We start from the raw sequence: 57,082 nt of genomic DNA on the forward strand, positions 1-57,082 counted from the left end.
GCAGCAGGATGATGCGCTCCGGCTGGAGTGCCTCCACGGCGCCCTCGTCGTGGGTGACCAGGACGACCGCGCCCTTGTAGGTACGCAGGGCGCCCAGGATCTCCTCGCGGCTGGCGGGGTCGAGGTTGTTGGTGGGCTCGTCCAGGAGCAGCACGTTGGCGGAGGAGACCACCAGGGTCGCGAGGGCCAGACGGGTCTTCTCGCCGCCGGACAGGACGCCGGCCGGCTTGTCGACGTCGTCGCCGGAGAACAGGAACGAGCCGAGCACCTTGCGGACCTCGACGAGGTCCATGTCGGGGGCGGCCGAGCGCATGTTCTCCAGGACGGTGCGGTCGGCGTCCAGGGTCTCGTGCTCCTGGGCGTAGTAGCCGAGCTTGAGGCCGTGCCCGGGGACGACACCGCCCGTGTCGGGCTGCTCGACGCCCGCGAGGAGCCGGAGCAGGGTGGTCTTTCCGGCGCCGTTCAGACCGAGGATGACGACCCGGGAGCCCTTGTCGATGGCCAGGTCGACGTCGGTGAAGATCTCCAGCGAGCCGTAGGACTTCGACAGGCCCTCGGCCATCAGCGGGGTCTTGCCGCAGGGCGCGGGCTCGGGGAAGCGCAGCTTGGCGACCTTGTCCGACTGCCGGACCGCCTCCAGGCCGGCGAGCAGCTTGTCGGCACGGCGGGCCATGTTCTGCGCGGCGACGGTCTTGGTCGCCTTGGCCCGCATCTTGTCGGCCTGCGAGTGCAGCGCGGCGGCCTTCTTCTCGGCGTTGGCGCGCTCGCGCTTGCGGCGCTTCTCGTCGGCCTCGCGCTGCTGCTGGTAGAGCTTCCAGCCCATGTTGTAGACGTCGATCTGGGCGCGGTTGGCGTCCAGGTAGAACACCTTGTTGACGACCGTCTCGACCAGGTCGACGTCGTGGGAGATGACGATGAAGCCGCCGCGGTAGGTCTTGAGGTAGTCCCGCAGCCAGATGATCGAGTCGGCGTCGAGGTGGTTGGTCGGCTCGTCGAGCAGCAGGGTGTCCGCGTCGGAGAACAGGATGCGCGCCAGCTCGATACGGCGGCGCTGACCGCCGGAGAGCGTGTGCAGCGGCTGGCCGAGGACCCGGTCGGGCAGGTTGAGCGCGGCGGCGATGGTGGCGGCCTCGGCCTCGGCGGCGTACCCGCCCTTCGTCAGGAACTCCGTCTCCTGGCGCTCGTACTGCCTCAGGGCCTTCTCGCGTGTGGCGCCCTGGCCGTTCGCGATGCGCTGCTCGTTCTCGCGCATCTTGCGCAGCAGGACGTCCAGGCCGCGCGCGGAGAGGACGCGGTCGCGGGCGAGGACGTCGAGGTCGCCGGTGCGGGGGTCCTGGGGGAGGTAGCCGACCTCGCCGGAGCGGGTGATCTGGCCGGCGGCGGGGATGCCCTCGCCGGCGAGGCACTTGGTGAGGGTGGTCTTGCCGGCGCCGTTGCGTCCGACCAGGCCGATGCGGTCGCCCTTGGCGACTCGGAAGGTGGCGGACTCGATGAGGACTCGGGCGCCGGCGCGCAGCTCGATACCGGTGGCGGAGATCACGGACATGCTCCAGGGCGGACAGGGGGTTGACGGATGGGCGGCTGAGGACGTTCCCGCCGTCTAATGCGCGAGGAGAATGGCCATGGGCCAAGTCTAACGGGGCCGTGCAAGCGCATTTTCTACGTCCGGGTGTTCGTCACGGCACTTGTCAGTTCCCTCCGGTGTGCACCTGGAAGGCGGCGCGGCGCACGGCCTTGGCGAGAGCCGGGTCGGGGTGGGCGGCGGCGAGGGCGACCAGGACCTGGACGGTGCGCGGGTGGCCGACGGCGCGCACCTCGTCGAGCAGCATCGGCACCGTGGGCTGCACTGCGGACTCCAGGTGCCGTACCAGCATGGGGGCCTCGCCGTGGTCGGCGACGGCGGCCGCGGTGTCGACCCACAGCCAGGTGGCCTCCTCGCGGGTGAGCACCTCGTGGGCGTCCTCGGGGTCGACGCCGTCGTGCTCGGCCAGCCACAGCAGGGCGTACGGGCGCAGGGTGGGCTCGTCGGCGACGGCCCGGACATCGGGCTCTGCGGGGGCGCCGACCACGCGCAGCGCCTCGAAGGCGAGGCCGCGCAGCAGGGCGTCGTCGCCGCGGGCGGCGGCGATGAGCTCGGTCACGGCGCTGCCGACGGGCCGGGCGGCGAGCCAGGCGCGGTACTCGGCGCGGGCGGCGTTCGGGCGCAGCTGGGCGCAGCCGCGCAGCATCTCCTCGGCGACGGCCTCGATGTTCCCGGCCGGGCTCTGCGCGGCGACGCAGATCTGCTCCAGCTTCACCCACACCGCCCAACTGCCGAGCGGGGTGAGCGTCGCGTGTCCGTCGCCGTAGGTGAGGGCGCCGACGGAGGCGAGGGCGTGCAGGGCCCAGTCCAGGAGGGGGGCGAGCGGGGCGTCGGGCGCCTCGGGCTGCTCGACGGGCTCGGGCTGCGGACCGTACGGGATCTCGCAGCGTTCGGTGCGCAGTTCGACGACCCGCTGCTCCAGCAGGTCCAGCAGCTGCTCCACCGGGACGGGCCCGGCGGACAGCTGGAGGAAGGAGAGCACCTGCGGCATCGCCGAGACGACCTCGGCGACGGCGGCGGGCTCGCGCTCCGAGAGTTCCGCGTGGGCCAGCGACCAGGCGTCGAACAGGGCGACCCAGCCGCGCAGCACGGCGCTGTCGTCCCGGTCCCAGGCGCGCAGCCGCCAGCCGGGGCGGGCGCTGTCGCCGTGCACCTCGATGAGGCCCGCGAGCCGTGCGGTGTCCCAGTCGGCGCGGACCTGAGCGACGGTCAGGCCGAGGTCCCGGGCCGCGCGTTCGGCGGTCGCGTCGGAGAGGGTGGCCTTGCCGTCGGCCCGCGCGCCCTCGCTGCCGGGGCCGAGGGCGGCGTCGGCCCAGTGGGCGACACGGGCCGCGTCGGCAAGACCGGAGCGCGCCATTCTGGCCAGCTCCGCGGGTGCCGGTGTGCCCTCCGGCGGGCGCGGCGCCGGGCGCCGTGGGCGCCGCTGGTTCACGGCTGTGGGGGCGGCGGCCAGGGGTCGCGGGCGGACGATTCGAAGCCTGGAGTCGCGCGGGATACGGGACGTCACAGGTGCAGTCTTCCGGTTGACGGTCCGAAAACCCAAACGGAACGTCACCGGGGGCGACGGGCGTGGCCAAGGGACGGCGGCGCGGGAGCGGTGAAGGGCCTGGAACAGGCCAGTGGTACGGCCTTAAACGGAATCGGGTCGACCGTTCGGCCCCGCCTCCTCACGGCGGGTCACATCAGCGGGGTCAGGAAGCGGCGCAGCGCCTCCTCGTAGCCTTCCGGGTCGGCGTTCCACATCGCCGCGTGCGGGGCGCGGCGGACGGTGTGCAGGGCGACCATGTTCGGGCGGCCCTCGGCGAGGCTGTGGGAGAACTGCCAGGGGGCCAGGGTGTCGTCCGGGCCGTGGATGACGAGGGTCGGCACACTCGGTTCGGCGGCGGCCGCGGCGGAGCGGTCGCCCTCCATGCCGGTGCGGCCCTGCGCGGCGCGCACCGCGAGCGGCAGCAGGGCGCCCGGGGTGCGGCGGGCGGCGGCGAGGGCGCGCAGGGTGGTCGCCCAGCTGAGCACCGGCGAGTCCAGGATCAGCCCGGAGATCCGGTCGCGCAGTCCCGAGTGGGCGGTGGCGCGCATCGCCATGGTGGCGCCGGTGGACCAGCCGAGCAGCACGACCCGTTGGGCGCCGTTGCCGACGGCGTGCCGGACGGCCGCGTCCAGGTCGCGCCACTCGGTCTCGCCGAGGTGGTTCAGGCCGTCCGGGGAGCGGGGGGCGCCGGGGTCGCCGCGGTAGGCGGGGGCGAGCACCGGGAAGCGCTGGCGGTGCAGGAACTCCATGAGGTTCATGGTGTGTTCGCGGGTGGCGCCGAGGCCGTGCACGGCGATGACCCAGGTGCCGCGCGCGCCGGGCACGAACCAGGCGGGCAGGGTGCCGAGTTCGCCGGGGATCTGGACGTCGGTGTGGTCGAGGCCGAGGGAGTCGCGGGGGTTGCCGACGTACAGGTTGGGGGTGAGCCACACCTTGTCGCCGGGTTCGAGGGTGCCGTGCGTGACGCGTTCGAGGCGGCGTACGACGGTGTCGGCGGAGTGCGTCGCGTGGGCGAGGACGGGACCGACGACCGCGTGCGTGCCGTCCCCGGCCAGGCCGTAGGTGCCGGGGCGCAGCGCGGCGAGGTCGCGGGTGAGGGCGATCTGGCCGGCCGCCGTGGCGTGCACGGTGAGCCGGGGTTCGGTGGGCAGGGGGCGGCCGGGCGGCGCCTTGAGCGCGGCGTCGCTGGCGAACCGGCCTGCGGCCACGGAGGCCGCGCCGGCGGCCAGGGCTACGGTGACGGCGGCGGCCGTCGCTTTGACAGTGCGCACCTGTCCAGTGTCCTGGCGGTCCGGGTGACCGGCCAGCGGAAGGAGGAAGCGGGGTGATGCCGTCCGTCGGCGGCGGTGTGGTGTGCTCACCTCACCCCGGTACCCCGTGACGTCACCTCTGCTGCCCGTACCCCCGCAGCTTTTCGCCCACCTCCTCGACCTGGGCGAGGGAGAGCAGGTTCGGCGACATGCCCGGCACCGAGGAGGCGGTGAGCCACAGGCGGCACATCCACTCCAGCTGGGCCGTGCGGTCGTAGGCCTGGGACAGGCTCGTGCCGTGGGCGACCGTGCCGTGGTTCTGCAGGAGGCAGGCGCTGCGGTCGGCGAGGGCGCGGAGCATGTTCTTGGCCAACTCGTCGGTGCCGTAGGTCGCGTACGGGGCGACTCGGACGGGGCCGCCCAGGGCCGCGGCCATGTAGTGGATCGTCGGGAGCTCGGGGACGAGGGTGGAGACCGCCGTCGCGTGGACGGCGTGGGTGTGGACGACGGCCCGCGCGCCGGTCGAACGGTATACGGCGAGATGCATCGGCAGCTCGCTGGTCGGGATCAGGGTGCCGAGGATCTGCCGGCCGTCGAGGTCGACGCCGGTGATGTCGTCCGGTGCGAGGCGGTCGTAGGGGACGCCCGTGGGGGTGACCAGAACGGTGTCGCCGACGCGGGCCGAGACGTTGCCCGAGGTGCCGACGACCAGGCCGTCGGCGACGGTGCGGCGGGCCGTCGCCACGAGCTCCTCCCAGGCCCGCGTCTCCTCGGGGAGCGCGCCCCTGCCCCGCTCTTCCCGTGCGTTCCGCCCGTCCCACTGCTCCTCACCCATGCCGCGATCATCCCAGGCGCATCCCGGCCCGGCCCCCCAGTTCGCCCGGGGCTCCCGCTTGCGACACTCCGACGCCCCCCTCAGTTCATCTTCCGTTCACCCAGGTTTCCTACGGTCAACCGACCGATGACTTCGAACGATTGCCTGGGTAAATGGAAAGCTTCTCGCTGATCCTCGCGATTGTGGTGATCACCGCACTCGCGTTCGATTTCACGAACGGTTTCCACGACACCGCCAACGCGATGGCCACCACCATCTCGACCGGCGCACTCAAGCCCAAGGTCGCGGTGGCCATGTCCGCCGTGCTCAACCTTGTTGGCGCCTTCCTCTCCGTGGAGGTCGCGAACACGATCTCCAAGGGTCTCGTCGATGAGAACGGCATCCGTCCCGAGGTCATCTTCGCCGCCCTGGTCGGCGCGATCCTCTGGAACCTGGTGACCTGGCTGGTGGGCCTGCCCTCCAGTTCCTCGCACGCCCTGATGGGCGGTCTGATCGGCGCCACCGTCGCCTCGGCCGGCTTCGGCGCGGTCCACGGCGACGTGCTCGTCACCAAGGTGCTGCTGCCCGCGCTCGCCGCCCCGGTCGTCGCCGGGCTCGCCGCGATGCTCGCGACCCGCTTCTCCTACGCCCTCGACCGCAAGGCCGACGGCAGGGCGGCCGACAAGGGCTACCGCGCCGGGCAGATCGCCTCGGCCGGCCTGGTCTCGCTGGCCCACGGCACCAACGACGCGCAGAAGACGATGGGCATCATCACCCTCGCCCTGGTCGCCGGCGGCGCCGTCGCCCCCGACTCCGACCCGCCCACCTGGGTGATCCTCTCCGCGGGTCTGGCCATCGCCCTCGGCACCTACATCGGCGGCTGGCGCATCATCCGCACGATGGGCAAGGGCCTGACCGAGCTTCAGCCCCGGCAGGGCTTCGCCGCCCAGACCAGCGCGGCGACGGCCATCCTGGCCTCCTCGCACCTCGGTTTCTCCCTCTCCACCACGCACGTCGTCTCCGGTTCGGTGATGGGCGCGGGCCTCGGCCGCAAGGGCGGGGCGGTGCGCTGGTCGACGGCGACCCGGATGCTGGTCGCCTGGGTCCTGACGCTGCCGGCCGCCGCCCTGGTCGGCGCGGGCGCGGAGTCCGTGACCGATCTCGGGGACTGGGGCACCGCCGTCGTCGCCGTCTTCCTCGTCGCCGCGAGCGCCGCGATCTGGAAGGTCTCGCGCCGCGAGGTCGTCGACGCGTCGAACGTCAACGAGACCGAGGAGCCGGCCGGCGTCGTCACCACGGCGATCGCCGCGGTCACCCCTCCTCCCCCGGGCACGGTGACGGAGGGCCTGACGGCCACGATCGCCGCGCCGCCGGTCACCACCACGGAGCCGGCGGCCCCGCCGGCCGCCGTCTGAGCCCCGGCCACCCGGTAACGAAGGAAGCAGCAGCATGAAGATCGACTGGTCGGCCTTGGGCTCCGTCTTCGGTGTCAGCCTCGCGGTCACCGTGGGACTCGTGGCCCTGTTCACCCTCGGCGTCATGGGCCTGTCGCACCGCGAGCGGGCCACCGCACAGGGCGGCTCGGCGGCCCTCGCGACGGCCGGAGCGTACGTGGCCTTCGCGGGCTGCGCGGCGGCGGTGGCGTACGGAATCAACCTGATCATGGCCAAGGGCTGAGCCCTTTCCCGCAGTTGGTGCCGGGACGGTGATCCGTCCCGGCACCTCGCGTTTCCGTGAACACGGCGATTCCTCGCGTGTGGGCCTCAGCACACTCTCCCGTCGCAGGTCAACGGCAAGTTGACTGCCGTTCGGGTGCGTGGTGGACTGCCGGAGCCATGTACGGCGGCAAGGGAGGAAGCCGGTGCGAGTCCGGCGCGGTCCCGCCACTGTCACCGGGGTAGGTAGCCCCGGGAGCCAGGAACTCCCACCGCCGGTCTCGTCGAACCAGGGCGCGGACACCCTGAGTGAGGACATACAGCCATGCTCGCCTGCCGTTTGAGGTACAGGACCGGGATCCTTCGGAAGGGCCCCGGGTCGCTTCCCCGCCCCACGGCCGGCTGAGCCGATGCGTGCCGGTCGCGTCTTCGCGTACGGCGCCGCCGCCGGGCTCCTCGGTGACCAGCTGCTCGGCGATCCGCGCCGGGGGCACCCGGTCGCCGCGTTCGGACGGGCCGCGGGTGCCGTGGAGCGGGTGCTGTGGCGGGACCACCGCGGGTGGGGGGCGCTGCACACCGCCGTGTGCGTCGGGGGTGCCGTGGCGCTGGGCGCCGTGGCGGAGAAGGTCGTACGTCCGTCCCGTACCGCTTCCGTGGCGCTGACCGCCGCCGCCACCTGGGCGGTTGTCGGCGGCAGCTCGCTCGCGCGCGAGGCGCGGGTCATCGGGCGGGCCCTGGAGGCGGGTGACGTCGAGGGTGCCCGGGAGCGGCTGCCGCATCTGTGCGGGCGGGATCCGCAGGCGCTGGACGCGGACGGAATCGCCCGGGCCGTGGTGGAGTCGGTCGCCGAGAACACCTCGGACGCGGTGGTCGGGGCGCTGGTGTGGGGGGCCGTCGGCGGGGTGCCGGGGCTGCTCGGGTTCCGGGCCGTCAACACGCTGGACGCCATGGTCGGGCACAAGTCGGCGCGGTACCGGCGCTACGGGTGGGCCTCCGCGCGGCTGGACGACGTGGCCGGCTGGCCGGGGGCGCGGCTGACGGCGGCCCTGGCGACGGTCGCGGGGGGCGACCCGCGCGGGGCGGCACGGGCCTGGCGGGCGGACGCGGGGAAGCATCCGAGCCCCAACGCCGGTCCTGTGGAGGCCTCGTTCGCGGGAGCGCTCGGGGTGCGCCTGGGCGGGCCCCTCTCCTACGGCGGGCGGGTCGAGCACCGGCCCGTGCTCAACGCGCACGGCCGCGCCGTCGCCGTACCGGACATCGAGCGGGCCGTACGGCTCTCCCGGCGCGTCGGTCTGCTCGCGCTCGGCGTCAGTGCCGCCGCGCGCCTGTCGGTGAAGGGACGTACGTCATGAGCGGGGGTCTCCTCGTCGCCGGCACCACCTCCGACGCCGGCAAGAGTGTCGTCACCGCCGGGATCTGCCGGTGGCTGGTGCGCCAAGGGGTCAAGGTGGCTCCCTTCAAGGCGCAGAACATGTCGCTCAACTCCTTCGTGACGCGCGAGGGTGCCGAGATCGGGCGGGCGCAGGCCATGCAGGCGCAGGCGTGCCGGATCGAGCCGACGGCGCTGATGAATCCCGTGCTGCTGAAGCCCGGGGGCGAACAGAGCAGCCAGGTCGTGCTCATGGGCAAGCCGGTGGGCGAGCTGAGCGCGCGGGGGTATCACGGCGGGCGGCAGCAGAAGCTCCTCGGGACCGTGCTGGAGTGTCTCGCCGAGTTGCGGGGCACGTATGACGCGGTGATCTGTGAGGGGGCCGGCAGTCCCGCGGAGATCAATCTGCGCCGGACCGACATCGTGAACATGGGGATCGCCCGCAACGCCGGGCTTCCCGTCCTCGTGGTCGGTGACATCGACCGCGGGGGTGTGTTCGCCTCGTTCTTCGGGACGGTGGCGCTGCTGTCGGAGGAGGACCAGCGGCTCGTCGCCGGGTTCCTGGTGAACAAGTTCCGGGGGGACGTCTCCCTGCTGGAGCCCGGCCTCGACATGCTGCACGGGCTCACCGGGCGGCGGACGTTCGGCGTGCTGCCCTTCCGGCACGGGCTCGGCATCGACGAGGAGGACGGGCTCCGGGTCTCCCTGCGCGGGACCGTGCGGGAGTCGAACACCGCGCCCCCCGTCGGCGAGGACGTGCTGCGAGTCGCCGTCTGCGCGATCCCGCTCATGTCGAACTTCACCGACGTGGACGCCCTGGCCGCCGAACCCGGGGTCGTGGTGCGGTTCGTGGACCGGCCGGAGGAGCTGGCCGACGCCGATCTCGTCGTGATCCCGGGGACCCGGGGCACGGTCCGGGCCCTGGAGTGGCTGCGGGAGCGCGGCCTGGCGGACGCGCTGCGGCGCAGGGCCGCCGAGCAGCGGCCCGTCCTCGGCGTCTGCGGCGGCTTCCAGATCCTCGGCGAGCGCATCGAGGACGAGGTCGAGTCGCGGGCCGGCACGGTCGACGGGCTCGGCGTGCTGCCCGTACGCGTCCGGTTCGCCCGGGAGAAGACGCTCACCCGGCCCGTGGGAGAGGCCCTCGGCGAGCGGGTCGAGGGGTACGAGATCCACCACGGGGTCGCCGACGTGACCGGTGGGGAAGCCTTCTTGGACGGCTGCCGGGTCGGCCAGACCTGGGGCACCCACTGGCACGGTTCGCTGGAGTCGGACGGCTTCCGGCGGGCCTTTCTGCGCGAGGTGGCGGCCGCCGCGGGCCGCCGTTTCGTGCCGGCCGAGGACACGTCGTTCGCCGCGCTGCGCGAGGAGCAGCTCGACCGGCTCGGCGACCTGATCGAACAGCACGCGGACACGGACGCGCTGTGGCGGCTCATCGAGTCGGGCGCGCCGCAAGGACTGCCTTTCATTCCACCGGGAGCGCCCGCATGAGCACAGTGTTGTTGTTGTCGACCGCCGACACGGACCTGCTGGCGGCCCGGGCCGCCTCCGGCGCCGACTACCGGATCGGCAACCCGACGCGTGTCGACGTCGCCGAGGAACTGCCCGCTCTGCTCGACGGCGCCGACATCGCCGTCGTACGGCTGCTCGGCGGGAAACGGGCGTGGGAGGACGGGCTCGCCGCGCTGAGGGCGTCCGGCGTCCCGACCGTGCTGCTCGGCGGGGAGGCCGTGCCGGACGCGGAGTTGATGGCGGAGTCGTCCGTGCCGGCGGGTGTGGTGGCCGAGGCGCTGAAGTACCTCGTCGAGGGCGGCCCCGACAACCTCACCGAACTCGCCCGGTTCCTCTCGGACACCGTGCTGCTGACCGGCGAGGGGTTCGTCGAGCCGCGGAAGATGCCGGAGTACGGGGTCCACGGCTCCTACGACCGGGTCGACGGCCGTCCGACCGTGGGCGTGCTCTTCTACCGGGCCCATGAACTGAGCGGCAACACCGCGTTCGTGGACACCCTGTGCCAGGCCATCGAGGCGCGGGGCGCCAACGCCCTTCCCGTGTACTGCGGTTCGCTGCGCGGCGCGGACGCGGGGCTGTACGAGATCCTCGCCGGGGCGGACTCCCTGGTCGCCACCGTGTTGGCGGCCGGCGGCACGCACGCCTCAGAGGCCTCGGCGGGCGGCGACGAGGAGGCGTGGGACGTCGGGGCTCTCGCGGACCTGAACGTGCCCGTGCTGCAAGGGCTCTGCCTCACCTCCTCGCGGGAGACCTGGGACGCCTCGGACGCCGCCCTCTCTCCCATGGACGCGGCGATGCAGGTCGCGATCCCGGAGTTCGACGGCCGTCTGATCACCGTGCCGTTCTCCTTCAAGGAGCAGGGCCCCGACGACGTCCCGGTGTACGTCGCAGACCCCGAGCGGGCCGCGCGGGTGGCCGGGATCGCCGTACGGCACGCGCGGCTCAGGCACAAGCCGAACGCCGAGAAGAAGCTGGCGCTGGTGTTCACCGCCTACCCGACGAAGCACTCGCGCGTCGGCAACGCGGTGGGGCTCGACACGCCCGCGTCGGCGGTGCGGGTGCTGGACGCGCTGCGGGACGCCGGGTACGCGCTCACCGAATACCCCGACAACGGGGACGAGTTGATCCACCGGCTCATCGAGGCCGGCGGTCACGACGTGGAGTGGCTGACCGAGGAGCAGCTGGCCGCCGCGCCCGCGCGCGTGCCGCTCGCCGACTACCGGGCCTGGTTCGACAAGCTCGATCCGGAGCTGCGCGACGGGATGCTGGAGGCGTGGGGCGAGCCGCCGGGCTCGCTGTACGTCGACGGGGACGACATCGTGCTCGCGTCCCTGCGGTTCGGGAACGTCGTCGTGATGATTCAGCCGCCGCGCGGCTTCGGCGAGAACCCGATCGCGATCTACCACGACCCCGACATGCCGCCCTCGCACCACTACATGGCGGCCTACCGGTGGCTGGAGAACAGTTTCGGCGCCGACGCGATCGTGCACATGGGCAAGCACGGCACGATGGAGTGGCTGCCGGGCAAGGGACTCGGCCTGAGCGGCGGCTGCGCCCCGGACGCCGTGCTCGGTGAACTCCCGCTGGTCTACCCGTTCATCGTCAACGACCCCGGCGAGGGCACCCAGGCCAAGCGGCGAGGCCACGCCACGGTCGTCGACCACCTGGTGCCGCCGATGGCCCGCGCCGACACCTACGGCGACCTGGCGAAACTGGAGCAGCTGCTCGACGAGTACGCGCTCGTCTCCGACCTGGACCCCACCAAGGCACCGGCGGTGCGCGCGCAGATCTGGACGCTGGTCAAGGCGGCCGAGCTGCACCACGACCTGCACGTCGACGAGCAGCCGGACGACGAGGCGTTCGACGAGTTCGTCATGCACATCGACGGCTATCTGTGCGAGATCAAGGATGTGCAGATCAGGGACGGTCTGCACATCCTCGGCGGCGGTCCGGTCGGGGAGCCGCGCGTGAACCTGGTGCTCGCCGTGCTGCGCGCCTCGCAGGTGTGGGGCGGAAAGGCCGACGCGCTGCCGGGGCTCCGGGCCGCGCTGGCCGCTCATTTCGGGCTGGTGGAGAAGGAGTTGCTGGCCGAGCCCGGAGCACCGGTGAAGGTGCCGGTGGAGCTGACGGATCTGGTCGAGGGCCCCTCCCGCACGGCCGCCGACGCCGTGGACCTGCTGGAGCAGCTGTGCCGGCGGGTCGCGGAGGGCATGGAGGCGCGGGGCTGGGAAGCGGGCGCCGTCCCCGCTCTCGTCCGTGACGTCCTCGGCACCGAGCTCCCGGACGCGGTCGCGGTGCTGGAGTTCGCCTGCACCGAGGTGGTACCGCGGCTCGCGCAGACCACCGACGAGATCGGGCACATCCTCAGGGCGCTGGAGGGCGGTTACGTCCCCGCGGGCCCGTCCGGCTCCCCCACCCGCGGTCTGGTCAACGTCCTGCCGACCGGCCGCAACTTCTACTCGGTCGACCCCAAGGCCATTCCGTCCAGGCTGAGTTGGGAGGTCGGCCAGTCGCTCGCCGACTCCCTCGTGCAGCGCTATCTGCAGGACACCGGCGCGTACCCGAAGTCGGTGGGCCTCACGGTGTGGGGCACCTCCGCCATGCGGACGCAGGGCGACGACATCGCCGAGATCCTGGCGCTGCTGGGCTGCCGACCCGTGTGGGACGACGCCTCGCGCCGGGTCACGGGGTTCGAGGTGATCCCCCCGGCGGAGCTGGGCCGGCCCCGCATCGACGTCACGGTCCGCATCTCCGGCTTCTTCCGGGACGCGTTCCCGCATGTGGTCGGGCTGATCGACGACGCGGTCCGGAAGGTGGCCGAGCTGGACGAGCCCGCCGACCGCAACTTCGTGAAGGCCCACGCCGACGCCGACACCGCCGAGCACGGTGACCGGCGCCGGGCCACGGCCCGTATCTTCGGCTCCAAGCCGGGCGCGTACGGCGCCGGGCTGCTGCCGCTGATCGACGCCCGCAACTGGCGCTCGGACGCCGACCTCGCCGAGGTGTACGCGGTGTGGGGCGGTTACGCCTACGGGCGCGGGCTCGACGGGCGGGCCGCGCGCGGGGACATGGAGACGGCGTTCAAGCGGATCGCCGTGGCCGCCAAGAACGTCGACACCCGGGAGCACGACCTCGTCGACGCCGACGACTACTTCCAGTACCACGGCGGCATGGTCGCCATGGTGCGCCATCTGACCGGCGCCTCCCCCGAGGCGTACGTCGGCGACTCCGCCACCCCGGACCAGGTGAGGACCCGCACGCTCGGCGAGGAGACCCACCGCGTCTTCCGCGCCCGGGTGGTCAACCCCCGCTGGATGGCGGCCATGCGGCGCCACGGCTACAAGGGCGCCTTCGAGATGGCGGCGACCGTGGACTACCTCTTCGGCTACGACGCCACGGCCGGGGTCGTCGACGACTGGATGTACGAGAAGCTCAGCGCCGAGTACGTCTTCGCCCCGGAGAACCGGGAGTTCATGAAGAAGTCCAACCCGTGGGCGCTGCGCGGCATCACCGAGCGGCTCCTCGAAGCCGCCGAACGCGGACTGTGGGCCGAGCCGGACGCGGAGACCCTGGAGCGGCTGCGCGCCACGTACCTGGAGCTGGAAGGCGACTTGGAGGGCGACCAGTGACCACCCCCTTCCCCTTTACGGCGGTCGTCGGCCAGGACGATTTGCGCCTGGCGCTGCTGCTGAACGCCGTCTCCCCGGCGGTCGGCGGTGTGCTGGTGCGCGGCGAGAAGGGCACCGCCAAGTCCACTGCGGTCAGGGCCCTTTCGGCGCTCATGCCGCAGCTGAACGTGGTCTCGGGCTGCCGTTTCTCCTGCGACCCCGACTCCCCCGACCCGGCCTGCCCGGACGGCCCGCACGAGCCGGGGGCGTTCGAGACGCGCCCGGCGCGGATGGTCGAGCTGCCGGTGGGCGCCTCCGAGGACCGGCTGGTGGGCGCCCTGGACATCGAGCGGGCGCTGGCAGAGGGCGTGAAGGCCTTCGAGCCGGGCCTGCTGGCCGACGCCCACCGCGGGATCCTGTACGTCGACGAGGTCAACCTCCTCCACGACCATCTGGTCGACCTGCTGCTGGACGCGGCCGCGATGGGCGCCTCCTACGTCGAGCGCGAGGGTGTGTCCGTGCGCCACGCGGCCCGGTTCCTGCTCGTCGGCACCATGAACCCCGAAGAGGGCGAGCTGCGGCCGCAGTTGCTGGACCGGTTCGGCCTGACGGTGGAGGTGGCCGCCTCGCGCGAGCCCGACCAGCGGGTGGAGGTCGTACGGCGCAGGCTGGCCTACGACGACGATCCGGCCGGGTTCGCGGCCCGTTGGGCGGACGAGGAGGCGGCCGTACGGCAACGGATCGTCGCCGCCCGCGAGTTGTTGCCGTCGGTGCGGTTGGGCGACGGGGCGCTGCGGCAGATCGCGGCGACCTGCGCGGCCTTCGAGGTGGACGGCATGCGGGCCGACATCGTGATGGCCCGCACGGCGACCGCACTGGCCGCCTGGGCGGGACGGACCGAGGTGCTCGCCGAGGACGTACGGCAGGCGGCCCTGCTCGCGCTGCCCCACCGGCGCCGACGCAACCCCTTCGACGCGCCGGGCCTCGACGAGGACAAGCTCGACGAGACGCTGGAGCAGTACGCCGAGGACGACGACCCGGAACCCGACGGCGACGGACCCGGCGGGGGCGGCGGGCAGCCGACGCCCGACGAGGGCCCCCAGGGTGGCGGGGACACGGGCGCGCGCCCGGAGGCCGGGGAGGACGGCGAACCGCAGGCCTCCGGCGCCGGTGAGCAGTCCGCCGTACGGGCCGCCGAGCCCTTCCGGACCAAGGTGCTGAGTGTGCCCGGGATCGGCGAGGGCGCGGCGGGCCGGCGTTCCCGGGCGCGGACCGAGCACGGGCGCACGACGGGTGCCAGGCGGCCCAGGGGCACGCTCACCAAGCTGCATCTGGCGGCGACCGTGCAGGCCGCGGCGCCGCATCAGCGGGCGCGGGGACGCTCCGGGCCAGGGCTGGTCGTGCGGCGGGACGATCTGCGGCAGGCGACGCGGGAGGGGCGCGAGGGCAACCTCGTGCTGTTCGTGGTCGACGCCTCCGGGTCGATGGCGGCGCGGCAGCGGATGAGCGCCGTGAAGGGCGCCGTCCTGTCGCTGCTGCTGGACGCCTATCAGCGGCGGGACAAGGTGGGGCTGGTGACCTTCCGGGGCGCGGCGGCGGAGGTGGCGCTGCCGCCGACGTCGTCCGTCGACGCGGCCGCGGCCCGGCTGGAGTCGCTGCCGACGGGCGGGCGGACGCCGCTCGCCGCGGGGCTGCTCAAGGCGCATGACGTGCTGCGGGTGGAGCGGCTGCGGGATCCCGCGCGACGGCCGCTCGTGGTCGTGGTGACGGACGGACGGGCCACCGGGGGTCCCGAACCCGTGGCGCTCGCCGGGCGTGCGGCCCGGCTGTTCGCGGCCGAGTCGGTCGCCTCGGTCGTCGTCGACTGCGAGTCGGGGCCCGTGCGGCTGGGGCTGGCGGGGCAGCTCGCCGGTGAGCTGGGCGGTACGGCGGTGACGCTCGACGAGTTGCGGGCGGACTCCATCGCCGGGCTGGTGAAGGACGTACAGAGGAGGGCCGCGTAATGCCGCAGGGGCAGCCGAGTGTCGTACCGGACGACGGACTGACGACCCGTCAGCGCCGTAACCGTCCGCTGGTGGTCGTGCACACCGGGATCGGGAAGGGCAAGTCCACCGCCGCGTTCGGGCTCGCGCTGCGGGCCTGGAACCAGGGGTGGCCGATCGGGGTGTTCCAGTTCGTCAAGTCCGCCAAGTGGAAGGTCGGCGAGGAGAACGCGCTGCGGGTGCTGGGCGCCTCCGGTGAGGGCGGCAGCGTCGACTGGCACAAGATGGGCGAGGGCTGGTCGTGGGTGCAGCGCGACGAGCAGCTGGACAACGAGGAGAAGGCCCGGGAGGGCTGGGAGCAGGTCAAGCGGGACCTGGCCGCCGAGACCTACAAGCTGTACGTGCTCGACGAGTTCGCCTACCCGATGCACTGGGGGTGGGTGGACACCGACGAGGTCGTGGAGGTGCTGCGGAACCGGCCCGGGACCCAGCATGTCGTGATCACCGGACGCAACGCGCCCGAGAAGCTAGTCGAGTTCGCGGACCTGGTGACCGACATGTCCAAGGTGAAGCATCCGATGGACGTCGGACAGAAGGGGCAGAGGGGCATCGAGTGGTGACCTCGTCCGTCCCACGGCTGGTCGTCGCCGCGCCGTCCTCCGGCAGCGGCAAGACCACCGTCGCCACGGGGCTGATGGCCGCGTTCACCGCGCGGGGGCTCGCCGTGTCCCCGCACAAGGTCGGACCGGACTACATCGACCCCGGGTACCACGCGCTCGCCACCGGGCGGGTGGGACGGAACCTCGACGCGTACCTGTGCGGGCCGGAGTTGATCGGTCCGCTGTTCGCGCACGGGGCGCGCGGGTGCGAACTCGCCGTCGTCGAGGGGGTGATGGGGATGTACGACGGGGCTGCGGGCGAGGGCGAGCTGGCGTCCACGGCCCAGGTCGCCAAGCTGCTGCGGGCGCCGGTGGTGCTGGTCGTGGACGCGTCCTCGCAGTCCCGGTCGGTGGCGGCGCTGGTGCACGGGTTCGCCTCCTGGGACCCCGAGGTACGGGTCGGGGGCGTGATCCTGAACAAGGTGGCGTCGGACCGGCACGAGGAGCTGCTGCGGGAGGCGCTGGAGGCGGCCGGGGTGCCGGTGCTGGGCGTCCTGCGGCGGGCTCCGCAGGTGGACACGCCGTCCCGGCATCTGGGCCTGGTGCCGGTAGCCGAGCGGCAGGCCGCCGCCGTGGACGCCGTGGCGGCGATGGCGGCGCAGGTGGCTGCCGGGTGTGATCTGGAGGGGTTGCTGGACCTGGCCCGGGGGGCGGGTGCGTTGTCCTGTGCGGCATGGGATCCGGCTGAGGCCCTGGTCTCCTCGCCCCCGCCGCCCCTTCCCGTCCCACCTCCAGGAGCTGCCGCCCCTTCGGCCCCGCCCAGGGGACTCCGCCCCCTGGACCCCCATCGGCCCTCCGGGCCTCGTCCTCAGACTCCCCCAGACGGGCTGACGGTTGCCGTTGCCGGCGGACGTGCTTTCACCTTCTCCTACGCCGAGCACGCCGAGCTGCTCGCCGCCGCCGGAGCCGAGGTCGTGGTCTTCGATCCGCTGCGCGACGAGCAACTGCCCGACGGGACCGCCGGGTTGGTGATCGGCGGCGGGTTTCCCGAGGTGTACGCCGCCGAGCTGTCCGCCAACGAGCCCCTGCGCAAGGCCGTCGCGGCGCTCGCCGAGAGCGGTGCCCCCGTCGCCGCCGAGTGCGCCGGACTGCTGTATCTCTGCCGTGAGCTGGACGGGCGGCCGATGTGCGGGGTGATCGACGCCGACGCCCGTATGTCCGAGCGACTGACGCTCGGCTACCGGGACGCCGTCGCCGTCAGCGACAGCGCGCTCGCGCCCGCCGGGACGCGGATGCGGGGGCACGAGTTCCATCGGACCGTCGTCGAGCCGGGGGCGGGGGCGGCTCCCGCGTGGGGCGTGCGCGCCGCCGGCAGGCGGGTCGAAGGCTTCGTACAGCAAGGTGTGCACGCGAGTTATCTGCACACGCACTGGGCGTCCGAGCCCGGTGTCGCCCGTCGGTTCGTGGAGAGGTGCCGGACGTCATGAGCAACAGCAGGCTGATCGGGGTCGGAGTGGGACCCGGCGATCCGGAACTCGTCACCGTCAAGGGCGTCAACGCGCTGCGCGCCGCCGATGTCGTCGTCGTGCCCGTGATGGCGGCGCCCGACGGGAAGGACGGCGGCGAGCCGGGCCGGGCCGAGGCGACCGTGCTGCACTACGTGCCCGAGGAGAAGGTCGTCCGGGTCGTGTTCGCGCTGAACGAGCGCAGTGACCGTCAGCGGCGGGAGGCCGCCTGGGACGCGGCCGGGGCGCGGGTCGCCGCCCTGCTCACCGCGCACTCCGTCGTCGCCTTCGCCACCATCGGCGACCCGAACGTGTACTCGACGTTCACCTATCTCGCGCAGACCATCGCCGAGCTCGTGCCGGGGACCGTCGTCGAGACCGTGCCCGGCATCACCGCCATGCAGGAGCTCGCGGCGCGCTCCGGGGCCGTGCTGACCGAGGGCACCGAACCGCTCACCCTCGTCCCCGTCACCGCCGGGTCCGCCGTGCTCAAGGACGCGCTGAACGGGCCCGGGACGGTCGTCGCCTACAAGTTCGGGCGGCAGGCGGGCGAGGTCGCCGAGGCCCTGCGGGAGACCGGGCGGCTCGGCGACGCGGTGTGGGGGTCGGCGCTCGGGCTGGAGAGCGAGTCCATCCGGCCGGCCGCCGAGCTCGACGGGGCCCCGCTGCCGTACCTCTCCACGCTCATCGCGCCCGCGCGGCGCGGCGGCGGGCGGGGCGGCAAGCTGTGACCGTCCCCGCATGGCCCGGCTCAGCCGGCCAGGCCCACCACCAGCCAGATGAACAGCGCGCCCGCGACCGTGAACAGCAGGGTCGAGCGGGCGGGGTGTTCGTGGTGGGCCTCGGGGAGGATCTCGGCGGCCGCGAGATAGAGCAGTACGCCGCCGAAGAGACCGAGATAGCCGCCGAGCAGGCCCTCCGGGATGGTGACGAACGCCGTGGAGGCGGCGCCGATCACCGGGGCCGCCGCGTCCGCGAACAGCATGGTCAGCGCCTTGCGGCGGGCGTTCCCGTACAGGCTGGTGATCGTGTACGTGTTGAAGCCGTCCGCGAAGTCGTGGGCGACCACGGCCAGGGCGACCGCCGCGCCCATGCCGCCGCCGACCTGGAAGGCCGCGCCGATCGCCACGCCGTCCATCGCGCTGTGACCGACCATCGCCGCGGCCGCCGTCAGCCCCACCTCGGGAGCCCGGTGGGAGTGCTCCTCACCGCCGTGCGAGGCCTGCCGGGCGGCGAGGGTGCGCTCCACGAGATGGGCGAGGAGGAAGCCGGCCACGAAGAGCAGCAGCGCCGCGGGCACGCCGAAGACCTCGTCCCCGGCCGCCTTCAGCGCCTCCGGCAGCAGATCGAGGCCGACCACCCCGAGCATCAGTCCGCCGGCCAGGCCCAGGACCAGGTGACGCCGGTCGGTCACCCGCTGTGCCGTCCAGCCACCGGCCAGCGTCATCAGGAACGCGCCGAGCGCGACGAAGACCGCCATGGGGACTTGTTATCCGATCAACGGCCGTTCGCGCACATCGGACGGCCGCGCCGACGGCACCCGTGACACTTTTGTACAGAGAGGACCCGATTTCCATGGCCGATGCCCCCACCGGCAAGGTGACCTTCGTCGGTGCCGGCCCCGGCGCCGCCGATCTGCTGACGTTCCGTGCCGCGCGCGCCATCGCCGAGGCCGACGTCGTGATCTGGGCGGCGAGCCTGGTCCAGGCGGAGGTCCTCGAACACGCGCGCGAGGACGCGGAGATCCTCGACTCGGCGACCATGTCGCTGGAGGACGTCGTCGCCGTCTACGAGCGCGCGCACGCCGAGGGGCTGCGCGTCGCCCGGATCCACTCCGGCGACCCGGCCCTGTGGGGCGGCACGCAGGAGCAGCTCGACCGGTGCGCGGACGTCGGCATCGCGACCGAGGTCGTCCCGGGCGTCTCCGCGTTCTCCGCCGTCGCCGCGCTCGCCCGGCGCGAGCTGACCATCCCCGAGGTGGCGCAGTCCGTGATCCTCACCCGGCTCGGCGGCGGCAAGACGCCGATGCCGCCCGGCGAGGAGGTGCGGGAGTTCGCCCGCCACGGCACGACCATGGCCGTCTTCCTGTCGGCGGCCCGCAGCGGGCAGCTGGTGCGGGAGCTGCTGGAGGGCGGCTATCCCACCTCCACCCCGGTCGTGGTCGCCTACCAGGCGACGTGGCCGGAGGAGCTGCTGGTGCGGTGCACGATCGGCACGCTGGAGGAGACGGTCAAGGAGCACAAGCTCTGGAAGCACACCCTCTTCCTCGTCGGCCCGGCGCTGGACGCCGAGGGCACGCGCTCGCACCTGTACCACCCCGGCCACTTCCACGGGTACCGCAAGGCCGACCCGGAGGCCCGCAGGGCGCTGCGCGAACGGGGGGCGAGTACGTGAGCGGCCCGATCACGGTCGTCGGTACGGGGACGGGGGCGCCGCTTCCCCACGACGTGCTGGACGGGGCCCGGCTGGTCGTGGGCGGCCGGCGGCATCTCGACGCGGCCCCGGTCCCTCCCGACGCCGAGCAGGTCGTCCTGGGCCCGCTGGCACCCGCCCTGGACGTCGTCGAGCGGCACCTGGAGAAGGAGGGCCGCGTCGTCGTGCTGGCCTCCGGGGACCCCGGGTTCTTCGGGATCGTGCGGGTGCTGGCGGAACGCTTCGGAGCGGACCGGCTGGACGTACGCCCTGGGGTGTCCTCCGTCGCCGCCGCCTTCGCCCGGGCCGGGCTGCCGTGGGACGACGCGGTGGTGGTCAGCGCCCACGGCCGGGACCTGCGCACCGCGGTCAACACGTGCCGGGCCCATCCGAAGGTGGCGGTGCTGACGGGTCCGGGCAGTGGGCCCGCCGAACTCGGAGCCGCTCTCGGGGCGGACGCCCGGGTGCTGTTCGTCGCCTCCGCGCTCGGTGCCGCCGGGGAGCGCGTCGAGCGGGTCACGCCCGCCGAGGCCGTCGGCCGGGACTGGGGGACGGACGTCAGTGTCGTGCTGTGTCTCGACGAGACGCGGGTGCTCGGCGGTGTGCGTACGGTCGCGGGGGCGGACGCCGGTCCCGCTCGCTGGGCGCTTTCCGAGGACGAGTTCGCGCACCGTGACTCCATGATCACCAAGTTCGAGGTGCGGGCCCTCGCGCTGGCCCGGCTCGGGCCCCGGCTCGGCGAGCTGGTCTGGGACGTCGGCGCGGGCTCCGGCTCCGTGGCCGTCGAGTGCGCCCGGTTCGGCGCCGCCGTCACCGCGGTCGAGAAGTCCCCGGACGGCGTCGAGCGGATCCGCGCCAACGCCGCCGCGCACGGCGTGGACGTACGGGTCGTGCACGGATCGGCGCCCGCCGCGCTGGACGGACTCGACGACCCCGACGCCGTGTTCGTCGGCGGCGGTGGGCGTGAGCTGCCCGCCATCGTCGCCGCCTGCGCGCGCCGCGCCCGGCGGACGGTCGTGGTGGCGATGGCCGCCCTGGACCGCGTACCCGCCGCCCGTGAGGCCCTCACCGGCGCCGGGTTCGACTGCGACGGCGTGCTGCTGCAGTCCTCCCGGCTCGCGCCGCTGCCCGGTGACGTGACCCGGCTGGCGGCGACCAATCCCGTTTTCCTGTTGTGGGGAGTCAGAACTCCCGTCTGTCGTGAAGGAGTCGCTCAGTGATCGGCCTCATTTCCGCCACCGCGGCGGGGACGGCTGCGCGGGACCGGCTGGCCGCCGCGTGGCCGGACCGTACCCGCGTGTACGAGGGTCCCGTCGGGGACGCCGTGCGGGCCGCGTTCGCGGAGTGCGAGCAGCTCGTGTGCTTTCTCGCCACGGGGGCGGTGGTACGGCTCCTGGCGCCGCTGCTGGGCGACAAGACGACCGACCCGGGTGTGGTCTGCGTCGACGAGGGCGGGCGGTTCGCCGTGTCGCTGGTCGGCGGGCACGGGGGCGGGGCCAACGAACTCGCCGCCGAGGTGGGCGAGTTGCTGGGCGCCCAGCCCGTGGTGACGACGGCGACGGACGCCACCGGCCTGGCGGGCCTGGACACGCTGGGGCTGCCCGTTGAGGGCGCCGTGGCGGCTGTCTCCCGTGCGCTCCTCGACGGCGAACCGGTCGTCCTGGACACCGAGGTGAGCTGGCCGCTGCCGCCCCTGCCGGTGGCCGCCGAGGGGTCCCACGTCATCCGGGTCACCGACCGCGCTGTCCAACCCGCCGAGCACGAGGTGCTGTTGCGGCCTCCGTCCCTCGTCGTCGGTGTCGGCGCCTCGAAGGGCGCGCCCGTCGAGGAGGTGCTGGAGCTGATCCAGGAGGCGTTGCGGGACGCGGGACTGTCCGTGCGGTCCGTCGCCGAACTCGCCACCGTCGACGCCAAGTCCGCGGAACCCGGCATCGTGCGGGCAGCGGAACGGCTCGGTGTGCCCCTGGTGACCCGCTCCGCCGAGGAGCTGGCCGCGGTCGAGGTCCCCAACCCCTCCGACGCGCCCCTCGCAGCCGTCGGCACCCCGTCCGTCGCCGAGGCCGCCGCGCTCGCCGGAGGCGGTGAACTCCTCGTCCCCAAGCGGAAGTCGGCGCGGGCGGACGGGCACGCCTCCATGGCGACCTGCGCGGTCGTACGACGTCCCGCGCGCGGCCGGCTCGCGGTGGTCGGGCTCGGTCCCGGCGCCCGCGACCTGCTCACCCCGCGCGCCAAGGCCGAGCTGCGGCGGGCCTCCGTGCTCGTCGGGCTCGACCAGTACGTCGACCAGATCCGCGACCTGCTGCGCCCCGGCACCCGGATCCTGGAGTCGGGGCTCGGGGCCGAGGAGGAGCGGGCGCGGACCGCGGTGGCCGAGGCGGGCAAGGGACTGGCCGTCGCGCTGATCGGCAGCGGGGACGCGGGCGTCTACGCCATGGCCTCGCCCGCACTCGCCGAGGCGTCCGACGACATCGACGTGATCGGCGTGCCGGGCGTGACGGCGGCGCTGGCGGCCGGGGCGATCCTCGGGGCGCCGCTCGGCCACGACCACGTGTCGATCAGCCTCTCCGACCTGCACACCCCGTGGGAGGTCATCGAGCGCCGGGTACGGGCCGCCGCCGAGGCGGACCTCGTGGTCACCTTCTACAACCCCCGCTCCCGGGGCCGGGACTGGCAGCTGCCCAAGGCGCTCGCGATCCTCGCCGAACACCGCGAGCCGACGACGCCGGTCGGTGTCGTACGCAACGCCTCGCGGCCCGACGAGTCCAGTCGGCTGACGACGCTGGCCGCGCTGGATCCGGCGACGGTCGACATGATGACCGTCGTGACCGTGGGCAACACCGCGACCCGCGACATCGCGGGGCGCATGGTCACGCCCCGCGGCTACCGCTGGCAGGAGGCCGCGTCATGAGCGACTCCGTCACGGGGCGGTTGAACCGCGTCGTCCACCCCATCGAGGAGGAGTCCTACCGCCGCCTGCGCGCCCGGCTGGACACCTCGCACTTCCCGCCGCTGACCCGGGCCGTGGTGGAGCGGGTCGTCCACTCCGCCGCCGACCTCGACTACGCGACCGATCTCGTCATGGACGAGGGCGAGTTGGCGAAGGCGCACACGGCGCTGCACGCCGGGGCGCCGGTCGTGGTCGACGTCGAGATGGTGGCCGCCGGGATCACCCGGCGCGAGACCGTCTGCCGGCTCCGGGACGCCAAGGCCGGTCCCGGGCTGACCCGTTCGGCGCACGCGATCCGGCTCGCGTACGAGCAGGTCGGTCCGGGCGCCCTCTGGGTGATCGGCAACGCCCCCACCGCGCTGGAGGAGTTGCTGACCCTGGACGTGGACCCGGTGCTCGTCATCGGCCTGCCCGTCGGCTTCGTCGGCGCGGTCGAGTCCAAGGCCGCGCTGCGGGGGAGCGGGCTGCCCGCCGTGAGCAACGTGTCCGAGAAGGGCGGTTCGGCGGTGGCCTCCGCCGCCCTCAACGCCCTGCTGTACCACCCCACTTCACCGTCCGAGGAGACAACGTGACCACCCCGCCGCCCGCCCTGCTCATCGCCGGTCACGGCACCCGGGACGAGGCCGGGGCCGAGGCGTTCCGCGACTTCGTGCGGGAGCTCGGCCGCCGTCACCCCGAGCTGCCCGTCGCGGGCGGCTTCATCGAGCTGTCCCCGCCGCCGCTGGGCGAGGCGGTGGCCGAGCTGGTGGAGCGGGGGGTACGGCGGTTCGCGGCCGTCCCGCTGATGCTGGTGTCCGCCGGACACGCCAAGGGCGACATCCCGGCCGCGCTGTCCCGCGAGAAGGAACGGCACCCGGGGATCTCGTACACCTACGGCCGCCCGCTGGGCCCGCACCCCTCGCTGCTGGCGGTGCTGGAACGCCGGCTCGACGAGGTGCTCGGCGCCGGCGGCCCCGAGGACCGGGCCGATGTGACCGTGCTGCTGGTCGGGCGCGGCTCGACCGACCCGGACGCCAACGCCGAGGTGCACAAGGCGGCGCGGCTGCTGTGGGAGGGACGCGGGTACGCCGGGGTGGAGACGGCGTTCGTGTCGCTCGCGGCGCCGGACGTGCCGAGCGGATTGGAGAGGTGCCGGAAACTGGGCGCGCGGCGGATCGTCGTCCTGCCGTACTTCCTGTTCACCGGCATCCTGCCGGACCGGGTGAAGGAGCAGACCGGGGAGTGGGCGGGCGCGCACCCGGAGATCGAGGTGCGGTCCGCCGAGGTCATCGGGCCCGAGCCGGAGCTGCTGGACCTGGTGATGGAGCGGTACCAGGAGGCCGTCAAGGGCGATCTGCGGATGAACTGCGACTCGTGCGTCTACCGCATCGCGCTGCCGGGCTTCGAGGACAAGGTGGGGCTGGCGCAGCAGCCGCACTTCCACCCCGACGACGACGGCCACCATCACCACCACGGGCACCACCACGGCGGACACGCGCATGCCCACTGAACACGACCTGCGGCACCACGGCGACGCCGAGGTGCGTGACGACGGGGCCGCGCTCGTCGACCTGGCGGTGAACGTCCGCGCGGACACGCCCCCGGTGTGGCTCCGGGAGCTGATCGCGGGCTCGCTGGGGTCGCTGGCCGCCTACCCCGACGGGCGGGCGGCCCGGGCGGCGGTGGCGGCGCGGCACGGGTTGCCGGTGGAGCGGGTGCTGCTGACGGCGGGGGCCGCGGAGGCCTTCGTCCTGCTCGCCCGTGCGCTGAAGGTGCGTCAACCGGTCGTGGTGCATCCGCAGTTCACCGAGCCGGAGGCGGCGCTGCGGGACGCCGGGCACACCGTGGACCGGGTGCTGCTGCGGGAGGAGGACGGCTTCCGGCTCGGTCCGGAGGCGGTTCCCGAGGACGCGGACCTAGTGGTGATCGGCAACCCGACCAATCCGACGTCGGTGCTGCATCCGGCCGACACGATCGCCCGACTCGCCCGCCCCGGGCGGACGTTGGTGGTCGACGAGGCCTTCATGGACGCGGTGCCGGGTGAGCGCGAGGCGCTGGCCGGGCGGACCGACGTGCCCGGACTCGTCGTCCTGCGCAGCCTGACCAAGACCTGGGGTCTGGCCGGGCTGCGCGTCGGGTACGTCCTCGCCGCCCCGGAGACCGTGGCCGAACTGGAGCGCGCCCAGCCGCTGTGGCCGGTGTCCACGCCGGCGCTGGCCGCCGCCGAGGCCTGTGTTGCCCCGAGGGCGCTGGCGGAGGCCGCCCACGCGGCGCACCGCGTCGCCGCCGACCGGGCCCATCTGGTCGCCGGGCTCGGCGCGTTCGCCCCGGACGGGCTGCGGGTCGTCGAGCCCGCCGAGGGCCCCTTCGTCCTCGTCCGGCTGCCCCGGGCCGCCGCCGTGCGCCGGCACCTGCGCGACCTGGGGTTCGCGGTGCGGCGCGGTGACACCTTTCCGGGGCTGGGCGAGGAGTGGCTGCGGCTGGCGGTGCGGGACCGGGGGACGGTGAACGGGTTCCTGCAGGCGCTGGATCGGGCGATGACGCTGGCCAGGGCCTGATCCGCGGGTCACGTTCAGTGCTGTGTCACATACCACTCCGGTTGCGCCGGGCCACCGCCACCGCTCCCCCGCCCGCCAGCAGCAGGGCGATCGCGCCGCCCGCGAGGTACGGGGTCAGGGAGCTGCCGCCGGTCTCGGCCAGGTCCGCCTTCTTGGCGGGTTCTGCGGGGGCGCCCTGCGGCCTGACGTCCCCGGCGGGCTCCGTGCTCGGATCCGCCGCCGCGGGCGCCGCCGGGGTCTCGCAGGTGGCCCTGGCGAGGGTGAGACTGCCCTTGACGTCGGCGACGTTGAGCTTCAACGGGTTGACGGATACCTGGAGTACGAGGGCGGTGGCGGCGGCCGTGCGGGACGCCGTCTCCCGCTGTGACAGGTCGAGGCGGACCTCGCCGACACCGGGGACCTTGACGTCGGTCGTGCCGCCGGCCGTCACGGTGACCTTCCTGCCGAGCACGGTGACGGCGCCGGGCAGGTGCGTCTCGGCGACCGGTGCCCGGCCCACCGCGCAGGTCGCCCTGGAGGTGACCTGCTCGATCTCCACTAGGGACAGCAGGGGCAGGCCAGGAACGTGCACCTTGGCGTCGGCGAGGTTCGTGTAGGCCTCGGCCCCGCTGCCGGTGACCGTGGCCTTCGCGGTCGCCGTGCGCGCGTCCAGGACGCTGAACGGCCTTCCGCCGTCCACCCCGTCCAACTTCGCGGTCAGGGCGGTCTGTTCGGCACTGCGCGGCGCCTCGACCTGGTTGAGGGCGAGGGCGAGCGGGACGTTCACGGTCTTGTCGGCCAGGGACACGTCGAGCCCGGTGCGCAGCACGACGGCGCTCGCCCGGCCCTGGTCACCGGTCGCGTGCGCGGTGCCCGCGCCGGCCAGGGCCGCGGGACCGGCGGCAAGGGCGGTGGCCGTCGCGACGGTGGCCAGACGGCGTGCGGGCATGCGGAATTTCTTGCCGTTCAAGGTGGGGACCCCTCGGAGGAGACGTGCTCGGGACCCGCCAAGAATTACGCACGACGAGTGAACTGGCGGCTTTCCGCCGCCACTTCACTCCATCGTGGGCCCTGCGTGAACGTTTTCGAATCCATCGGCACAGGCGTTCCACTGTTTCACCGCCGTACCGCCTCCCGGGCCCGTGCGACGGTGCACGGAGGGGTGACGCACCGGCGTGCGAGACGGCGCGCGGAACGTCAACGGGAGGATCGTCGACCAGCCGCTTCACCTACTAACCGACGATCCGCCCGTTCAGCACGATCCGGCGCGGGGCCGCGAGAACGCGTACGTCGACCCTCGGATCGTCCCCGTAGACGACGAGGTCGGCGGGCGCGCCCTCGTCCAGGCCGGGGCGGCCGAGCCAGGCCCGGGCGCCCCACGTCGTCGCCGACAGTGCCTCGACGGCCGGGATGCCGGCGGTGACCAGTTCGGCGACCTCGCCCGCGACCAGGCCGTGCGCGAGGTGTCCCCCGGCGTCGGTGCCGACGTAGACCGGGATGCCGGCGTCGTGGGCGCCGCGCACCGTGTCGTAGCGGCGCTCGTACAGGCTGCGCATATGGGCCGCCCACTGCGGGAACCTGTCCTCGCCGCCGGCCGCGAGCTGCGGGAAGGTCGCGATGTTGACGAGGGTCGGGACGATGGCGACCCCGCGCTCGGCGAAGAGCGGGATCAGGTCGTCGGTCAGGCCGGTGGCGTGCTCGATACAGTCGATGCCGGCTTCGACCAGGTCCTTCAGGGAGTTCTCGGCGAAGCAGTGCGCGGTGACCCGGGCGCCGAGCCGGTGGGCCTCGGCGATGGCAGCCTCCACCGCGTCACACGGCCAGCTGGGGGCGAGGTCGCCGAGGTCGCGGTCGATCCAGTCACCGACCAGCTTGACCCAGCCGTCGCCCCGCCGCGCCTCCCCGGCGACGTACTCGACGAGGTCCTCGGGCTCGATCTCGTGGGCGTAGCCGCGCATGTAGCGGCGGGTGCGGGCGATGTGCCGGCCGGCCCTGATGATCTCCGGCAGGTCCTCGCGGTCGTCGACCCAGCGGGTGTCCGAGGGCGAGCCGGCGTCGCGGATCAGGAGGGTGCCCGCGTCCCGGTCGGTCAGCGCCTGCTTCTCGGCGACGTCCTGCTCGACCGGGCCGTGCGGGCCGAGGCCGACGTGGCAGTGGGCGTCGACGAGGCCGGGCAGGGCCCAGCCGTCGACGGTCCGCACATCACGTGCGCCGGCCGGACGGTCGTAGGAGACACGACCGCCGACCACCCACAACTCGTCGCGGACGTCCTCGGGTCCCACGAGGACCCGGCCCTTCACGTGCAGTACCGCCTGATCGCTCATGGGGCTCAGCCTAGGACGACCGGCGGGACCGGGTGCGGACGGCCGGGAGGATCGTCAGCCGGTCCCGCCGACCTGGTCCGAGGTCTCCTCCTCCACCTGGGCCATGGCGGGGTCGAGCAGCCGGGAGAGGAAGTGGCGGGTGCGGTCGTGGGCGGGGGCGCCGATGACCTGGTCGGGGGCGCCGTCCTCGACGATCACTCCGCCGTCCATGAAGACCACCCGGTCGGCCACCTCCCGCGCGAAGGTCATCTCATGGGTGACGACCATCATGGTCATGCCCTCCCGCGCGAGCATCCGCATGACCGCGAGGACGTCCCCGACCAGCTCCGGGTCCAGGGCCGAGGTGGGTTCGTCGAAGAGCATCACCTCGGGGCCCATGGACAGCGAGCGGGCGATGGCGACGCGCTGCTGCTGGCCGCCGGAGAGGGAGGCGGGGTAGGCGTCCGCCTTCTCCGACAGGCCCACCCGCTCCAGGTTCTCGGCGGCCACCTTCGCCGCCGTCGCCTTGTCCCGGCGCAGCACCCGCCGCTGCGGCAGGGTGAGGTTCTCGGTGACCGTGAGGTGCGGGAAGAGGTTGAACTGCTGGAAGACCATGCCGATACGGCGGCGTACGGCGTCGATGTCGACGTCGGGATCGGTCAGTTCGGTGCCGCCGACGAAGACCTGGCCCTTGGTCGGCTCCTCCAGCAGGTTCACGCACCGCAGCAGCGTCGACTTGCCGGAGCCGGAGGGGCCGATGACGCAGACGACCTCACCCTGGCGGATCTCCAGGTCGATGCCGCGCAGGACCTCGTTGTCGCCGAACGACTTGTGCAGGCCCCGGACTTCGATCTCGGGTCCCGCCGAAGGCTGCTGCTCGCTCATGTGACGGCCTCCTGGGCCTTGGCCTCCATCCGGCGCACGACGAAGCCGAGCGGGATGGTCACCAGCAGGTAGCACAGGCCGGCGACCAGGATCGGCGTGGAGTTGGCGGTCGTACTGGCCAGGTCGCGGCCGTACTTGGACAGTTCGCGCTCCTCCAGGGTGACGCCGAGGAAGAGGACCAGTGAGGAGTCCTTGAAGAGCAGGACGAGTTCGTTGGTCAGCGGCGGGAGGATGATGCGGAACGCCTGCGGGATGATGATGGAGATCATGGCGCGGGCCGGGGAGAAGCCCAGGGAACGGGCCGCCTCCATCTGCCCCTTGGGCACCGCCTGGATGCCGGCGCGGATCGTCTCGGCCATGTACGCGGCGGCGACCAGGCCGAGGGCGAGGGCGACCTTCCCGTACGTGCCGCCGACGATCTCCGTGCCCGGGAAGGCGAGCGGGACCGCGACGCCGATGAAGATGAAGATCAGCAGGGCGGGCAGTCCGCGGAAGATCTCGATGTAGACGCCGGCGACCCAGCGGTAGGGGCCGACGGACGACAGCCGCATCAGCGCGATCACCATGCCGAGGGCGAGTCCGACCACGAAGCCCGACAGCGTGTACAGCACGGTGTTCTTCAGCGCCAGCGTGATGACGTCGGGGAACATCTGCTTGGCGATGCCGCCCTGCGCGAACTGGTTCTTCAGCCGCCCCCAGTCCGCCGAGACCGCGAAGGCGATGACGGCGGCGACGAAGACGACGTACTGCGCGCCGCGCGACAGGCTGCGCTTCTGACGTCGCGTCAGGCCCTTCTTCTTCGGCTGGAGCCGTACGTCCGTGGCGGTCATGAGGCCGACGGGGACGCCGCGGACTGGTTGTAGGGGCCGATCCACTTCTCGTACAGCTTCCTGTACGTGCCGTCGGCCTTCGCGTCCTTGATCGCCTTGTTGATGGCGGCCAGGAGCTTGGTGTTGCCCTTCTTGACCGTGAAGCCGTACTGCTCACCGGTGTTGATGTTGTCGACGAGCTTGAAGGCGTCCGCGTTGGCCTTGGTCTTCAACCAGCCCTGGACGACCGGGTAGTCGATGATGACGGCCTTGACCTGGCCGGTGCGCAGTCCGTTGAGGACGGCGTCGGAGGACTCGAAGGAGACCGGGTCGAAGCCCTGCTTCTTGGCGTAGTCCTCACCCGTGGTCTGCGCCTGCGCGCCGAGCCTGGCCTTCTTGGCCTTGGCGTCGGCGAGGGAGGTGATGCCGCTGCTCCTGGCGACGAGGAGGGCCTGGGTGGCGTCGAAGTACGGGTCGGAGAAGTCGACGTTCTTCTTGCGCTCGGCGGTGATGGTCATGCCGGCCGCGGCCAGGTCGCATTCGCCGGAGTTGAGGAAGGCGCCGGTCTTGAAGTTCTCGAAGGGCGTGTCGAGGATCTTCTGCTTCACGCCGAGGTCCTTGGCGACGAGGTCGATCATCGACACGTCGAAGCCCTGCACCGTGCCGTTGATCTCGGACTGGAAGGGCGGGTACGGCAGGTGGGTACAGGTGGTGAGCTGTCCGGCCTTCACCAGCTCGACGCCGCCGGCGGCGGTCTTGCTTCCGCTGCCGCCACTGCCGCTGGAGGTGCAGGCGGCCACGAGCACCAGCGAGGCGGTGACGGTGGTGGCGGCCAGGGCACGGGGCAGGGCGTGGCTTCTGCGGCCGGGGACGGTGTACACGGGAACCTCCGGTGGGGCGGGAGTGCGAAGTCACCGGCAGGGGTGGAAGTGGGGTGCCGGTTACTCTCGACACCTGTACCCCATGACCGAGGAGAAGGCACCGCCGTGACACATCCGTTCCTTGACCTGGCCCCGCTGAGCGCCGCCCGCTTCGCCGAGATCGAGGACCGGGTCGCCCGTTTGCTGGACACCGGTCAGGACGTCGTGATCATGCAGGGCGAGGCACTGCTGCCGCTGGAGGGGGCGATCCGGGGTGCGGCCGGTCCCGGGACGACCGCGCTGAACGTGATCACCGGGCCGTACGGGCAGACCTTCGGGAACTGGCTGCGGGACTGCGGTGCGACGGTGATCGACCTCGCGGTGCCCTTCCACACGGCGGTGACCGCCGACCAGGTCCGGGACGCCTTCGCCGAGCACCCGGAGATCGACTTCGTGTCCCTGGTGCACGCGGAGGCGGCGACCGGCAACACCAATCCGGTCGCGGAGATCGGCGAGGTGGTACGGGAGCGGGGCGCGCTCTTCTACCTGGACGCGGTGGCGTCGATCGGTGCCGAGCCGGTCCTTCCCGACCCTTGGGGTGTCGACCTGTGCGTCATCGGGGCGCAGAAGGCGATGGGCGGGCCGGCCGGGGTGTCGGCGGTGTCGGTGAGCGAGCGGGCGTGGGCGCGGATGGCGGCGAACCCGGCGGCGCCGCGGCGGTCGTACCTCTCCCTCCTGGACTGGAAGGAGCGCTGGACCGACGCCGGCCGCACCGCGCTGCTGCACGCTCCGGCGCAGTTGGAGATGCTGGCGCTGGAGGCGTGCGTCGAGCGGATCGAGACGGCCGGGCTGGAGACGGTGACGGCCCGCCACGCGTCGGCTGCCGCCGCGACCCGGGCGGGGGCGCTCGCGCTGGGCGGTGGGCTGGAGCCGTACGTGTACGAGGCGCGCGAGGCGGCACCGGTGGCGACGACACTGCGGGTGCCGGCGGGGGTGGTGGCGTCGGAACTGGTGACGCGGGCCCTTTCGACGGACCCCACCCTCCCGCTGGCCGCGGGCGGCGGAGCACTGGCCAAGGAAATGATCCGGGTCAACCACTACGGCCCGGACGCGACGCCGGAGGCGGTCCGGGCCAGCCTGACGGCACTGGGCACGACGCTGTCGGAGAAGGGCCTGAGCGTGGACGTGGAGGGAGCAGGACGGGCGGTGGAGGCCAACTGGGGCTGAAAAGGGAGCCGTTGGCGGCGGGGCTTCGTGGCATGCTCCCGGCATGACCACCGAGACCCCGCAGACGCTTCCCGACGGCCGGCCCATCCCCCTCCTCACCGGTGACGAGCGGGCCATGCTGGAGAGCTGGCTCGACTTCCACCGGGCCACGCTGGAGCTGAAGTGCCGAGGGCTGGACGACACGCAGGTGCGGGCCGCCGCGGCGGGGTCGTCGTCGCTGACGCTGCTCGGACTGGTGCAGCACCTCGCCGAGGTGGAACGGAACTGGTTCCAGCGCGTGGTCGCCGGGCTGGACGTGCCGCCCGTGTTCGGAGAGGAGAACGAGACCGGGTACGGGCTCGATCCGGAGCGGGGGATCGATGAGGCCTTGGGTGCCTGGCGGCGGGAGATCGCGCGGGGGCGGGAGGTGTGTGCCGGGCGGTCGCTGGAGGAGGTCGGGCGGGTCGCCGACGGTCCCATGGCCGGGGTCGAAGTCAGTCTGCGGTGGGTGTTCGTTCATCTCATCGAGGAGTACGCGCGGCACAACGGGCACGTGGATATTCTTCGGGAGTGTATCGACGGGGTTACCGGGGCCTGAATTCGGCGTGATTAGCGGGGCCCTTTTCTTGGTACTTTTCCGGGCAGCTTCCCGTCTTCTTCTGCCCGGTTTTCATCTCTCTAAACGCAAAGATTTCGCGAACGTCGGCGGGGTTAATTCGGGCAGATCTCGTGAGGGTTACGCGGCTGTGACGCGTTACACATCCCGCCCGTTTTGTGCGGTATCTGCCGTGCAAACCGGGTGAATCGGCGTCGACCTCACCTATGAACTCGCGCCCGCGCGATAACACATCAGGCGCCCGTGCGTAACCCCGTCCGGCCATGCATTTTTCATTTCCGCTCGGTAAGTTCATTTCGCATGACTGCCGCACAAGCAGACCGAGCAGAACCCCGAGCAGAACTGCACATCGACCGACCGACGGTGGCGGACGGCGCCGCGCTGTGGCGAATGGCGCGGGACTCGAAGACGCTCGACCTGAACTCGTCGTACAGCTATCTGCTGTGGTGCCGCGACTTCGCCGCCACCTCCGCCGTGGCCCGCGACGGCCGCGGCGAACCGGTCGGCTTCGTCACCGGCTACGTACGGCCGGACCGCCCCCGCACCCTGCTGGTGTGGCAGGTGGCGGTCGACGAGGCGTACCGGGGCCGCGGACTCGCCGCCCAGCTGCTGGACGGGCTCGTCGCGCGGAGTTCGGCCAGCCACCGGATCACCGCCGTCGAGACCACCATCACCCCCGGCAACACCGCCTCGGAGCGCCTGTTCACCTCGTTCGCCGAGCGGCACGGCGCCGAGGTCGAGCGCGAGGTGCTGTTCGCCACCGAGGCGTTCCCGGACGGACCGCACGACCCCGAGGTCCTGTACCGCATCGGTCCCCTCTCCCTCTGACCGCCCCCCTCACCAGCCGCCCCACTGACGACCCCACACACTCCCCCCACGCAACGAGGAGCGATTCGTCGTGACCATCACCCAGCCCGACCTCAGCGTCTTCGAGACCCTCGAGTCCGAGGTGCGCAGCTACTGCCGCGGCTGGCCCACCGTCTTCGACCGTGCGCACGGCAGCCGCATGTACGACGAGGACGGCCACGAGTACCTGGACTTCTTCGCCGGCGCCGGCTCACTCAACTACGGCCACAACAACCCGGTGCTGAAACGGGCGTTGATCGACTACCTGGAGCGCGACGGCGTCACGCACGGGCTCGACATGTCGACCACCGCCAAGCGGACCTTCCTGCAGACCTTCCAGGACCTGGTGCTGCGGCCGCGCGACCTGCCGTACAAGGTCATGTTCCCGGGGCCGACGGGCACCAACGCCGTGGAGTCCGCGCTGAAGCTGGCGCGGAAGGTGAAGGGACGCGAGGCGATCGTGTCGTTCACCAACGCCTTCCACGGGATGTCGCTCGGGTCGCTGGCCGTCACCGGCAACGCCTTCAAGCGGGCCGGGGCGGGCATCCCGCTGGTGCACGGTACGCCCATGCCCTTCGACAACTACTTCGAGGGCACGGTCCCGGACTTCCTGTGGTTCGAGAGGCTGCTGGAGGACCAGGGCTCCGGGCTCAACAAGCCCGCCGCCGTGATCGTGGAGACCGTGCAGGGCGAGGGCGGCATCAACGTGGCGCGTCCCGAGTGGCTGCGCGCGCTGGCCGATCTGTGCGAGAGGCAGGACATGCTGCTGATCGTCGACGACATCCAGATGGGCTGCGGTCGTACGGGCGCCTTCTTCTCGTTCGAGGAGGCCGGGATCACCCCGGACATCGTCACCGTCTCCAAGTCCATCAGCGGCTACGGACTGCCCATGTCGCTGTGCCTGTTCAAGCCCGAGCTGGACATCTGGGAGCCGGGCGAGCACAACGGCACCTTCCGCGGCAACAACCCCGCCTTCGTCACGGCCACGGCCGCCCTGGAGTCGTACTGGGCGGACGGGTCCGCGATGGAGAAGCAGACCCGGACGCGCGGCGAGCAGGTCGAGCGGGCGCTCGCCGCGATCAGCGACGAGAACCGCGCCGACGTCAAGGAGTACCGGGGCCGCGGGCTGGTGTGGGGCATGGAGTTCCACGACAAGGAGCGCGCCGACCGGGTCGCCCGGCGCGCCTTCGAACTCGGCCTGCTCATCGAGACGTCGGGCCCGGAGAGCGAGGTCGTCAAGCTCCTCCCGGCGCTCACCGTCACCGCCGAAGAGCTCGACGAGGGCCTCAGCGTCCTCGCCCGCGCCGTGCGCGAAACCCGCTGAGAAACCCGCTGAGAACCATCGAGACAGAGGAGAAGTGCGGCACTGTGATCGTCCGTTCGTTCAAGGAGATCGAGGGCACCGACCGGCATGTGAAATCCGCGTCCGGCACCTGGGAGAGCAAGCGCATCGTCCTGGCCAAGGAGAGGGTCGGCTTCTCGGTGCACGAGACGATCCTGTACGCGGGTACGGAGACGCACATGTGGTACGCGAACCACATCGAGGCCGTCGTCTGCACCAAGGGCGACGCCGAGCTGACCGACCGCGAGACCGGCCGGACGTACCACATCACGCCCGGCACCATGTACCTCCTCAACGGCCATGAGCGGCACACGCTCAAGGTCAAGGAGGACTTCCACTGCATCTGTGTGTTCAACCCGCCGGTGACCGGCCGGGAGGACCACGACGAGAACGGCGTCTACCCCCTGCTCACCGAGCCCGAGGAGGTGTGAGAACCCCATGACCACCGTCACCGATCTCTACCCCAGCCGCGGCCCCGCCGAGGTGTCCGTCCCCCGTCAGGACCCGGTCGTCTGGGGATCCCCGGACACTCCTGGCCCGATCCCCGCGGTCGACCTGCAGTCCTTCGAGCGGGACGGCTTCCTCGCCGTCGACCAGCTGATCGGCCCGGACGAAGTCGCCGTCTACCAGCGTGAGTTGGAGCGGCTGACCACCGATCCGGAGATCCTCGCGGACGAGCGCTCGATCATCGAGCCGAAGTCCAAGGAGATCCGCTCGGTCTTCGAGGTGCACCGGATCAGCCAGGTGTTCGCGAACCTGGTGCGCGACGAGCGCGTCGTCGGCCGGGCCCGGCAGATCCTCGGCTCGGACGTGTACGTCCACCAGTCGCGCATCAACGTCAAGCCCGGTTTCGGGGCCAGCGGCTTCTACTGGCACTCGGACTTCGAGACCTGGCACGCCGAGGACGGCCTGCCCAACATGCGCACGGTGTCCGTCTCGATCGCGCTGACCGAGAACTACGACACCAACGGCGGGCTGATGATCATGCCCGGCTCGCACAGGACGTTCCTGGGCTGCGCCGGCGCCACGCCCAAGGACAACTACAAGAAGTCGCTGCAGATGCAGGACGCGGGCACGCCCTCGGACGAGGCGCTGACCAAGATGGCGAGCGAGTACGGCATCAAGCTCTTCACGGGCAGGGCCGGTTCGGCGACCTGGTTCGACTGCAACTGCATGCACGGCTCCGGCGACAACATCACGCCGTTCCCGCGCAGCAACGTGTTCATCGTGTTCAACAGCGTGGAGAACGCGGCGGTGGAGCCGTTCGCGGCGCCCGTACGGCGACCGGAGTTCATCGGGGCACGGGACTTCACCCCGGTGCGCTGACGCGTCGTCGGACGCGCCCGCTACAGCCAGGACAGCGACGCGGCCCGTTCCAGCACGTTCCGTACGGCCGCGTCGTCGCCCGTGGTGCCGCGCGGGACCTCCTCCGGTGCGTACCGGCCGCCCACCAGGAGGCAGAAGTCGACCGGATCCAGGGTGAGTTCGGCCCCCACGGGCTCGTCCTCGGAGCCCAGCACCCACTGTTCGCCGCCCGTCACCGCGAACAGCACCGGGGGTGCGGTGGGTCCGAGGGCGAGGCCGAGGATGCGGACGGCCAGCCGTACCAGCTGCCCCAGATGGTCGGCGGGCGGGGGCGGTACGGCGAGGCCCAGGGCGCGTCCGATGTCGTCGGTGTGGATCCATGTCTCGAAGGCCCGCACCAGGAAGTGCTCGGCGACGGGCAGCCGGATGCCCATCAACGTCGTCGCCCGCGCCGCCAGTTCGGGGTCGTGGGCCTCCGGCGCGGCGAGCAGCGCGGCGGCCTGCGCGGACCAGTCGGCGACCGTCTCGGCGGGCGTACGGCCGTGCTCGTGCGCGATGACCTCGGCGGTGCGGCGGTTCCAGGCGCCCGCCCAGTCCGCCTCGCCCTCGACGGGCGTGCCGGGGACGCGCGGTGCGATGCCCAGTCGCCCGGCGAGGGGCTCGTCGGCGGCGAGGAGGTGGGCGATGGTCGCGTGCAGGTCCCAGTCGTGCACGACCGGGGTCGACCAGCGGCCCTCCGCCTCGGGCAGCAGCGCCTTCAGTCCGGCGACCGCGGCGGCGTAGGGAACGGCGTGTTCCGCCACCCGGGGCAGGGCGGGGCGGGCGCGCAGGGCGGCGGACAGCACACCGGAGAGGTCCTGCGCGGACTCGGCGTACAGGTCGGCGGTGGGCGCGGCGTCCGGCTGCCCGTCCGCGCCGTTGCCCGCGGGCCCGTCCAGGAGCCGTACCGTCTCCCGCAGCCGTGCCGCCTCGGCCGCGCAGCTCGCGCACTCGGCCAGGTGGTCGGCGACCGGCTGCCGCTCCTCTGGCGGGAGGGTGCCGAAGGCCCAGGCCGCGAGCAGGTCGCGGACCCTCTCGTGGTCGTCGTCGGTCACCCTGCGCCTCCTCTCGCCGGCAAGCAGTCTGCCGCCATCATGCGCCCCTTGCGAGCGCCGGGTCCGGCGGGTCGGTCAAAGATTCGTCAGCCGGACAGGACGTCCAGCAGACGGTCGACGTCGGCGGGGGTGTTGTAGAGGTGGAACGCGGCGCGCAGATGTCCGGCGCGGTCGGAGACCTCGACTCCGGCGGCGCTCAACTCCGGCTGCCGCTGGCCGAGTCCGGGCACGGAGACGATGGGTGAGCCCGGTGCGGGGACGGGTTCGTGGCCGAGGGCGGCGAGGCCGCTGCGGAAGCGGTCGGCGAGGGCGAGGTCGTGCGCGCGGATGGCGTCCACGCCGAGTTCTTCGAGGAGTTCGAGGGAGCGGCGGGCGCCGGCGTAGGAGAAGAGAGCGGGGCTCTCGTCGAACCGCCGTGCGGAGTGGGCGAGTTCGTCGATGGGGCCGTAGCAGGCGTCCCAGGGGCGTTCGCCGGCCACCCAGCCGGCGAACAGCGGGGTGAGTCCGCCGAGGTCCTCCGGGACGACCAGGAAGGCCACGCCGCGCGGGCTCACGAGCCATTTGAAGGCGACGCAGGCGCAGTAGTCGTACGCGTCGGCGTCGAGGTCCAGCCAGCCGGCGGCCTGGGAGGCGTCGACGTAGGTGCGGGCGCCGTGCTCGCGTGCCGCCTGCCGGATCGCGGGCAGATCGGCGATCCGTCCGTCGGCGGACTGGGCCGCGCTCACGGCGACCAGGGCGGTGCCGGGGCGGACGGACTCGGCGACGCGCTCCAGCGGGACGGCGCGGACCTTGAGATCGGGGCGGACGTGGAAGGGGTTCACCACGGAACTGAAGTCGCCCTCCGCGGTGAGGACCTCGGCGCCCTCGGGGAGGGAGGCGGCGATCAGTCCGCTGTAGACGGCGACCGAGGCGCCGGCCGCGACGCGGTTCGCCGGTACGCGGGCGAGCCGTGCGAAGGAGGCGCGGCTCGCCTCCACGTCCCCGAACATGTCGGTCGGCTCGCCCGCGGCCGACGCCGCCACGGCGGTGCGCAGGGCGGCGACGGTGCGGGCGGGTACCAGACCGGTGCTCGCGGTGTTCAGGTAGGTGTTCTTCGGCGCGAACTCGGCTCGGACGAGGCTCTCGAAGGTCTCCATGGGTCCACTGTGGGCCTGGGAGGAGTCCCGGTCCATTGCCGAATCGTGCGTGGGTTCGCGAAGGAACGCTTATGGATCGCGGCTGACCTGGTGGTTCAGCCCGGTGGTTCAGTGCTGGGGCACCGCGCATCCGTCGGGGCCGCAGGCGTCCGCGTCGCCCTGGTCGATCAGCTGGAGCGGTGAGCGCTCGCCCCAGGCCTGGGTCAGCGCCTGGGCGAAGACCTCGGCGGGCTGGGCGCCGGATACGCCGTACTTGCGGTCGAGGACGAAGAAGGGGACGCCGTTCGCGCCGAGCTGGGCGGCCTCGCGTTCGTCGGCGCGGACGTCGTCGGCGTAGGCGGTGGGGTCGGCGAGGACCTTGCGGGCGCCGTCGGCGTCCAGGCCGGCCTCGACGGCGAGCTCGACGAGCCGCTCCTCGCCCTCGGCGAACAGGGAGCGCTCCTCGGCGAAGTTCGCCTTGTAGAGGATCTGGATCAGCTCGTCCTGCCTGCCCTGGTCCTTGGCGAAGTGGAGCAGGCGGTGCATGTCGAAGGTGCTGCCGTGGTCGCGGCCGCGGGTGCGGTACGACAGGCCCTCGGCGGCGGCCTGGGCGCCGAGGTTGTCCTCGCCGGCCTCGGCCTGCGCCTCGCTCATGCCGTACTTCTTGGTGAGCATGGAGATCACGGTCTGCACGTCGCCCTTGGCGCGGCCCGGGTCCAGCTCGAAGGAGCGGTGCACCACCTCGACCTGGTCACGGTGCGGGAAGGCCTCGAGCGCCTTCTCGAAACGGGCCTTGCCGACATAGCACCAGGGGCACGCTATGTCCGACCAGATCTCGACCTTCATGTTCTCTCCAACAGCTGGGTGTACGCGGAGGCCGCCTCCGCCTGATCCCTGAACATTCAAGCAGCGGGGATCATTCCCGGGGCGATTTGCGCTCCCCGACCACGTACCGCAGGAACAAATGATGATCGCCCTCGACCGGCGGGTTCTCGGGGTCGGGCACCCAGCCCTGGCGGGCGTAGAAGGCCTGGGCGCGATGGTTGTCGACGTGCACGTCGAGGATGGCCGTCCGTCTGCCGTCGGCGCACCACTGTTCGACACAGGCGGTGTGCAGGGCCGTGCCGATGCCGCGCCGCCAGGCATCGGGGCCGACGTGGAACTGGTACAGCTTGACCGTTTCCTCCGGAGCGTCCTGCGGAGTCCGGAAGGACGCGACGGCCATGACGCGGCCCTTCTCGACGAGGCACAGCACCTGCCCGTCCGACCGCTCGATGGCACCCCGCCAGGCGGCGAGCCAGTCCGTGCCGTCTTCGGGGACCCCGCCCGGGTAGTACGTCGCCCGGGCCCGCGCGTGCAGCGACGTGACGGCTGCGGCCTCGGCGGGCAGCGCCGTGCGGATCATCCGGCCGTCCACGACTCTGTTACTGATCATGCGGCGGAGGACGTGCTCCCGGCCGCCATGGTTCCCACACGGCTGAACCGGGCCCGGTATGCCGTTGGGGTCAGGCCTGTGCGGCGGTGTATGTGGGTGCGGAGGGAGTCGGCGGTGCCGAGGCCGCAGGCTCGGGCGACGCGGTCCATCGGGAGGGTGGTGGTCTCCAGGAGTTCCTTGGCCCGCTCGACGCGCTGGTGCAGGAGCCACTGGAGGGGACTCACGCCGCTGTCGGCGTGGAAGCGCCGGGGGGTGTGCGGGCACGACACGCCCGCGGCCCTGGTGGCCGTGCTTCTCGTGCCGCTGGCGTTGGGCTGCGCGTTGACGGTTCCGCCGCTGACCGCCGCCATGATGGACGCCGTGCCCGCCGAGCGGGCGGGGCTCGCGGCCGGGGTGCTGAACTCGGCGCGTCAGGTGGCGGGCGGGCTCGGGATCGCGGTGTTCGGGGCGCTGGTGGCCGGCGACTTCACGGGCGGGATGCGGATGAGCCTGGTGATCGGCGCGTGCCTGCTCCTGCTGACCTTCGGACTCAGCTTCCGTCTCGCAGGTCCCGCGGCCAGTTCGGCCTGAACTCGAGGTGGTCGTACGTCACCACGCACCCCTCCCCCATCGGCGACTGGGTCATGAAGCCGACCAGGGCCGCGTCCGTCTCCTTCTCGCCGCCCAGGGTGAACAGGCGGACGAAGGTCCAGCGCTTGCCGTCGCGGGAGGCGTGGAAGGCGAAGGCGCGTCCGGTGCGGCTCACCCGGAGCCACACCGAACTGCCCTCGACGCTGAAGGAGTTGGCGTCGTCGGAGTGGCCCCGGGTGACCACCGTGCAGACGGTGGGCACGTCCGGGGAGTACTCCAGGCACAGCTTGGCCCAGGCCCGCTCGCCGACATGGACGTAGAGCACTCCCGCGTCGAACGCCCCGGCGAAGCCGACGGTGACCCGGGCTATCAGCTGGAAGTCCCCCTCCGGCCAGCCGAGCAGCCGGGGCGCGTCGGAGGCCGGCTCCAGCGCCTCCCCGGTGGGCGGGACGAACCGGTCCTGCCGGGGCCCGGCCCATCCGGTGAGCACTCCGTCCTCGTACGACCAGTTGCCCTCGGGACCGTACGTGCGCAGGGCGAAGGGGAGTTCGGGAAGTTCGACGTCCATCCGGCGATTGTGTCAGGTGAGGCCGGTCACCGTTCGAGGCGGCCGTCGTAGCGGCGCGGGAGACCGAGCGGGTTGTCGTCCCGCAGCTCGGGCGGCAGCAGCGCCTCGGGCGCGCCCTGGTACACGACCGGCCGCATCCAGCGCTCGATCGCCGTACCGCCGACCGACGTCGACGTCGAGGTGGTCGCCGGGTACGGGCCGCCGTGGTGCTGGGCCGGGGCGACGGCGACGCCCGTCGGCCAGCCGTTGACCAGCACGCGCCCGGCGAGCGGGGTCAGCTCGGCCAGCAGCTCCGCGCCACGGCCCTCCCCGGCCGCCTCCTCGCTCGAGAGGTGGACCGTCGCCGTGAGGTTGCCCGGCAGCCGGGACAGCACGGACCGGACCTCGGCCTCGTCCTCGTAGCGGGCCACGACCGTCACGGGGCCGAAGCACTCCTCCAGGAGCAGGTCGTAGGCGCCCTCCTCGGCCAGCTTGTCCGCCGACACCGTCAGGAAGCCGGCGCTCACCGTGTGCTCGCCGCCCGCGCCCGGGGTCACGGGCGACTCGACGTCGGGCAGCTCCGCCCGCTCGGCCACGCCGGCGATGAAGTTGTCCCGCATCCGGTGGTCGAGCAGCACGCCCGCGTCGGTGTCGCTGACCGCGTCCGTGAGCGACTTCAGCAGCCGGTCCCCGGCCGCGCCGTTCGGCGCCAGCACGAGGCCCGGCTTCACGCAGAACTGGCCGACACCGAGCGTCATGGAGCCGGCGAGTCCGGTGCCGATCGCCTCGGCCCGCTCGGCCGCCGCCGCCTCGGTGACGACGACGGGGTTGAGGGAGCCCAGCTCACCGTGGAAGGGGATCGGGTTGGGACGGGCCGCCGCCGCGTCGAAGAGGGCACGGCCGCCTCGTACGGAACCGGTGAAGCCGGCCGCGGCGACCAGCGGGTGCTTGACCAGCTCGACGCCCGCCTCGAAGCCGTGGACCAGGCCGACGACGCCCTCGGGGATGCCGTGCGCGGCGGCGGCCCGGCGCAGCACCTTGGCGACGTACTCGGACAGGGCCGGGTGGTCGGGGTGCGCCTTGACGACGACCGGGCAGCCCGCGCCCAGCGCGCTCGCGGTGTCGCCGCCGGCGACGGAGAAGGCGAAGGGGAAGTTGGAGGCCGAGTAGACGGCGACGACACCCAGGGGCACCTTGTAGCGGCGCAGGTCCGGGATGGGCGGCGTCGCGGTGTCGTCGGGGTGGTTGATGATCACGTCGAGGAAGGCGCCCTCGTCGACGATGTCCGCGAAGGCCCGCAGCTGGAAGCAGGTACGGGCGAGTTCGCCGGTGAGCCGGACCGGGCCGAGCGCGGTCTCCGCGTCGGCGGTCTCCACGAGCCCGTCCTTGGCCGCCTCGAGCTGCTCAGCGGCGGTGCGCAGGAACGCCGAGCGTACGGCGCGGTCGGCGAGGGAGGCGCGTGCCGCGTGGGCGGCGCGGACGGTGGCGTCGACCTCCTGTGCTGTGGCCTCCACCGCAACCTGTTCACGCTGCTTCCCGGTTCGGGGGTCGACACTCCAGACTGGTGCTGCTGCCACCGCGGGTCCCTCCAGGTATATCCGGGTCATTCACCAGGGTCGTTCGATATGCTGAACGCTGTCTCTGATGATGAATATGCTGTTGGAGACTATATCTTCGGTTTCTCGTCCAACGAAGGGGTCAAGGGCGATGTCGGCAGCCGAGACAGGCGGCGGTGCGCAGGTCAAGTCCGCGGTGCGGACCGTGGAACTGCTCGAATACTTCGCCGGTCGCCCCGGCATGCACTCCCTCGCGTCGGTCCAGGAGGCCGTCGGGTATCCCAAGTCCAGCCTCTACATGCTGCTGCGCACGCTGGTGGAGCTGGGCTGGGTGGAGACGGACGCGACGGGCACGCGGTACGGGATCGGGGTGCGGGCGCTGCTGGTCGGCACGTCGTACATCGACGGCGACGAGGTCGTCGCGGCGGCGCGGCCGACGCTGGACCGGCTCTCGGACGACACCACGGAGACCATCCACCTCGCGCGCCTGGACGGCACCAACGTCGTCTACCTCGCCACCCGCCAGTCCCAGCACTACCTGCGCCCCTTCACGCGCGTGGGCCGCCGCCTCCCGGCGCACTCGACCTCCCTCGGCAAGGCGCTGCTGAGCACCTACACCGACGAGCAGGTCCGCAAGATGCTCCCGGAGACGCTGCCGGCGCTCACCGAGAACACCATCACCGACCGGGAGAAGCTCATCGAGGAGCTGCACCAGGTGCGGGAGCAGGGCTTCGCCGTCGACCGCGAGGAGAACACGCTGGGGCTGCGCTGCTTCGGCGTGGCGATCCCCTACCGCACCCCGGCCCGCGACGCGATCAGCTGCTCGGTACCGGTGGCCCGTCTCACCCCCGCCCACGAACAGATGGTCAAGGACGCCCTGTTCGACGCCCGCGACCGCCTGACCCTGGCGACCAGGAGGCTGTGACTCCCCGGGCAGGCCCTAAGCTCGGGGCCCATGGATGTCGTACTGCGGGAAGTGCACGACAGTGATCTGCCGGTTTTCTTCCGGCAGATGAACGATCCCGAGGCCCTGTGGACGGCCGCGTTCACGCCGAAGGATCCCGCCGACCGGGAGGCGTTCGACGCCCACTGGAAACGGGTGCGGGCCTCCGCGGACGTGTTGCGGACCATCCTGGTCGACGGTGACGTGGTGGGCAGCGCGGCGGTGTACGGGGAGCCGGGCGAGCGTGAGGTCACCTACTGGGTGGACCGGGCGTACTGGGGCCGCGGGGTGGCCACGGCGGCGCTGAGCGGGCTGCTGGCCGAGGTGCCGGAGCGGCCGCTGTACGCGCGCGCGGCGGCGGACAACACCGGCTCGCGGCGCGTGCTGGAGAAGTGCGGCTTCCGGCTGACGGCGACGGCGACGGGCTTCGCGAACGCGCGGGGCGAGGAGATCGACGAGGTCGTGATGACGCTGCGCGGCTGACCGCGCTTCCTGAGCGTCCGATGAGAATCCGGGGCGGAGGGAACGTCCTCCCCGCCCCGCTCGTCTTCTTGATCGGCATGATGAACAAGACGATCAGGCGGACCTCCGTCTTCGTACTGCTCCTGGTGTGCGCCCTGCTGATCAGGGCGACCTGGGTGCAGTTCTACGACGGCAAGGCCCTCGCGGACGACAAGGACAACCGGCGCAACGCGATCGAGACGTACGCGGAGCCGCTCGGGAACATCATCGTGGCCGGCAACTCGATCACCGGCTCCGCGCGCACGACAGGCGGCGACCTCGCGTACAAGCGCACGTACAAGAACGGCCCGCTGTACGCGGCGGTGACCGGCTACGCCTCGCAGGCCTACGCGCCGACCCAGCTGGAGGGCATCTACCAGGACCTCCTCAACGGCACGGACAGCCGGCTGAAGACCGTGATGGACACGGTCACCGGCCGGCGGGCCGCGCCCGGCACCGTGGTCACGACGATCGACCCGGACGTGCAGAAGGCGGCGTACGACGCGCTCGGCGACAAGAAGGGCGGGGCCGTCGCGATCGACCCGTCCACCGGCAGGATCCTCGCGGTCGTCTCGACGCCGTCGTACGACCCGACGTCGCTCACGGACGCCAACACCGCCGGGACCGCCTGGAAGAAGCTGAACGCGGACTCGGACAAGCCGCTCACCAACCGCGCGCTGCGCCAGCCGCTGCCGCCGGGCTCGACGTTCAAGCTGGTCATGGCGGCGGCCGCGCTGGAGGACGGCCTGTACTCGTCGGTGGACGTGCGCACCGACAGCCCGGACCCGTACCGGCTGCCGAACACCACCAAGGACCTGTCCAACGAGAACCCGGCCGCGCCCTGCGAGAACGCCTCCATCCGCACCGCGCTGGAGTACTCCTGCAACAACGTCTTCGCGAAGATGGCCGTCGACCTGGGCCAGGACAAGGTGCGGGCGATGGCGGAGAAGTTCGGCTTCAACGACACGAAGCAGGACGTACCGGTGCGGGCATACACCAGCGTCTACCCGTCCGACATGGACAAGTCGTCCACGGGCCTGACGGGCATCGGCCAGTACGACGTCACCGCGACCCCGCTCCAGATGGCCATGGTGTCCGCCGCCATAGCCGACGGCGGCAAGCTGGTCTCGCCGCACATGGTCTCGCAGATCACCGACAGCGGCGGCGACGTCCTGAAGAACTACGACGACGCGGGGACGAAGCAGATCGTCAGCTCCTCCACCGCCGCCCAACTCCAGTCCGCCATGCAGACGGTGGTGAACAAGGGCACGGGTACGAACGCGCGGATACCGGGCGTGACGGTGGGCGGCAAGACCGGCACCGCCCAGCACGGCGAGAACAACAGCCAGACCCCGTACGCCTGGTTCACCTCCTACGCCAAGGCGGGCGGCAAACAGGTCGCCGTGGCAGTGGTGGTCGAACAGTCCGACGCTGCCCGCTCGGAGGTGAGCGGCAACGGCCTGGCGGCCCCCGTGGCAAAGGCGATGATGAAAGCAGCCCTTAACCAATAGCCGCCCGCAACTGGGGCGCCCCACAGGGGCGCGGGGCTGTGCCGATATGCGGCTCCGCCGCGCGGGCGCGACCAGCCCCCACAAACCCGCACCGGCCGCGCAGCGCCCGTCACTTCACACCCAGCACCTGCTCCACAGGGTCAATGGCGAAGTACACGACGAACAGCGCCGTAACGCCCCACAGCAACCAGTGCACGTCCTTCGCCTTCCCCAGCACCGCCTTGATCAGCACATACGCGATGAACCCCGCCCCGATGCCGTCCGTGATCGAGTAGGTGAACGGCATCGCGGCGATGGTCAGAAACGCCGGGATGGCGATCTCGTACCGGTCCCAGTCGATGTGCTTGACGTGGGTCATCATCAGGAATCCCACGGCGATCAGCGCCGGCGCCGCCGCCTGCAGCGGCACGATCGTCAGCAGCGGCGTGAGGAAGAGCGCGAGCCCGAACAGCCCGCCCGTGATCAGGTTCGCGAACCCGGTCCGCGCCCCCTCGCCCACACCGGCCGCCGACTCGATGTACGCGGTGTTGGAGGAGGCCGATCCGAGGCCGCCGGCGACCGCCGCCGCGCCGTCGATGAACAGCACGCGACCGATCCCCGGCACCTGCCCCTGCTCGTCCAGCAGCCCGGCCTCCGCACTGATGCCCACAATCGTGCCCATGGCGTCGAAGAAGTCGGACAGGATCAGCGTGAACACCAGCAGGACGGCCGTGAGGACGCCCGCCTTCGCGAACCCGCCGAACAGGCTGAAGTGGCCGATGAGTCCGAAGTCGGGCGTGGAGACGATCTTGTCGGGCACGTGCGGAGTGGTCAGACCCCAGCTCTTGATGTCGGCCACCGCGTCGATGACGATCGCGACGATCGTCATGGTCACGATGCTGATCAGGATCGCGCCCTTCACCTTGCGCGCGAGCAGGGCGATGGTGAGCAGCACGCCGAGGCAGAACACCAGCACCGGCCACCCCGTCAGCCGGCCGACCGCGCCCAGCTGCACCGGCACGGTGGTCTGCGCCGCGTCGGGGATGCGGCTGACGAACCCCGCGTCGACGAACCCGATGAACGCGATGAACAGCCCGATGCCGACCCCGATGGCCTGTTTGAGCTGGTGCGGGATGGCGTCCATGATCGCCTTGCGCAGCCCGGTGACGACGAGCACGCAGATCAGGATGCCCTCGAGGACGACGAGGCCCATCGCGTCGGACCAGCTCATCAGCGGGGCGAGCTGGAAGGCGACGACGGCGTTGAGGCCGAGGCCGGCGGCGATGGCGAGCGGGAGGTTGCCGCCGACGCCCATGATGATCGTCATCACGCAGGCCACCAGCGCGGTGGCGGTGACCAGTTGGCCGGTGTCGAGCTGGTGGCCGAACTTGTCCTTCGCACTGCCCAGGATGATGGGGTTCAGGACAAGGATGTAGGCCATCGTGAAGAACGTGGCGAAGCCGCCGCGTATCTCCCGGCCGAAGGTGGATCCCCGCTCGGAGATCCGGAAGAACCGGTCGACACCGTTCGCCCCTGGCGGCGCGGCACTTGGCCGGTCGGCCGCCTTCTTCGTGTCGGACATGGCGGGTGCTCCTCGTCGGCTGATTGATCGTGTGCGGATGCTGGCTGGATTGTTCCCGCGTTGAACCTCTTTCAGGTTCCTTTCGTGTTACGGAATCGACCGCCCCGTCACACCGCGTTCGAAGCCCCGTACGAAACCAGGACAACGATCACTGCTACGCTTCCGGATCTCGCCCGGGCCCGCCCCGGAAGATCACATGTCATTCACATGACACACACAGGAAGGGTGCCCGTGGGCACTGTCGTCGACGACGCGGCCTCCATGGAGTTCCATGCCTTCTTCGAGCGGCACTACGCCGAACTGTCCCGGCTCGCCCATCTGTTGACCGGCGAGGCGGACGCGGCCGACGACCTGGCCGCGGACGCGCTGCTCGCCCTGTGGCACCGCTGGGACCGCGTGCGCGCGGCCGATCACCCGGTCGCCTACGCCCGTGGCGTCGTCGCCAACCTGGCCCGCACCAGGATCCGCAGCGCCGTGCGCGAGCGCCGGCGGATCTCGCTGTTCTGGTCGCAGCGCGAGGAGAAGACCGAGAACCCGGACATCGCGGGCGTGGTCGATGTGCAGGAGGCCCTGCGCAGGCTGCCGTTCCGCAAGCGGGCCTGTGTGGTGCTGCGGCACGCCTTCGACCTGTCGGAGAAGGACACCGCGCTCGCCCTGGGTGTTTCCGTCGGTACGGTTAAGTCCCAGACGTCCAAGGGGATGGCCGAGCTGCAGAAGATCCTCGGTTCCCGGGGCGCCCCACAGAAGGTGCACGCGGCGATGGCGCGCGGCGGCGAGACCGGAGGAACGGACCGATGAGGCAGCAGGACGTGCACGACGAGCTGCGCGCCCGGCTGCACGAGGCGGCCGAGGCGCACGAGCCGGACCGGGCCCGCATCCTGGCCCGCGTCGAGCGGGGCATGACCCGCCAGGACCGCCGCGACCACCGGGCGACCCGTCCCCCGGTGTGGGGCTGGGCCAGGGTCGTGGGTGCCACGGCGGCGGTGGCCGGCATGCTCGCGGTCGGCGGGTACGCGGTGGCGTCGGCGGTGAAGGACGACCCGCCCACCCGGCAGCAGACGGTCGAGACCTCGCCGACGCCCACGCCGTCACCGGACGCGACCAGCCGGGCGCCGCTGCCGCCGGTGGACCCGGCCCCGAGCCGGGCGACCGAGTCGACGCACCGGCCGAGCGGCACCCCGTCCACCGCGCCGCCCTCGGCCTCCGTCTCCGTCCTGCCGTCCGCCGGCGGGGAGAGCGACGGCCCGCTGTGGTCGGACGGTTCGGTCGACCCACACAGCAACGACTTCTGGGCGCAGAGCAACGTCACGCTCAAGACCCAGAAGGAACTCACCGCCCTGACCGTGCAGTTGAAGGTCGAGGAGACCGGCGGGGTGAGCTCGGCCGGGGCCTGGCGCTCGCTGCCGGAGCAGGACTTCACCTTCACGGTCGGCGAGCAGGACGGGTTCCTGGTCTACACCTGGGTGCTCAAGGAGGGCCGTACGGTCCCCAAGGGCGAGTGGGTGTTCGCCGGGCAGTACAACCACCAGCGCGGCGGCCGGGACGCCCGGGACGACTCGTACACGATCAACGCGACGGCGGACGGCGATCGGCGGGCGGTGGGCGGCGACTTCGCGGCGCACAGCTCCGGCGAGGGCGACTCGTAAAAAAGTCCGCGCCAGGCGGCAACCCTTTTCCTCCGCTGCGGCGACCAGGAAGCGCACGGCTCCCTCCACCCAGCTGAGTTTCACGTACGACGGGATCTCGACCCTTGAGCGCGCACAAGAAGCACCTCACCCGCAGACGGGTACTCGGGGCCTCCGCGATCGGCGCGGCCGCCACCGGCGCCGCCGTCGCGGGCGGCACCGGCCTCCTCACGACCGCGTCCGCCGCCGGCTTCGGCTACCGCGACGACGGCGGGAACTACGTCGTCGACACCGGAGCCTCCCTGGTCTTCAAGGTCTCCAAGTCGACCGGGGACCTCACCTCCCTCGTCTACAAGGGCAAGGAGTACGAGGGCTACGGCGGCAAGCACTCGCACGTCGAGTCGGGCCTCGGCGCCTCCACGGTCACCGTCCGGCAGTCCGGCGGGACCGTCCTGATCAAGGTCGTGCACGGGCCGATCACCCAGTGGTACGCGGCCCGCAGCGGCCAGAACAACGTCTATCTGTGGACGAACAAGGCGGACGCCTCCTTCACCGCGACCCGCTACATCGTCCGCGTCAGGCCCGGCATCTTCCCCAACAGCGGCTCGGACGCCTGGGACTCGACGAAGGACAAGATCATCGAGGCCGGTGACGTCTGGCGGGCCCCGGACGGCACCACCCACTCCAAGCACTACTCGGGCAAGCGGACCATCGACTACGACTACGTCGGCTTCACAACCGGCTCGGTCGGTCTGTGGCTGGTTCGGTCCAACCACGAGAAGGCGTCGGGCGGCCCGTTCTACCGCTCCCTGCTGCGCCACTCCAACGAGGGCGGCGCCGGGCTCTACGAGATCCTGCACTACAACGAGGCCCAGACCGAGGCGGAACGTTTCGGCCTCCAGGGTCCGTACGTCATCGCCTTCACCGACGGCGGCGCGCCCTCCTCCGGTCTCTTCCACGCCGACCTCGACACCACCTGGGCCGACGGCCTCGGCATCACCGGCTGGGTGGGCAGGGCGGGTCGCGGCAAGGTGGCGGGCGTCGGGCTCAAGGGCATGGACGCCACGTACGCCTACACCGTGGGGTTCGCCAACGAGGACGCCCAGTACTGGGCGAGGGCGGCGGCCGGCACCGGCGCCTTCTCCTGCAAGGGGATGCTTCCGGGGACGTACACGCTCACCGTCTACAAGAACGAACTCGCCGTCCACACCGAGTCGGTGAAGGTCACCGCGGGCGCCACGACCTCCCTGCACACCCTCACCCTCACCGGCGACCCCTCGAAGGCGGCCACCGTCTGGCGGCTCGGCGACTGGGACGGCACGCCCGGCGAGTTCAAGAACGCCAAGCTGATGACGTACGCGCATCCGTCCGACGCCCGGGCCGCCAAGTGGACCGGGAACGTCACGATCGGCAGCGGCGGCGAGGCGGCGTCCTTCCCGGCGTACATCTGGAAGGACGTCAACGGCGGCGTCCTGGTCTACTTCAAGTTGACCAGTGCCCAGGCGGCCGCCGCGCACACGCTGCGGATCGGGGTGACGGACGCGTTCTCGGGCGGGCGGCCCCGGGTCACCGTCAACGACTGGGTCTCGGCCATTCCCACAGCGCCCTCACAGCCCTCGACGCGCTCTCTCACCACGGGTTCGTACCGGGGAAACAACCACACCTTCACTTTCAGCGTCCCTTCCAGTGCGTGGAAGTCGGACGTACGTCAGTTCAACGTACTGAAGCTCGACGTGGTGAGCGGTTCGGGCGGCACAGGGTTTCTGAGCGCCGGGACCTCGTTCGACTGCATGGACCTGCTGGCCTGAGCCCCCCTCGGCCGGCAGCCGCCGACTGAGCCCCCCTCGTCGGCGAAGGGACGCCCCGCCGGCGACGACCGGCGGGGCGTCCGTGTCTCCACAGGCCGGTCAGTTCATGCTCGCGCCGATGGCCGTGGACCCCGTGGTGAGGAAGGTGGTCGCGGGCAGGGAGCCGTCGGCCTTGCGCGCGCCGTACGCGCTCGTCGCGTCCGTCGACCTGAAGGCCGGCGTGCTGACGCCGCTGTCCCAGTTGTTCGCGGCGGAGACGGTGTGGGAGCTCAGCTTGTCCAGACCGCCCCGGTCGCTCACCGCCAGGTTGCGTGCGAGCCTGGCCCGGCCCGTGGCGAAGAAGAACCCCGCCTCCCCGTTGGCGTAGGCGGTGTTGCGGTTCAGCGCGATGGCACCGGTGTTGGAGTTCTCGGTGAACCCGTTCAGCGTGTTGTCCCAGGCCGCGTCGTTGTTGACGACGTGCGCCACCGCCACGCCCCCGCCGCCGAGCTTGAACCCGTTGCCGTTGCCCTGGAACGCCGGGTCGTCCCACCGGTTCTTTCCGTTGCCGAAGGCCCAGCTGTGCTCGACGGTGACCGGCGAGGAGAACTGCCACAGGTCGAGCCCGTCGTCCGAGTTGTCGTAGAGGCGGGCGCCGGTGACCCTGTTGCCGGTGCCGGAGCCGAACTTGACGGCGATCCCGTCCGCGTTCTGCCCGTGTCCGGCCGCGTCGTAGTTGCCGTGACTGTCCAGGTTCTGCACGAGGTTGTCCACCGTGTCGTCGCCGCGCAGGGTGAAGCCCGAGTCGCCGTTGTCCGCGGTGACGAGGTTCTTGAAGACTCCGCCGGTGGAGGAGGTGACGACGAAGCCCTGCGCCGGGGAGTTCTGGAAGGTGAGGTTCTGGACGGTCCAGTAGCTGCCGTAGATCCCGGCCAGCCAGGAGCCGGCGGGCAGCTTGGAGCCGTCGATCCGCACCTTCTCGGTGCCATAGGCACGCAGGGTGATCCGGTTCGAACTGGTGCCGCTCGCTGTCGACTTGAGAGTGGCCGTCGGGTAGTACGTCCCTCCGCGCACCTGGATGACGGTGCCGGCGGCCGCGTTCCTCACGGCCGACTCCAGCTGCGCGGTCGTCGACACGGTGACGGTCGTCGTCGCGGCCTGGGCGCCGCCGTTCGACAGGCCCAGGTACACGCCGCCCGCCCCGGCGGAGAGCGCCACCGCCGCGGCGATGGAGAGCGTGCGCGTCCTGCGGTGGCGTCCGGTGCTCAGTCGCACGGGGCGTTCCTTTCCTCGGGAGAAGCTACGCGCTCCAGTCGCCGCCATGGCCGAAAGAGGTTGCCGTGGAGCAGGAAATCCCTTGAAACTCTCATGGAGCCACACCGCACCCAACAGAAACAATCACATTCCGACAGGATTGCCTGTGAACCACCCCAAGTACGCCGGCTACCTCTTCGTCTACTTCACCGGCGAGGACACCGCCGACGGCGAACAGATCCGCTACGCCCTCAGCCGCGGCGACGACCCGCTGCACTGGCGGGAGCTGAACCAGGGCAGGCCCGTTCTGACCTCCGACATCGGAGAGAAGGGACTGCGCGATCCGTTCGTCATCCGCTCCCCCGAGGGCGACAGGTTCTATCTGATCGCGACCGACCTGCGCATGTACGGCGACAGCGGCGGGAGCTGGGACGAGGTCCAGCGGCACGGCAGCACGTCGGTCATGGTCTGGGAGTCCACCGACCTGGTCCACTGGACCGACCGGCGCCTGGTCCGGGTCGCCCCGGACAACGCGGGCAACGTCTGGGCCCCGGAGGCCTGTTGGGACGAATCCCGCGGCGAGTACGTCGTCTTCTGGGCGTCGAAGCTGTACGCCGACGACGATCCGGCCCACACGGCCGACACCCACAACCGCATGATGTACGCGACCACGAAGGACTTCCACACCTTCGGCACGCCCCGGATCTGGTCCGACCCGGGCCACTCGGTGATCGACTCGACGGTGATCCGGCACGGGGACGCCTACTACCGCTTCACCAAGGACGAGCGCGACCCGTCCTCCGGCTCCCCCGGCTCGAAGTTCATCACCGCGGAGAAGTCGACAAGCCTGACCGCGACCAGGTACGACTTCCTCGGCGACCGCATCGGCGGCGGGTCGATCGAGCACGGTGAGGGGCCGACGGTCTTCCGGTCCAACACCGAGGAGAAGTGGTACCTGTTCATCGACGAGTACGGCGGACGCGGTTACGTCCCCTTCGAGACCACCGACCTCGACTCCGGCACCTGGACCATGTCCGCCGACCACCAGCTGCCCACAAGTCCCCGCCACGGCACGGTCCTTCCGGTGACGCGCGAGGAGTACGACCGGCTGCTGGCCGCCTACCCCGCCACTCCCGCGTCGGTGGTGGACGTGACGGCGGCGGGTCAGCGGGCGTACGCCGTCGTGACGGAGGCGTCCTCGAAGGTCGTGCTGCCGGTGCAGCCGGACGCCGATCTCTCCCGTCTCGCACCGGAGTTGGCGGTGGCCGAGGGCGCGACCCTGACCCCCGCATCCGGTACGGCCCGCGACTTCCGCACCCCGCGGACGTACACCGTGACCGCCGCTGGGGGTACCTCCCAGGCTTTTGGCACTGGGAGAGGCTCCACCCGCACCTGGACCGTCGAGGCCGTCCGCACCGGCGGCCCAGTCCTGCCCGGCCTGACCGCCGACCCCGACGCGCACCATCTGGACGGCCGGTACTGGATTTTCCCGACGACGGACGGCCACCCGGGCTGGGCCAGCACGAGTTTCCGGGCGTACTCCTCGCCGGACCTGGTCCACTGGGAGGACCACGGGGTCGTTCTCGACCTGGGGAGGGACGTCTCCTGGGCGGACTCGTACGCGTGGGCGCCCACGATCGCCGGGCGCGACGGCAGGTACTACTTCTACTTCTGCGCCGAGCAGCAGATCGGCGTCGCGGTGGCCGACTCGCCGGCCGGCCCGTTCACGGACGCGCTGGGCGAACCCCTGATCGCGAAAGGGCAGTTCGCCGGCCAGATGATCGACCCGGCCGTCTTCACGGACGACGACGGGACGTCGTACCTCTACTGGGGCAACATGCACGCGTACGTCGTGCCGCTGAACGACGACATGACCTCCTTCGACCCGTCCAAGGTCGAGGAGATCACCCCGCGCGACTTCCGCGAGGGCTCCTTCGTCGTCAAGCGCCAGGGCACGTACTACTTCATGTGGTCCGAGGACGACACCCGCAGCGAGGACTACCACGTGGCCTACGCGACGGGACCGTCCCCGCTCGGCCCGTGGACCGAGCGGGGGACGATCCTGTCCAAGCGCCCCGAGTACGGCATCCTCGGCACCGGCCACCACTCCGTGGTGAAGGCGCCCGGCGCCGACGAGTGGTACGTCGTCTACCACCGGTTCGCCCTGAACGGCCCCGGCAGGCCCGGCGGGGACGGCATGCACCGGGAGACGGCGATCGATCGGCTGTGGTTCGCCCCGGACGGTACCCTTCAGCCGGTCGTGCCCACCCTGGAGGGCCTCAGCTGACGAAGTACGTCGGGTTCGGCAGCTTGTACGTGCGGTCGGCGTAGCCGCCGTCGAGGTCGGAGTACTGGTCGCCGAAGTTGGCGACGATCTCGTACCCGAGGTCGTCCTCGATGTGCTTGCGCGTGCCGGACTTGTACTGCACGGTCGTGCAGGTCCAGGTGCCGGGGGTGGCGCAGGAGCTCAGGTAGGACGGCGGGTTGGCCGCGTTCTTGAGGAACATGTGGTCGGCGTCGAGGTTCACGTCGGCGCCGATCTTCTTCAGGTTCTCCACGGCGGCGGTGCGCTGCGCCTCGCTCAGGCCCGAGTTGTAGAAGACCTCGACGCCCTTCTTCTCCGCGTACCGGACGAGTTCCGCGCTGCCGAAGACACCCGGGCGGTCGGCCTTGTTGACGTACGCAGCCCAGGTGGCCGAGTTGTACGTGTAGTTGTAGCGCTTCTCGTAGTCGAGGCTGAGCAGCAGCGTGTCGTCGATGTCGAAGACGACGGCGGGCTTCTCGCCCCGGTGGTGCGCCTTGCGGGCCGCCCGGTCGATGTACGTGCGGGCCGCGGCGTCGATGCGCGCCAGGTCCTTGGCGTACGGGCTGGCCGGGGACGCCTGGTACACGCCGTTGGCGTCCGCCGTGGTGCCGTAGTAGCTGTCGATGTCCTTCACCAGGAGCCCGATGTTGTAGGGCTCGTGGGTGGAGTTCGCGGTGGACTGACCGGCCGTGGCCGCGCCGGCGCCGTAGAGGGCGGCACCGGCGAGCGCACAGGTGGCGGCGACGGCCACGAAACGCAGTGTCTTATGCATGACAGGTTTCTACGCGCGTCACCGACCTTCCGTCAACGTTCGGTTCTTCGTGGCGGTCGAGTTGCTGACGACGACGGTCGCGGCCTGCGCCTGGCCGGGGAGCACGGCGAGTCCGGTGCCGAGCGCAAGAGCGACGGTGTGGGTGAGAGCGGTACGACGAGATATGGAGTGCGGTCCTTTCGTCGTTCTGGGGGACGGGGGCGGCGCCTCAGGGACGCCAGTCGCCGAGGTAGGCCGCCGGGGTGTGCGACCGGGCTTCGGAGTCGGTGAGCTGAGGCCGGTTCGCGGGGACGGAGATCACGGCGCCCGGACCGGTGTTCCGGTACTCGGCGAACCGCTGGTTCTGCCAGGGATAGGTGTCCGACATGTTGGTGTAGGGGGCCGTCGCGTCGATGCCGGGGCCGAGCCAGGTCTCGCGGACGGTGAGCATCGGACGGGCGGTGGTGTCGGAGCCCGGCACCCAGGGACGGGCCAGCTTGTAGAAGCCGTCCGGGGCCTCACTGCTCACCCGGCTCCGGGTCACCAGGTAGCCGCGCGGGTTGGCGACCGCCGTGGAGGGCGCGAAGACGAAGCCGTAGGGAGCTGCGGCGAGGTCGGTGCGGTTCAGGGTGCGGAAGTGGCAGTGCTCGAACACCGCGGTCGCCCGCCCGAAGACGAAGTCGACGTCTCCCTCGACGTAGCAGTGCGCGAAGTACTGGCGGGCGAAGGTGCCGAGCGCGATCGAGTCGGCGTACAGGGTGTCCTGGTGGCCGAGGAAGCGGCAGTCGGTGAACGAACTCCGGTCGCCCTGCGCCTTGATGGCGACCGCCTGGGTGCCGGTGATGTCCGGGTGGTCGGCGCGCAGCCAGTCGTTGGCGAAGGTGATCCAGCGGGCGGTGAACCCGTCGGCCTGTACGGTCGTCGTCGCCGAACCGGAGGTGCCGTAGGTGCCGCCGCCGGGCTTGGGGGTGCCGTTGGCGTTGTCGTGGACGATCACGACGTCACGGGGGTCCTCGGACGCGCCGATCCAGGTGGCCTCGGTGCGGGTGGTGTCGAGGAGGACCGTCTCCCGGTAGGTGCCGGGGGCGAGGACCAGGGTCCGGCCGCTGCCGCTCGCGGCGGTCACGGCGGCCTGGACGGAGGTGAAGTCGCCCCGGCCGTGCGGGTCGACGTACAGGGTCCCCGGGGTGAGACGGCGGCCCGGCGAACCGTACCGGCCGAAAGGGCGCGCTCGTTCGGCGGCTCGCGCGGGGGCGGCGGCGAGGCCGAGCGTGGCGGTGACCCCGGCACCGGCGGCGAGGAATCCCCTTCTGGACAGGGGTGGTTGGGGCGAGGGCATGCGGGTGCTCCTTCGCTGTGCGGCTCTGGGGAGGGGTGGCCGGGGCGCCCCGAGGCGCCCCGGCCCGGTGCGTCAGCGCAGCTCGCCCGCGCCCGCGCAGTGGTCGACGATCGCCGGGATCGCCCTGGCCGGATCGACCTTGGTGCGCAGGGTCGGCGTCCAGCCCGCGCCCGACTGGAGGATCTCGCCGGGCACCTGGGCGTTGTGCACGGCGATCAGGTCGGTCGGCTGCCCGTTGACGTAGTTGTCGTCGGCGGTGAGCGGCGCCTCCTTCCACTTCTTCAGGATCGAACCGGCCCGCACCCCCTCCGCCAGCGTGAACGCGTTGTGCTCGGCGACGAGTTGGGACTCCATGCCGATGCCGTAGCTGTAGCCGTAGCCGTCGCCCGCGACGAAGTGGTTGTTGTACGAGTCGACCTGCCCGAAGCGCACGCGCGGCGCCCGCTCCACCAGGTTGGCGAACAGGTTGTGGTGGAAGGTGACCTTGAGGTGCCCCCGGTCGACGGCGGCCGTCGACGCGCTGTCGCTGTTGCCGATCAGGATCGTCTTGTCGTGGTCCTCGAAGACGTTCCAGGAGGCGGTGACGTAGTCGGCGCCCTTGACGATGTCGAGTTCGCCGTCGTGCTGCTCGTAGATGCGCCCGTAGTAGTACGGCAGCGTGCTGTCCGGGTGGTCGCCGTCGGTGAAGGTGTTGTGGTCCATCCAGACGTGCGTGGAGCCGTAGATCACCGCGCTGTCGTACTCGGAGTTCCAGTTGCCGTCGGCGGTGTCGGTGGGGTCCCACTGCGGGAAGCAGTCGAGCGGGCTCTCCAGGTGCAGATTGCGCATGATCACGTTGTCGACGCCCTTGATCTGCAGGCTGGCGCCCTTGAAGCCGGCGTCCTTGCCGATGCCGACGATCGTGGTGTTGGCCGGGACGAAGGCCTCGACATACGCGGTCTGGTTGGCCTGCGAGGCCCGGCGCAGACCCTCGGGGCTGTCGTCGGGCTCGCCGTCCAGGTTCTTGTCACGGCCCCAGACGGCCGGGTCGTACATCTTCAGATAGGTGGCGAAGTCGTACCCGGGCGCCTCGAACGAGGCGCAGCTCGGCCCGTCGGCGTCGATCGTGCCCTTCACCTTGATGATCTTCGGGGTGCTGCCGCCGGCCGCGAGCGCGGCCTTGAAGCCGGCCCAGTCGGTGACGGTGTAGACGTGCGCGGCGTCGGCGGCCGAACCGCCGGTGGTGCCGGTCCCGTAGGAGGCCCAGCCGTCCTTGGCGGCGAGCGTCTGCCGCCCGAGGTCCCGTCCCTGGGCCTGGGCGGTGGCGGTCCCGGTGACCCCGAGGACCAGGGCGGTGCAGCCCACGACCGACGCTATGACACGTCCATGACATTTCGGTGTACGCACTGTGCGGCTCTCCTCAGCTTGCGGTTGGCCAAGTGATCCAGGAGGTGGGTATCTCCTCGTGCAGCCGGACGACGTCGTGCCGGGCCAGCACCCGGGTGCGCAGCGACTCCCGCGCCACGAGCCGGGCCACGGCGATGGCCCCCGGCGGGTTGAAGTGCGTGTTGTCCTGCTCGGTGTCGGTCCAGTTGAAGTACTTCTTCGTCTCCTCGACCCCGAGTTCCTGCCACAGCGCGAGCGACAGCGCCTCGATGTCGAGCAACGCCACCCGCTCCTCGCGCGCGAGCGCCCGCATCGCCGCCGGATACTCCCCGTGCGTCGGCACGGCGTTCCCCCCGGCGTCGAACCGACGCCGCT

At 71.9% G+C, this 57,082-nt stretch carries 49 protein-coding genes, 3 pseudogenes and 1 riboswitch (2 of these 53 only partly in view); of the genes and pseudogenes, 29 read left to right on the top strand and 23 right to left on the bottom strand.

Annotated elements, in window-relative coordinates:
* The 4 genes from MKW14_RS14665 to MKW14_RS14680 form a co-directional block, all read right to left on the bottom strand.
* Positions 1-1,540, bottom strand: the 5' portion of a protein-coding gene (locus tag MKW14_RS14665; RefSeq protein ID WP_240863184.1) for an ABC-F family ATP-binding cassette domain-containing protein. The gene continues 59 nt to the left of window position 1, outside the view; only the first 1,540 of its 1,599 coding nucleotides appear in the window; it begins with the start codon at positions 1,538-1,540; its stop codon lies beyond the left edge, outside the window.
* Positions 1,541-1,688: 148 nt separating this feature from the next.
* On the bottom strand, positions 1,689-2,939 hold the full coding sequence (locus MKW14_RS14670) for a hypothetical protein (protein WP_276620588.1): 1,251 nt from the start codon (positions 2,937-2,939) through the stop codon (positions 1,689-1,691).
* 320 nt (positions 2,940-3,259) lie between these two features.
* Positions 3,260-4,381, bottom strand: a complete 1,122-nt coding sequence (locus MKW14_RS14675; RefSeq protein ID WP_240862978.1) for an alpha/beta hydrolase — start codon at positions 4,379-4,381, stop codon at positions 3,260-3,262.
* 112 nt (positions 4,382-4,493) lie between these two features.
* The gene (locus tag MKW14_RS14680; protein ID WP_240862980.1) at positions 4,494-5,195 is read right to left on the bottom strand and encodes a class II aldolase/adducin family protein; all 702 of its coding nucleotides are present in this window, start codon (positions 5,193-5,195) and stop codon (positions 4,494-4,496) included.
* A gap of 152 nt (positions 5,196-5,347) precedes the next feature.
* On the opposite strand from MKW14_RS14680, the gene MKW14_RS14685 reads away from it, so the two are divergent.
* The 9 genes from MKW14_RS14685 to cobI all read left to right on the top strand — a co-directional run bounded on the left by MKW14_RS14685 (position 5,348) and on the right by cobI (position 18,132).
* Entirely contained in the window at positions 5,348-6,589 is a 1,242-nt protein-coding gene (locus MKW14_RS14685; protein WP_240862982.1) for an inorganic phosphate transporter, read from the top strand.
* 34 nt (positions 6,590-6,623) lie between these two features.
* Entirely contained in the window at positions 6,624-6,851 is a 228-nt protein-coding gene (locus MKW14_RS14690; protein WP_133048219.1) for a hypothetical protein, read from the top strand.
* Positions 6,852-6,977: 126 nt separating this feature from the next.
* A riboswitch (cobalamin riboswitch) is annotated at positions 6,978-7,117 on the top strand.
* A gap of 122 nt (positions 7,118-7,239) precedes the next feature.
* The gene (locus tag MKW14_RS14695; protein ID WP_240862984.1) at positions 7,240-8,181 is read left to right on the top strand and encodes a cobalamin biosynthesis protein; all 942 of its coding nucleotides are present in this window, start codon (positions 7,240-7,242) and stop codon (positions 8,179-8,181) included.
* A complete protein-coding gene (locus MKW14_RS14700) occupies positions 8,178-9,686 on the top strand; it encodes a cobyric acid synthase (protein ID WP_240862986.1) in 1,509 nt (502 codons plus the stop codon). The genes MKW14_RS14695 and MKW14_RS14700 overlap by 4 nt, the downstream gene beginning before the upstream one ends.
* Entirely contained in the window at positions 9,683-13,336 is a 3,654-nt protein-coding gene (gene cobN, locus MKW14_RS14705; RefSeq protein WP_240862987.1) for a cobaltochelatase subunit CobN, read from the top strand. The genes MKW14_RS14700 and cobN overlap by 4 nt, the downstream gene beginning before the upstream one ends.
* A complete protein-coding gene (locus MKW14_RS14710; protein WP_240862988.1) occupies positions 13,333-15,318 on the top strand; it encodes a putative cobaltochelatase in 1,986 nt (661 codons plus the stop codon). The genes cobN and MKW14_RS14710 overlap by 4 nt, the downstream gene beginning before the upstream one ends.
* Positions 15,318-15,917 carry a cob(I)yrinic acid a,c-diamide adenosyltransferase gene (cobO, locus tag MKW14_RS14715; protein ID WP_240862989.1) on the top strand — a complete coding sequence of 200 codons (600 nt, stop codon included), beginning with the start codon at positions 15,318-15,320 and terminating at the stop codon, positions 15,915-15,917. The genes MKW14_RS14710 and cobO overlap by 1 nt, the downstream gene beginning before the upstream one ends.
* Entirely contained in the window at positions 15,914-17,383 is a 1,470-nt protein-coding gene (locus MKW14_RS14720) for a cobyrinic acid a,c-diamide synthase CobB (RefSeq protein ID WP_374116568.1), read from the top strand. The genes cobO and MKW14_RS14720 overlap by 4 nt, the downstream gene beginning before the upstream one ends.
* The gene (gene cobI, locus MKW14_RS14725; protein ID WP_240862991.1) at positions 17,380-18,132 is read left to right on the top strand and encodes a precorrin-2 C(20)-methyltransferase; all 753 of its coding nucleotides are present in this window, start codon (positions 17,380-17,382) and stop codon (positions 18,130-18,132) included. Before MKW14_RS14720 ends, cobI begins: the two co-directional genes overlap by 4 nt.
* Before the next feature lie 20 nt (positions 18,133-18,152).
* Here the strand turns inward: cobI and MKW14_RS14730 are convergent, their stop codons facing one another.
* On the bottom strand, positions 18,153-18,881 hold the full coding sequence (locus MKW14_RS14730; protein ID WP_240862992.1) for a ZIP family metal transporter: 729 nt from the start codon (positions 18,879-18,881) through the stop codon (positions 18,153-18,155).
* Between the two features lie 95 nt (positions 18,882-18,976).
* On the opposite strand from MKW14_RS14730, the gene cobM reads away from it, so the two are divergent.
* Genes cobM through cobC form a run of 6 tightly spaced genes read left to right on the top strand, consistent with a single transcriptional unit; the run spans position 18,977 to position 25,297 of the window.
* Entirely contained in the window at positions 18,977-19,795 is an 819-nt protein-coding gene (gene cobM / locus MKW14_RS14735) for a precorrin-4 C(11)-methyltransferase (protein ID WP_240862993.1), read from the top strand.
* Positions 19,792-21,033: a precorrin-6y C5,15-methyltransferase (decarboxylating) subunit CbiE gene (gene cbiE / locus MKW14_RS14740; protein WP_240862994.1), complete on the top strand. Its 1,242-nt coding sequence runs from the start codon at positions 19,792-19,794 to the stop codon at positions 21,031-21,033. Before cobM ends, cbiE begins: the two co-directional genes overlap by 4 nt.
* Positions 21,030-22,721, top strand: a complete 1,692-nt coding sequence (cobJ, locus tag MKW14_RS14745) for a precorrin-3B C(17)-methyltransferase (protein WP_240862995.1) — start codon at positions 21,030-21,032, stop codon at positions 22,719-22,721. Before cbiE ends, cobJ begins: the two co-directional genes overlap by 4 nt.
* 20 nt (positions 22,722-22,741) lie before the next feature.
* Entirely contained in the window at positions 22,742-23,332 is a 591-nt protein-coding gene (locus MKW14_RS14750) for a precorrin-8X methylmutase (protein ID WP_240863185.1), read from the top strand.
* Positions 23,329-24,249, top strand: a complete 921-nt coding sequence (locus MKW14_RS14755) for a sirohydrochlorin chelatase (protein ID WP_240862996.1) — start codon at positions 23,329-23,331, stop codon at positions 24,247-24,249. The genes MKW14_RS14750 and MKW14_RS14755 overlap by 4 nt, the downstream gene beginning before the upstream one ends.
* Positions 24,239-25,297 (top strand): Rv2231c family histidinol phosphate aminotransferase CobC, encoded by a 1,059-nt coding sequence (gene cobC / locus MKW14_RS14760; RefSeq protein ID WP_240862997.1) that lies wholly within the window; start codon positions 24,239-24,241, stop codon positions 25,295-25,297. Before MKW14_RS14755 ends, cobC begins: the two co-directional genes overlap by 11 nt.
* 25 nt (positions 25,298-25,322) lie before the next feature.
* On the opposite strand, the gene MKW14_RS14765 is transcribed toward cobC, so the two are convergent.
* From MKW14_RS14765 to MKW14_RS14785, 5 genes are all read right to left on the bottom strand, one after another.
* Positions 25,323-26,246, bottom strand: a complete 924-nt coding sequence (locus MKW14_RS14765) for an SCO1860 family LAETG-anchored protein (protein ID WP_240862998.1) — start codon at positions 26,244-26,246, stop codon at positions 25,323-25,325.
* Between the two features lie 262 nt (positions 26,247-26,508).
* The gene (locus MKW14_RS14770; RefSeq protein WP_240862999.1) at positions 26,509-27,600 is read right to left on the bottom strand and encodes an amidohydrolase family protein; all 1,092 of its coding nucleotides are present in this window, start codon (positions 27,598-27,600) and stop codon (positions 26,509-26,511) included.
* A 54-nt stretch (positions 27,601-27,654) separates the two neighbouring features.
* Positions 27,655-28,464 carry an amino acid ABC transporter ATP-binding protein gene (locus tag MKW14_RS14775; RefSeq protein WP_240863000.1) on the bottom strand — a complete coding sequence of 270 codons (810 nt, stop codon included), beginning with the start codon at positions 28,462-28,464 and terminating at the stop codon, positions 27,655-27,657.
* A complete protein-coding gene (locus MKW14_RS14780) occupies positions 28,461-29,294 on the bottom strand; it encodes an amino acid ABC transporter permease (protein WP_240863001.1) in 834 nt (277 codons plus the stop codon). Before MKW14_RS14780 ends, MKW14_RS14775 begins: the two co-directional genes overlap by 4 nt.
* Positions 29,291-30,154: a transporter substrate-binding domain-containing protein gene (locus MKW14_RS14785; RefSeq protein WP_240863002.1), complete on the bottom strand. Its 864-nt coding sequence runs from the start codon at positions 30,152-30,154 to the stop codon at positions 29,291-29,293. Before MKW14_RS14785 ends, MKW14_RS14780 begins: the two co-directional genes overlap by 4 nt.
* Positions 30,155-30,259: 105 nt before the next feature.
* Between MKW14_RS14785 and MKW14_RS14790 the strand changes: the two genes are divergently transcribed.
* From MKW14_RS14790 to thpD, 6 genes are all read left to right on the top strand, one after another.
* Positions 30,260-31,360: a pyridoxal-phosphate-dependent aminotransferase family protein gene (locus MKW14_RS14790; protein WP_240863003.1), complete on the top strand. Its 1,101-nt coding sequence runs from the start codon at positions 30,260-30,262 to the stop codon at positions 31,358-31,360.
* A 43-nt stretch (positions 31,361-31,403) separates the two neighbouring features.
* A complete protein-coding gene (locus MKW14_RS14795; protein WP_240863004.1) occupies positions 31,404-31,937 on the top strand; it encodes a DinB family protein in 534 nt (177 codons plus the stop codon).
* A gap of 318 nt (positions 31,938-32,255) precedes the next feature.
* Positions 32,256-32,783, top strand: coding sequence for a diaminobutyrate acetyltransferase (gene ectA / locus MKW14_RS14800; protein ID WP_240863005.1), 528 nt, complete (start codon positions 32,256-32,258; stop codon positions 32,781-32,783).
* A gap of 70 nt (positions 32,784-32,853) precedes the next feature.
* Complete coding sequence (gene ectB / locus MKW14_RS14805) at positions 32,854-34,125, top strand: diaminobutyrate--2-oxoglutarate transaminase (protein WP_240863006.1); 1,272 nt, start codon at positions 32,854-32,856, stop codon at positions 34,123-34,125.
* A 44-nt stretch (positions 34,126-34,169) separates the two neighbouring features.
* Positions 34,170-34,574: an ectoine synthase gene (locus MKW14_RS14810; RefSeq protein WP_240863007.1), complete on the top strand. Its 405-nt coding sequence runs from the start codon at positions 34,170-34,172 to the stop codon at positions 34,572-34,574.
* A 7-nt stretch (positions 34,575-34,581) separates the two neighbouring features.
* Positions 34,582-35,469, top strand: coding sequence for an ectoine hydroxylase (thpD, locus tag MKW14_RS14815; RefSeq protein ID WP_240863008.1), 888 nt, complete (start codon positions 34,582-34,584; stop codon positions 35,467-35,469).
* A 20-nt stretch (positions 35,470-35,489) separates the two neighbouring features.
* Here the strand turns inward: thpD and MKW14_RS14820 are convergent, their stop codons facing one another.
* The 5 genes and pseudogenes from MKW14_RS14820 to MKW14_RS14840 form a co-directional block, all read right to left on the bottom strand.
* A complete protein-coding gene (locus MKW14_RS14820) occupies positions 35,490-36,542 on the bottom strand; it encodes a maleylpyruvate isomerase family mycothiol-dependent enzyme (protein ID WP_240863009.1) in 1,053 nt (350 codons plus the stop codon).
* Positions 36,543-36,628: 86 nt separating this feature from the next.
* Positions 36,629-37,678 carry an aminotransferase class V-fold PLP-dependent enzyme gene (locus MKW14_RS14825; protein WP_240863010.1) on the bottom strand — a complete coding sequence of 350 codons (1,050 nt, stop codon included), beginning with the start codon at positions 37,676-37,678 and terminating at the stop codon, positions 36,629-36,631.
* Positions 37,679-37,786: 108 nt separating this feature from the next.
* Positions 37,787-38,503 carry a DsbA family oxidoreductase gene (locus MKW14_RS14830; protein ID WP_240863011.1) on the bottom strand — a complete coding sequence of 239 codons (717 nt, stop codon included), beginning with the start codon at positions 38,501-38,503 and terminating at the stop codon, positions 37,787-37,789.
* Positions 38,504-38,573: 70 nt separating this feature from the next.
* Positions 38,574-39,092 carry a GNAT family N-acetyltransferase gene (locus MKW14_RS14835; protein WP_240863012.1) on the bottom strand — a complete coding sequence of 173 codons (519 nt, stop codon included), beginning with the start codon at positions 39,090-39,092 and terminating at the stop codon, positions 38,574-38,576.
* Positions 39,089-39,373 (bottom strand): annotated as a pseudogene (locus MKW14_RS14840) (helix-turn-helix domain-containing protein); the annotation flags it as partial. The pseudogene MKW14_RS14840 and the gene MKW14_RS14835, both read right to left, overlap by 4 nt.
* Here MKW14_RS14840 and MKW14_RS14845 point away from each other — a divergent pair.
* A pseudogene (locus MKW14_RS14845) lies at positions 39,360-39,662 on the top strand (MFS transporter); the annotation flags it as partial. The pseudogenes MKW14_RS14840 and MKW14_RS14845 overlap by 14 nt on opposite strands.
* Here MKW14_RS14845 and MKW14_RS14850 read toward each other — a convergent pair.
* Both MKW14_RS14850 and MKW14_RS14855 read right to left on the bottom strand, forming a co-directional pair.
* The gene (locus MKW14_RS14850; RefSeq protein ID WP_240863013.1) at positions 39,622-40,230 is read right to left on the bottom strand and encodes a DUF1349 domain-containing protein; all 609 of its coding nucleotides are present in this window, start codon (positions 40,228-40,230) and stop codon (positions 39,622-39,624) included. The pseudogene MKW14_RS14845 and the gene MKW14_RS14850 overlap by 41 nt on opposite strands.
* A gap of 26 nt (positions 40,231-40,256) precedes the next feature.
* On the bottom strand, positions 40,257-41,786 hold the full coding sequence (locus tag MKW14_RS14855) for an aldehyde dehydrogenase (NADP(+)) (protein WP_240863014.1): 1,530 nt from the start codon (positions 41,784-41,786) through the stop codon (positions 40,257-40,259).
* 130 nt (positions 41,787-41,916) lie between these two features.
* Here MKW14_RS14855 and MKW14_RS14860 point away from each other — a divergent pair, with 130 nt between their 5' ends.
* From MKW14_RS14860 to MKW14_RS14870, 3 genes are all read left to right on the top strand, one after another.
* Positions 41,917-42,690, top strand: a complete 774-nt coding sequence (locus MKW14_RS14860; protein ID WP_240863015.1) for an IclR family transcriptional regulator — start codon at positions 41,917-41,919, stop codon at positions 42,688-42,690.
* A 30-nt stretch (positions 42,691-42,720) separates the two neighbouring features.
* Positions 42,721-43,191, top strand: a complete 471-nt coding sequence (locus tag MKW14_RS14865; RefSeq protein WP_240863016.1) for a GNAT family N-acetyltransferase — start codon at positions 42,721-42,723, stop codon at positions 43,189-43,191.
* Between the two features lie 80 nt (positions 43,192-43,271).
* Positions 43,272-44,720 carry a peptidoglycan D,D-transpeptidase FtsI family protein gene (locus MKW14_RS14870; RefSeq protein WP_240863186.1) on the top strand — a complete coding sequence of 483 codons (1,449 nt, stop codon included), beginning with the start codon at positions 43,272-43,274 and terminating at the stop codon, positions 44,718-44,720.
* Positions 44,721-44,829: 109 nt separating this feature from the next.
* On the opposite strand, the gene MKW14_RS14875 is transcribed toward MKW14_RS14870, so the two are convergent.
* Positions 44,830-46,281 carry an NCS2 family permease gene (locus MKW14_RS14875; RefSeq protein WP_240863017.1) on the bottom strand — a complete coding sequence of 484 codons (1,452 nt, stop codon included), beginning with the start codon at positions 46,279-46,281 and terminating at the stop codon, positions 44,830-44,832.
* Between the two features lie 231 nt (positions 46,282-46,512).
* Here MKW14_RS14875 and MKW14_RS14880 point away from each other — a divergent pair, with 231 nt between their 5' ends.
* The 3 genes from MKW14_RS14880 to MKW14_RS14890 all read left to right on the top strand — a co-directional run bounded on the left by MKW14_RS14880 (position 46,513) and on the right by MKW14_RS14890 (position 49,714).
* Entirely contained in the window at positions 46,513-47,079 is a 567-nt protein-coding gene (locus tag MKW14_RS14880; RefSeq protein WP_240863018.1) for a SigE family RNA polymerase sigma factor, read from the top strand.
* The gene (locus MKW14_RS14885; RefSeq protein WP_240863019.1) at positions 47,076-47,927 is read left to right on the top strand and encodes a RodZ family helix-turn-helix domain-containing protein; all 852 of its coding nucleotides are present in this window, start codon (positions 47,076-47,078) and stop codon (positions 47,925-47,927) included. Before MKW14_RS14880 ends, MKW14_RS14885 begins: the two co-directional genes overlap by 4 nt.
* A 104-nt stretch (positions 47,928-48,031) precedes the next feature.
* Complete coding sequence (locus tag MKW14_RS14890; protein WP_240863020.1) at positions 48,032-49,714, top strand: rhamnogalacturonan lyase B N-terminal domain-containing protein; 1,683 nt, start codon at positions 48,032-48,034, stop codon at positions 49,712-49,714.
* Between the two features lie 99 nt (positions 49,715-49,813).
* Here MKW14_RS14890 and MKW14_RS14895 read toward each other — a convergent pair whose 3' ends face one another.
* Positions 49,814-50,968, bottom strand: a complete 1,155-nt coding sequence (locus MKW14_RS14895) for a right-handed parallel beta-helix repeat-containing protein (RefSeq protein WP_240863021.1) — start codon at positions 50,966-50,968, stop codon at positions 49,814-49,816.
* Between the two features lie 142 nt (positions 50,969-51,110).
* Here MKW14_RS14895 and MKW14_RS14900 point away from each other — a divergent pair.
* Positions 51,111-53,234: pseudogene (locus MKW14_RS14900) on the top strand (glycoside hydrolase family 43 protein); the annotation flags it as partial.
* On the opposite strand, the gene MKW14_RS14905 reads toward MKW14_RS14900, so the two are convergent.
* The 4 genes from MKW14_RS14905 to MKW14_RS14925 all read right to left on the bottom strand — a co-directional run.
* Positions 53,227-54,024: an HAD family acid phosphatase gene (locus MKW14_RS14905; RefSeq protein WP_240863023.1), complete on the bottom strand. Its 798-nt coding sequence runs from the start codon at positions 54,022-54,024 to the stop codon at positions 53,227-53,229. The pseudogene MKW14_RS14900 and the gene MKW14_RS14905 overlap by 8 nt on opposite strands.
* Positions 54,025-54,232: 208 nt before the next feature.
* Positions 54,233-55,342: a pectinesterase family protein gene (locus tag MKW14_RS14915; RefSeq protein ID WP_240863024.1), complete on the bottom strand. Its 1,110-nt coding sequence runs from the start codon at positions 55,340-55,342 to the stop codon at positions 54,233-54,235.
* A 72-nt stretch (positions 55,343-55,414) separates the two neighbouring features.
* Positions 55,415-56,728 carry a pectate lyase family protein gene (locus MKW14_RS14920; protein ID WP_374116569.1) on the bottom strand — a complete coding sequence of 438 codons (1,314 nt, stop codon included), beginning with the start codon at positions 56,726-56,728 and terminating at the stop codon, positions 55,415-55,417.
* A gap of 13 nt (positions 56,729-56,741) precedes the next feature.
* Positions 56,742-57,082: the final stretch of a rhamnogalacturonan acetylesterase gene (locus MKW14_RS14925; RefSeq protein WP_240863026.1), read on the bottom strand. It continues 433 nt past the right edge of the window; the window shows 341 of its 774 coding nt (coding positions 434-774); the start codon falls outside the window, past its right edge; its stop codon occupies positions 56,742-56,744.

Origin of the sequence: Streptomyces gilvus (assembly GCF_022513565.1) — a bacterium.
In the GTDB taxonomy this organism is placed as follows: domain Bacteria; phylum Actinomycetota; class Actinomycetes; order Streptomycetales; family Streptomycetaceae; genus Streptomyces; species Streptomyces gilvus.

Coding starts and splice junctions, on each gene's coding strand:
- MKW14_RS14670 (WP_276620588.1), bottom strand. CDS start 2,939: ATGGCGCGCTCCGGTCTTGCCGACGCGGCCCGTGTCGCCCACTGGGCC.
- MKW14_RS14680 (WP_240862980.1), bottom strand. CDS start 5,195: ATGGGTGAGGAGCAGTGGGACGGGCGGAACGCACGGGAAGAGCGGGGC.
- MKW14_RS14685 (WP_240862982.1), top strand. CDS start 5,348: ATGGAAAGCTTCTCGCTGATCCTCGCGATTGTGGTGATCACCGCACTC.
- MKW14_RS14690 (WP_133048219.1), top strand. CDS start 6,624: ATGAAGATCGACTGGTCGGCCTTGGGCTCCGTCTTCGGTGTCAGCCTC.
- MKW14_RS14695 (WP_240862984.1), top strand. CDS start 7,240: ATGCGTGCCGGTCGCGTCTTCGCGTACGGCGCCGCCGCCGGGCTCCTC.
- MKW14_RS14700 (WP_240862986.1), top strand. CDS start 8,178: ATGAGCGGGGGTCTCCTCGTCGCCGGCACCACCTCCGACGCCGGCAAG.
- cobN (WP_240862987.1), top strand. CDS start 9,683: ATGAGCACAGTGTTGTTGTTGTCGACCGCCGACACGGACCTGCTGGCG.
- cobO (WP_240862989.1), top strand. CDS start 15,318: ATGCCGCAGGGGCAGCCGAGTGTCGTACCGGACGACGGACTGACGACC.
- cobI (WP_240862991.1), top strand. CDS start 17,380: ATGAGCAACAGCAGGCTGATCGGGGTCGGAGTGGGACCCGGCGATCCG.
- MKW14_RS14730 (WP_240862992.1), bottom strand. CDS start 18,881: ATGGCGGTCTTCGTCGCGCTCGGCGCGTTCCTGATGACGCTGGCCGGT.
- cobM (WP_240862993.1), top strand. CDS start 18,977: ATGGCCGATGCCCCCACCGGCAAGGTGACCTTCGTCGGTGCCGGCCCC.
- cobC (WP_240862997.1), top strand. CDS start 24,239: ATGCCCACTGAACACGACCTGCGGCACCACGGCGACGCCGAGGTGCGT.
- MKW14_RS14770 (WP_240862999.1), bottom strand. CDS start 27,600: ATGAGCGATCAGGCGGTACTGCACGTGAAGGGCCGGGTCCTCGTGGGA.
- MKW14_RS14775 (WP_240863000.1), bottom strand. CDS start 28,464: ATGAGCGAGCAGCAGCCTTCGGCGGGACCCGAGATCGAAGTCCGGGGC.
- MKW14_RS14780 (WP_240863001.1), bottom strand. CDS start 29,294: ATGACCGCCACGGACGTACGGCTCCAGCCGAAGAAGAAGGGCCTGACG.
- MKW14_RS14795 (WP_240863004.1), top strand. CDS start 31,404: ATGACCACCGAGACCCCGCAGACGCTTCCCGACGGCCGGCCCATCCCC.
- ectA (WP_240863005.1), top strand. CDS start 32,256: ATGACTGCCGCACAAGCAGACCGAGCAGAACCCCGAGCAGAACTGCAC.
- thpD (WP_240863008.1), top strand. CDS start 34,582: ATGACCACCGTCACCGATCTCTACCCCAGCCGCGGCCCCGCCGAGGTG.
- MKW14_RS14825 (WP_240863010.1), bottom strand. CDS start 37,678: ATGGAGACCTTCGAGAGCCTCGTCCGAGCCGAGTTCGCGCCGAAGAAC.
- MKW14_RS14830 (WP_240863011.1), bottom strand. CDS start 38,503: ATGAAGGTCGAGATCTGGTCGGACATAGCGTGCCCCTGGTGCTATGTC.
- MKW14_RS14835 (WP_240863012.1), bottom strand. CDS start 39,092: ATGATCAGTAACAGAGTCGTGGACGGCCGGATGATCCGCACGGCGCTG.
- MKW14_RS14850 (WP_240863013.1), bottom strand. CDS start 40,230: ATGGACGTCGAACTTCCCGAACTCCCCTTCGCCCTGCGCACGTACGGT.
- MKW14_RS14860 (WP_240863015.1), top strand. CDS start 41,917: ATGTCGGCAGCCGAGACAGGCGGCGGTGCGCAGGTCAAGTCCGCGGTG.
- MKW14_RS14865 (WP_240863016.1), top strand. CDS start 42,721: ATGGATGTCGTACTGCGGGAAGTGCACGACAGTGATCTGCCGGTTTTC.
- MKW14_RS14870 (WP_240863186.1), top strand. CDS start 43,272: ATGAACAAGACGATCAGGCGGACCTCCGTCTTCGTACTGCTCCTGGTG.
- MKW14_RS14875 (WP_240863017.1), bottom strand. CDS start 46,281: ATGTCCGACACGAAGAAGGCGGCCGACCGGCCAAGTGCCGCGCCGCCA.
- MKW14_RS14885 (WP_240863019.1), top strand. CDS start 47,076: ATGAGGCAGCAGGACGTGCACGACGAGCTGCGCGCCCGGCTGCACGAG.
- MKW14_RS14905 (WP_240863023.1), bottom strand. CDS start 54,024: ATGCATAAGACACTGCGTTTCGTGGCCGTCGCCGCCACCTGTGCGCTC.
- MKW14_RS14915 (WP_240863024.1), bottom strand. CDS start 55,342: ATGCCCTCGCCCCAACCACCCCTGTCCAGAAGGGGATTCCTCGCCGCC.